Raw genomic sequence first — 56,602 nt, 5'->3', positions numbered from 1 at the left:
ACCGCCTGGCCACCACCGGCGAGCTGGCCTCCAACATCGCCCACGAGCTCAACCAGCCTCTGGGGGCCATCGCCAACTATGCCAGCGGTGCGTTGATGAAGCTGCGCTCCGCGCCGGCAGCGCCAGCAAACGAGCTGGCCGTCCCGCTCGAGCGCATCAATGACCAGGTGGCGGGACTCGCCGAGCGGCTGCGTCATATTCGCGCCTATGTGCGCAAGGGTCGCACGCACTGTCGCCCCATGGCCTTTGCCGAGGTGGTGACGGGCGCCCTGCAGCTTTGCGAATGGCAGTTCCGCCAGGCCGGCGTGCGCCTGGAACGCGCCCTGCCCGCCGATCTCCCGGCGGTCCAGGCGGATCCCATCGCCGTGGAGCAAGTGCTGGTCAATCTCCTGCTCAATGCCCTGGAAGCCAGCCGCGAACAGCCCGGCGCCGACCGGGTAAGGGTCAGCGCCGAGAGAGTTTCGCCGCGCGAACTGGTGTTCCGGGTCAGTGACCGGGGAGCGGGCATCCCCGCGACGATGCGGGCCGAGCTCTTCGCCCCCTTTAACACCACCAAGCCCGAGGGCCTGGGCATGGGACTGGCCATCGCCCACTCGCTGATGGAGGCCATGGGCGGCCGCCTGTGCCTCGAGGAGACCACCGCCGGCGCCAGCTTTGCCGGTACACTGCGCCTCGCCGACTGAACCCGGCTCAGGACATCTCCACATAGCGGCCGGGGGCATCCATCAGGGGCGGGTAACGCTTGCCCCCCATCGGCGGCGGCGCCACGTCCCCGGAGGAACGTTCGGTCAGCCAGTCGTGCCATGCTGGCCACCAGGAGCCTTCCTGGGTCATCGCCGTCTGTTGCCAGCGATCCGGATCGAGATAGTGATCGCTGGCCTTCAGCGTGTGCTGCTGGAAGTGCCGCCCCTCATGCCCCGGCTCGCTGATGATGCCGGCGTTGTGGCCACCATTGGTCAGCAGGAAGGTCACCTCGTCGGCATCGGCGAGCAGATGAAGCTTGTACACCGAGCGCCAGGGCGCCACGTGATCGCCGGTGGTGGCCACGGCGCAGATCGGTGCGCGAATGTCGCTGATCGCTATCGGATGGCCGCCCACTACATAGCGGCCGCTGGCCAGGTCGTTATCGAGGAAGAGCCGGCGCAGGTATTCGGAGTGCATGCGATAGGGCATGCGGGTGAGATCGGCGTTCCACGCCATCAGTGCGTTCATCGACTGGCGCCGGCCAAGCAGGTACTCGTGCACCAGCCGCGACCAGATCAGGTCGTTGGAGCGCAGGATCTGGAAGGCGCCAGCCATCTGGTAGCCGTCCAGATAGCCTTGATCCCACATCATGCTCTCCAGGTAGGCGACCTGACTCTCGCCGATGAACAGCATCAGCTCGCCGGCCTCGGTGAAGTCCACCTGAGTCGCCAGGGTGGTGAGAGTGGCGAGGCGGTCATCGCCGTCCCGCGCCATCGCCGCCGCGGCGATCGACAGCAGGGTGCCACCGAGGCAGTAGCCCACGCCATGCACCCGCTCACACCCGGTAACCTCGCCGATCACATCGAGAGCGGTCATCGGTCCCAACCGACGATAGTCCGCCATGCCCAGGTCGCGATCGTCGGAGTCCGGGTTGCGCCAGGAGATCATGAACACCGTGTGCCCCTGCCCGACCAGGTATTCCACCAGCGAAGCCCCGGGCTGCAGGTCGAGGATGTAGTACTTCATGATCCAGGCGGGGACGATCAGCACCGGCTCGGCCTGGACCCGATCGGTGACGGGGGCGTACTGGATCAGCTCCATCAGGTGATTGCGATACACCACCTTGCCGGGAGTAACAGCGAGTTCACGGCCCACGCGGTAGCCTTCCGCCCCCACCGGCGGCTTGCCGGATATCGCCCGCTCCCAATCCTCGGTCAGGTTTCGCCAGCCCTGGACGAGGTTCTGGCCGCCAGTGGCCAGCGTCACGGCGGTGACTTCCGGGTTCGTCCACGGCAGGTTGGACGGCGACCAGCGGTCCAGCCACTGGCGCACCACGAAGTTGATCGCCTGCTCGCGCGGCTCCGGCAAGCCGGGCACCTCGGTGGTGGCGTTGTGCCACCACTGCTGGGTCAGCAGGAAAGACTGGTACATCAGGCTATAGGGCCAGTGCTGCCAGGCTGCACTGCGGAAGCGACGGTCCTGCACCATGGGCTCGATGCAGGGCTCGCAGCCAGGATCGCTGGCCAGGCGCTGCAGGTAACGGGCCATCCGCCCGGTCTTGCGAATGGCCTTCTCGCCGAGCTGGAGTTGCTTGCCCGGTGCCAACGCCAGGTGCATCAGCCACTCGCCATAGAGGCTGGCGAGTCCCGCGGGGGAGATGCCCGCGGTCCAGCGTGCCAGGTTGGCGTTGAAGGCACGATCCAGCGTCTGGGCCGCTCGGCTGTCGGATCCGGAACGCTGCGTCTCGGCCGAACCACCCTGCCCGGCGTCGCCCGCCTGCTCGGGAAAATACCGCATCATCTATCACCTCCCAGTCGTCTCGTCGGTCGCCGGTGACGGCCGCCTTTCACAGGCTAGGAGCCTGTCGGACTTGGCGCTAATCTGCTGTGCCTTCCGGTTGCGTGGCCGAAGACGGCGCCAGGAGGTACACTGCTGCTGCGCCCCGTACCGCCTTGCCATCACCGGAGTCCCCGTGTGACCGAGTCCCCCCGCATCGCCGTCGTCGACGACAACGAGGCCCTGCGCGAATCCCTCAGCTGGCTGCTCGAATCGGTGGGCTTGAGCCCCCAGCCCTACGCGGATGGCGAGGCCTTTCTCGCCGCCGGGCCCGAGGCCCATGACCTGGTCCTGCTCGACGTGCGCATGCCCGGCCTCTCGGGGCTGCAGGTCCAGCAGCGCCTGGGCGAGCGCGGCGACGATGCCCCGGTAATCTTCATGACGGGCCACGGCGACGTACCCATGGCGGTCACCGCCCTGAAGGCCGGCGCCTTCGACTTCATCGAGAAGCCCTTCAACCATCAGCAGCTCATCGACCTGGTCCAGCAGGCCCTGACCGAGTACCAGCGACGTCGCCACGAGCGCGCCCGTCGCGAGGCCCTTCAAGCCCGGTTCGACGCCCTGCGCCCCAAGGAGCGCCAGATCCTGGTCCATGTGGCGGAAGGCATGACCAGTCGGGAGATCGCCGCACATCTGGCGATCAGCGCCAAGACCGTGGAAATCTACCGGTTGAGGGCCATGAAGGCGCTCGGTGCCGCCAACCTCGCGGAACTGGTGCGCATGGTCACGGCTCTGGGATTGGTACCGCCGCTGCCGGACGCCTGAGCTGCTTGGGCTCAGCCAACGGACAGCTCCCTGAACCCGATGGTGCCTCGGGGTGCGTCCGACTCGCCGAGGTCGATGGCGATCTCCACGCGCCGGTTCCGGGCACGCCCCTCGGCGGATCGGTTATCGGCCAGCGGGCGGGTATCGGCGAAGCCTCGCACCACCAGACGCTGTAGCTCCAGGCCGGAATCCGACAGCAGAACCTTGGCCACCGACGAGGCCCGGACCGCCGAAAGGTCCCAGTTGCTGGCGTAACGGCTGCCGCTGATGGGAACATCGTCGGTGTGACCATCGACCTCGATGATCCCCGGGACATCTTCCAGCACCCGCGATATGTCCTGCAGGAGCGCGGCGAAGGGCAATAGCACCCGGGCGGCCCCGGACGGGAAGGTGCTCTTCTCCTGGAATCGCATCACGAATTAGAAACAAAGGTATGATACCGATCAAGCCCGCGGATCACCGGGCAGGTAGTGGCCGGTGGCCAGCCGATAGGCCTCGGAGGTGCGAGGTCCCGGCACCCCATCCACCCCGACGAACAGGCTCGGGAAGGTGTTCAACCAGCGCTGCAGGGCCTCCACCCGGGACAGGCTCTCGGCCTGCGAGGGACGCCGCATCGAGTAACGCGGCACCAAGGGCGTCACCGGTCCCCGACGATGCTGCTCGGGGAAGGCCGCCTCTCCTAGCTCGGCCAGGCGCCGCAGGATCACCGCCGCCCCTGGTTGACGGGCGACGGCGGTATCCGACCAACGGCCATCGCTCACGTACTTGCCGCGGTCATAGTGGGTAGAGAAACTCCACAGGTAGGGCGAAAGCACTTCCGGGTGGAAGCGCCGATATCCCCAGCCGTTGTACTTCTCGAACTGGTAGAGCTGCCCGGCCAGGCTCCAGTCGCTGTGCCGATTGAGCCGTTTCATGGCCAGGGCATCCACGGCGCTGTCTTCCCAGCGGAAGGGCGGCGAGCCACGCCGTGGTCGACCGACGGGCACATGCACGGTGCGGTCGGTGAGCGGGTCGCCGTTGTGCAGGTGACGACCGAAGTCGCCACTGGTCTCCATCTGGTGGACGAGTCCCACGAACACCCAGGGCACGCCTTGGCGTTCACCGACCTCCCGGTAGCGGTCACGATGCTCGATCAATCGCTCGGCGGCCTGCTCGACGCCGCGGGCACGTTCCGGACGGATGTCACAAGTCTCGAAGAGCCGCTCATACTCTTCGCGCAGTACTGGGGTCAGGGGGATGCTCATCGGCGCTCCTTGAGAATGGTCAGCCGCCGGGCGAGGACGAACACCTCCTCGGGCAACCGCCGACCGCCATGGACGTAGAAGAAAACCTGGCGATGCGCCTCCTCGGCGCGGCGCCGGGGACAGCACTTGCTATCGAGTGCCTCGTGGACGTCGCGACCCCGCCGCTCGCAGGAGAACACCGCGCCCGGGATCGGCCCGGTCGCTGCCCTTGAAGCTAGCACAGGTCACCGCCGATCGATCCGCACGCGACCGGACACGGACAGCTGCGCTCGGCGACACTCCCCGGGCACCATGCCGAGGGGGTAGACTGCCCGGACACCGGTCATTCTGGAGGAGACGGCACGATGATTCGTGATGACGACATCCCCCATCTCGAACGCTGCGTGCAACTGGCCGAAGAGGCACTGGCGGCCGGCGATGAGCCCTTCGGCTCGCGGCTGGTGGACGCCGACGGCCGGGTACTGTTCGAGGACCGCAACCGCATCGCTGACGGGGACGCGACCCGTCACCCCGAATGCGCCATCGCCCGCTGGGCCGCCGCGCACCTGAGCCCGGAGGAGCGCGCAGCAGCCACGGTCTACACCTCCGGCGAGCACTGTCCGATGTGTGCCGCCGCCCATGGCTGGGTCGGGCTGGGGCGCATCGTCTACGCCAGTTCCGCCGCACAGCTCGTCGACTGGCTGAGCGCCATGGGCGTCGCCCCGCCCCCGGTGGCGCCCTTGCCGATCCAGCGGGTCGTGCCCGGCGTCAGGGTGGACGGCCCCGTTCCGGGACTCGACCGGCGCGTCCATGGCCTGCATGCGCGTCTTCACTGCGCCGACGCGACGCCTCCGCGTCGGGAATGAAGTGGCTCTCGCCGTTGATGCGCTGTCGCACCCGGGAGGTCGCATAATAGATCTCCCGACGGGCTCGGTTCTGGTTGCCCAGCGGCCGGTGTTCGGGCAAGGCGTGCCAGGGATTGATGGTCAGCTCGCGGGCCAGGCGCTCGCGCTCCGGGGTGGCGAAGGCCTGCGCCGGAATGCGCAGGGTGGCCACCGGAATCTCCGGCGAGCTCCAGATCACCGAGGCATCCTCGATGGGCATGGTCACGGGGTCTTCCTGGCACTGGATACGCATCTCGAAGACCACCTCCGCGGACGAGGCGAGCGTGCGCTGCATGGCCTCCCGCAGGTAGTCGTCCGGCGCCGGCAGTGGCACGGGGGAGCGCTCTGCCAGCATCGGCACGAACCGATACTTGATCGCCCGGCCCTCGCCGAAGAGGTAGGGCACGCAGCTCCAGTAGTCGGTCTCGAAGGGACTGCCGTGGGCCTTGGCATAGAGGGCCTGCAACAGCATGTCCCGGTAGTGGGAGTCGAAGGGGTTGAGGAAGTACCACACCGGCATCTCCGCGCCGATCAGGCGCTGCAGCTTGGCATTCTCGTAGACATCGGGCGTGGTGAAGGTGGGGGCACTGATCGCCGAGAAGTCCTGGGTGTGGGCCTCGTCGTCGAGCAGCGTCTCCCCCGGCACGCCGGTCACCTTGACCCCCAGGCTCAGCACGCCGTTGTTGCGGATGTCCGGCGTGACCCGCGGCCCGGGGCCACCGAAGCGCACCCAGGCATGGTAGCGGCCCGGCGCCGCGAACAGGCCGCAGCGCAAGGCCGGCGGCAGCGCCAGCACCTCGAACTCAGCCTCGAGCAGGCCATAGGTCTTGGTGTTGCCGGCCCGCTCGGCGGTGCCATGCCGGTAGGTGTGCAGCAGGAAGGCGCTCATCCGCTCGGTGATGCGCCGGGTGACCTCGGCCTCCTCGGGCAGGATCCGCTCCTCGGCGATGGCCAGGTCGGCGTCGATGCCCAGGCGTTGCCGGCGCCGACGGATCCTGCTCTGCAGCCAGTCGGTGGCCGGCTTCTGGACAAGGCGGTCGAGGCCGTTGCGCAGCGTCGTGCAGCGCCGCGTCAGCACGATGCCCTGCTGTACCGCCCGGTTGAAGCCCCGCCCGGCGCGTAGCCACCAGGTATCCGGGAGCAGGGTGGCAGGGGCCGCGGGGGCGCTGGTCCGGGTCGTCAGGCCCGGGGGCGGCGCGGCGAGGTAGCGCAGGGCCCGGCGGCCCGGCAGGAAGAAATAGGCGCCACCGCGCACCTGGACGAAACGCGGCAGGCCGTGATGGCGTCGACGCACCGGCGCGTCGGGCACGGTGAAGGTCTCGCGCGCCGCGCCGCGCGGGCCGATCAGCGGATCGGTGTCAGCGTGCAGGCCGGCGAAGTTGGCGTTGTTGACCCAGGTCTGCTGGACGAACTCGAACTGGCGACTGATATCGGCGTTGACGCAGAGGAACAGCAGCCCCCGCTCGACGCCGTCATCGCCGGCGGCCAGCAGGTCGTCCGGGGCCAGGCTCTCCGCCAGGGGCGGGCCATAGACCCGGCCACGGCGCAACAGCCGATGACGGCGGTTGATGGCCAGCGAGTCCTGGCTGCCGGGCTTGGGCGGCAGCATGTCGCGGGGGTTGGTGCGCCGCACATGGGCCCCCAGCGGACACTTCAGCCCCTCCGGGTCCTCGTGGTGATAGCCGAAGTCGTTGGCCTGCGTGGCCCCGCTCTCCCCCTCGGGGGCGCTGACCAGCGGCGTGCCGTCCGGCCAGCGCCCCACCATTTTCGCCGCCAGGGCACGGCGCGCCTCGCTGCCCGGAGCCTGGCCGTCGAGCCAGGACCAGAAGCCGTGAACGTCCTGGCTCAGCTGGCGGAACACCAGGTAGCTGCCGTTGCGCCCCAGGTCGCGGGCCTCGCCGTCGGCCACCTCGGGCAGCAGGTCGTTGGGGTCCTCGATGGGCGACACCAGGGGCCGGGCGGTGTACTGGCCGCGCTCGTTGGGGTAGCCGAGCACGAATTCCCCCGCCGCCACCCGGTGACGCGGATCCTGGCTGTTGCTGACCCCGGCCAGCTTGGGCTGGGAGATGCCGTCGCGAAAGCCGAAATGTTCCTTGGCACCCGGCAGGGGCCGGCTCTCCAGGGTCTCGCGCACGCGGATGTCGGCCGCCTCCAGGGCCTCGCGCTGCCGCGCGATCTGGGCCTCCAGGCTGCGCGGGGTCGCCGCGTAGACCATCAGCAGGGCGTGGATCGCCGGCGCCTCGGGCCCTCCCCAGCGCCAGCCGGCGGGAGCGCTTTCCTCGCAGTCGCCCAGCACCCGGCTGCGTCGGAGGGAGCCGGCGAGCCCCTCGCGGAACTCCCGGGAAAACCCCTTCAGGGCCTGCCAGGACAGCTCCAGGTGGGCCAGACCCGGCCAGCTGAAGGCCAGCTGCAGCCGCCCCTCATCCCTGACGGGCCGTCCCGCGTCGCCGGTGGCGACCCGTTGCGCCATCGTCCCCACCCACTCCCGGGCCGCCTCCGGCTCGCCGAAGTGCAGCATCAGGAAGGCGGCATGGGGCAGCTCCCCGTAACCACTGAGGACGATGCCCTGGATATCGTCGAATTCGAGACTGGACATGACATCAGAACCGTTGCAGCCAGGCTCGGCACCCGGCATCGCTCATGGCCCCCGAGAGCCCCGCCCGGATGGCCGCGTTGTTGGCCAGGTTGACCGCGGTCAGCCCGGCATAGGCCGGCGCCCGATACCACACCGCCGTGGGCACCTGATGGTCGCGGTAGTAGGCCTTGAAGGCCTGTTCGTCGGAGGCGCCACCGAACAGCAACCAGCGCGTGCGCGGCCAGCCCTGGCCGTTGCTGAACACCAGGTTCAGCCCGAAGGCGACGCGTTCGATGAAGTCGTCCTGGTAGCTCTCGGGACTACCGTCGAAGTTGCTGAAGAACACCACCCGCTCGCCCCGGTCGATGACCACCCAGCGGGCGAAGTGGATGGTATCGATCTCGGCGAGCTTGCCCCGGTAGAAGACATGGGAGACGGCGAACTGCAGCAGCCACAGCGCGACCCGCAGGATCCCCCGACGAAAGGGGCCCGCCTGGATGTGTCCCACCGCGGACAGCTGGTTGTGCACGCCGTGATCCTCGTCGGCCTCGAGGGCCCGCACCCGGGCATCCCGGGGGCGAAGGTTGTGGGGTGCATTGGCCATCTCGTGCAGGCGCAGCACCACCAGGGCCAGCAGGGTCAGGGGCAGCAGCAGCACGGCCAGGACCAGCCCCGCCAGGGCGACCGCTCCCAGCACCAGCCAGCCTCGCAGCCAGCGCCAGGGAGTCGGCCCCGCCGCCGGCGACAGCGCCTCGCGGAGGTCGTCGCGGCCGGCGACGAAGTCGATCAGCGCCTGGCGGACCTGGCGAGGCGAACGCCCCTGCCAGTCGCCGCCATCCAGGTGCTGCTGGAGGGCGGCGTGCAGACGGGCCTCGAGGCTCACCTGGGCCAGGCTGCGCCCCAGGGTATTGACGTAGAAGGCCCCCACCCGCTGGCGATGCACGGCCAGGTAGGCCCGCGTCGCCCCGTCATCGGCACCTGCGGGAAAGTCGGCGCAGTGGGCGAGCATCGCACGCAGGGGCGCTCCTCCCAGGGTGACGATGGCGTCCAGTGCCGCCATGGCGTCACCATCGAGGTTGGCGGTCAGCACCAGCTGGGCCGGATAGTGTCGCCCGCCGCGGCGGTGGGCCTCCGGCAGCAGCACCCAGCGGGCGAAATGCACTCCCTCCAGTTGGCCAAAGGGCAGGATGGGATTGTCGGCCGGATCGCGACGCAGGGTCGCCAGCGACTCCTCGAGGAGAGCCGCGTGGCCCGGGCGGACGGGCAGCACCAGGTTCAACGCCGACTGCGTGACCATCGCATCATCCTTGTCCCGGCATGCGGGTGAGGTGCCGAGCGAGACTGTGTCCTAGGCAGTCTAGCCATTCTTTGGCATGGCGGCGTAGGAAAAGCGTTGACTATACTTCTCATGCCTATCGCCGATCTGACAGGGAAGTGCCGGCCGGCACGCCGCGTTTCCCCATCCCATGGAGGTTTTCGGCATGCCGACCCTGCGACTGGGATCATCCCCTGCACGCCACCGGGCCTACCCTCTCCCCCTCGCCCTGCTGCTGGCCCTGTCTCCGACACCGCTGATGGCCGATGCCCCCCCGGCCCCCCACCCGGAGGCCGACCGTCCCTCCTGGCTCGATACCTGGGCCTCACTGCGGGCCTGCAAGCGCATGGTGGCCTCGGGCCTGCGCGACGTGCCCGACGACCGCGCCGACCGCTTCCTCGGCAAGGTCGAGGCGGACACCGCCCACTGCCGCGGCGGCCAGCGCGCCCTGGAAGCGCATCGCCTCGACCGGCCCTGGGTCGACTGGCAGAGCTACTGGGCCACCGGCGACGGCGCCTCGCGCAACGCCAACTATGACGACGGCTGGCTGCGCTCGCTGGTCGGCGGCCTCGGCGAGCGGGTCCACCTCAACCCCAACGACCGGGGAATCGACGGCGCCCTGATGGACCTGGAGTTCCAGCGGATCGAGCTGATCAAGTTCAACCTCTTCGACAACGCCACCTATCGCGAGTACGTGCAGGGTCGAGACGGCGCCCCCGGCACCACCCTGTCCCGCTGGGATGCCATGCGCCTGCCGCCGGACCACCCGGCCTACGCGGCGGTGGGCGGCGACGGCGAGCAGCTGTGCCAGGGCGAGCTGATCCGCCAGCGCACCCTGACCGGGATCTGCAACGACCTGCGCAACCCCCTGATGGGCGCCAGCGATACCCGCTTCGCCCGCAACGTGGAATTCGACGAGACCTTTCCCGCCGAGGGCCATACGGCCCTGACCCGGGTGCGGCACGGCGACCGGCTCGACCTGATGACCCCCGATCCCCAGCGCATCAGCCAACGGTTGTTCACCCGGGCGCAGTCGCGACCCGAGCTGTGCAACGAGGGCCGCGGCCTGGCCGGCCACGCCCCCGAGGCCCACTGCGACTATCGCAAGGCGCCCTTCTTCAACGTGCTGGCGGCCTTCTGGATCCAGTTCATGACCCATGACTGGTTCTCCCATCTGGAGGGGGGCGAGAACGATCGCTCGGGGCTTCGCTCGGCGGGCTGCAACCTGCCCGAGGCGCAGGCGGCGGCGCTGGGCTGCCGCCCGGGGGATGCCTTCCAGCGGAGCCTGGTGGCCCAGCGCGAGGCGCCGGAGACCTTCGAGCACCAGGGCCAGCGCTACCAGGCCCGCGCCCACCGCACCTTCGACAATACGGTGACCGCCTGGTGGGATGCCTCCCAGCTGTATGGCTACGACGCGACCAGCGTGCAGCGGGTCAAGCGCGACCCCGAGGACCCGGCCAGGCTGCTGCTGCCGCCCCTGCCCGGCCAGGCCGATGACGGCCAGGGCTACCTGCCCCGCTTCGCCCCCCCCCTGCGCCTCTGCCGATGCCCGAGACTGCGACCCTATCCACCCGGCCTGGTCGGGCCAGGCAGCCACCGCCTTCCCCGACAACTGGACGGTGGGCGTGGCCTTCTTCCACAACGTCTTCGCCCGGGAGCACAACGCCTTCGTCGAGGCCTTCCGCCGCCAGGCCGCCGCGACCCCCGACGCCGATTCCGGCCTGCGCGACCCCGCCGCGCCGGACGCGATGATCCGCTATGCCGAGGTCTCCGACGAGGAGCTGTTCCAGGCCGCACGCCTGGTGGTCTCGGCGATGATCGCCAAGATCCACACCATCGAGTGGACGACGCAGCTGCTCTACGACGAGCCGCTGTATCGCGGCATGAATGCCAACTGGAAGGGCCTCTTCCACGAGCACGGCCTGGTCGAGGAGGCCCTGGCCCGGGTCCTGGACCGCCTGCGCGCCTCCGACGACGACCGCCATGCCAACGCCTGGTACTCGGTGCTCGCGGCAGGCCCGGGCATCTTCGGCCTGGGCAGCGAGCGCTACGCGAACGCCTCGGTCTTCTCCTCCCTCGGCGGGAAGCGCCAGGACCTCTGGTCGCTGGCCAATCCCGACCATGTCAACGGCGGCACGAACCACTTCGGCTCGCCGTTCAACTTTCCCGAGGAGTTCGTCACCGTCTACCGGCTGCACCCGCTGGTGCCCGACCTGCTGGAACTCCGCGATCTTGCCGATCCCGACCGGATCCATGCCAAGGTCCCGGCCCTGGAGGGCTTTCGTGCCGGCGCCAGCGACCTGCTGCGCCAGGAAGGGCTGGCCGACTGGGCGCTGAGCATGGGGCGCCAGCGGCTGGGCCTGCTGACCCTGGGCAACCACGGCCGCTTCCTGCAGAACCTGGCCATGGGGCACCTGGGCTCCGAGACCGGCCGGCTCGACATCGCCGCCCTCGACATCATCCGCGACCGTGAGCGAGGCGTGCCCCGCTTCAACGAATTCCGCCGCCAGTACGGCCTGCGCCAGATGACCAGCTTCGACGACTTCATCGACACCACACTGCCGGCCGACCACCCCGAGCGCCAGCATCAGGAGACCATGGCCGCCAGGATGCGCGAGATCTACGGCCAACATGTCTGCGACGCCGACAAGGTCATCTCGCATGCCTATCGCGACGCCAACGGCGACTACCCGGATGATTGCCTGGGGCATCCCGACGGCACCCTGGTGGACAACGTGGAGGACCTGGACACGGTGGTCGGCTGGCTGGCCGAGCCGGTGCGCCCCCACGGCTATGCCATCTCCGAGACCCAGTTCGTGGTCTTCATCCTCAACGCCTCGCGGCGCCTGTTCAGCGACCGCTTCTTCACGTCCAGCTTCCGCCCCGAGTTCTACACCCGGCTGGGGCACGACTGGGTGATGAACAACGGCCCCGACGGCGTGATCATGGAAGACGGCGCCCCCAACGGCCATCACCAACCGGTGTCGCCGATGAAGCGCGTGCTGCAACGTACCGTACCGGCCCTCGCCACGGAGCTGGACCCGGTCGTCAACGTCTTCGACCCCTGGGCACGGGACCGGGGCACCTACTACTCCCTGGACTGGACCCCGCGCCCGGGGGCCGAGGCCGATGAAAGCTTCACGCCCTGACCGCGACCGCCGGGTCCTTCATGCGGGGCTGGCGCTGATGCTCGCCGGCCTCGCGGGCTGCGGTGACGCCGACCCGCCCCTGGTCATCGCCGAAGAGCGGGCCTCCCCCGCGGAGCCTCGCCTGGAGGCCGAGATGACCGAGTCGATCCTGGCCCACTACCGGCGGCAGCGCACCGCGCACCCCGAGCGGCCCATCCCCCGCTTCAACCAGCCCAAGACCCTGGCCTGCCCCGCGGCCATGCTGCGGGTGCCCGAGCTCCCCGAGCAGCTGGCCAGAGGGCTCTTCGCCCGGCCCGGCGAGTACCCCGCCACCCTGCGCTTCGCCAACGCCACCCGCCAGGATGACCGGGAGCCGGACCTGCGCGGGCTGTCGATCCGCGTGGAGGACGTGCCCGGCGCCAGCGGCGTCGACGGCACCCCGGGCCGCCAGGACTTCCTGCTCAACAGCCATCCGGTGCTGTTCGCCGGCACGCCCGAGGACTTCCATGCCTTTGTCGAGGCGGTCACCGGCGAGCGGATGTGGTGGTACTTCCTGACACATCCCCGCTCGCTGTGGATCGCCTGGCGGGCGCGCGGCCAGCCCAACAGCCTGCTCAACATGACGTTCTGGAGCACCACCCCCTACCGCTACGGCAAGGGCGAGGCGGTGAAGTACGCGGTGCGCCCCTGTGACGACGACACGTCACCGGCCGAGGCGCCGGCCGGGGACGGCGATCCCGACTTCCTGCGTCATGCCATGGCCGAGCGGCTGAGCGAGGGCAGCGCCTGCCTGGCGCTGCAGGTGCAGTTCCAGCAGGACCCCGAGCGGATGCCCATCGAGGATGCCTCAGTGGCCTGGGACGAGACCCGCTCCCCCTTCCATACCGTGGCGCGCCTGACCCTGCCGGCCCAGCGGGTGGAGGACCCGGCGGCGCTATCGCGCTGCGAGGGCATGGCCTTCAATCCCTGGAACGGCCACCCCGATCACCGCCCGCTAGGCGGCATCAATCGTGTGAGACGCGGCATCTACGAGGCGGTGGGTGCGCTGCGAACCGAACATCATGCTTCGCTGGTATCCCCCGGCGAGGCAGGCCGACACCCAACGGGAGGTTCCCCATGAGCGCAACGGTGCAGCACTGGCTGAGCATGAGCCGCGACGAGCTCGACTCCCTCTACCGCCGGGGGTCGCCGGGCGAGATACCCCAGGGCGATACCCGCGGCACGCCCATCGTCGCCGGCACGCCGCTGGCCAAGGCCTTCGCCAGCTTTGCCCGACTGTTCGCCTGGCAGGGCAAGGTCTTCGACATGTTCGCCGAGGACGGCTCCGCCGGCGTGCTGGTCAACAAGGTCTCGCCGTTCGGGCTGGGCTTCATCGTCGCCAAGGTCTACCGCGCCCCCAGCTGGATGGACGGCGAGCCGACCATCGTCATCGATTATTCAAGGACCTCGTTCTTCTTCCGCGCCGTGCGCGACGAGATCCGCGAGATCGAGCCAGGGGTCTACCTGGGCAAGGTGTGGCTGGGCAAGCGCCGCATCCTGGACTTCGCCCTGGAGCTGCCGACGGGCGACTAGGGCTCGCGCCTACTCACCGGTGCCCAGTCCGGTGCACTGCATGTAGGCGGCCAGGGCCCTGGCACCGCCGTCCGATGCCTCGCTGAGGGCCCGGTAGACACCGCGCTGATCCGCCGGGCGGCGGTGCTGGCCGAGCTTGTGCTTGCCGTCCAGTGAGGTGATCTCGAGCCGGAACCCCACCACGGCCTGGAGCAGTCGCGTTTCGAAATCCACTGGCATCAGCGCCTCGTCATCGAGCAGCGTGGGCTCGTGGACGGCGACCAGCTCACGCACCGCCTGCCGGGTGCCGGCGGCATCGAGCAGGCGAATACGGCCGCGGGCATGGACCACCGCATAGTTCCAGGTCGGCACCGCCGGCCCCTCGGCGTACCAGCGGGGGGAGATATAGGCGTGGGGACCGCTGAACACCACCAGCGCCTCGCCATGGTCGAGGGTACGCCAATGGGGGTTCGCCCGGGCGACATGGCCGTAGAGCGTGCCCAGCTCGCCCTCCTCGCGGCGCAGCACCAGGGGCAGATGGGTGGCCTCGAGGTCCGGGGTCAGAAGGAATCCGAAGGAGTGGGCGTCGATGAAGGCCTGGGCCTCGGCGGCACCGGCCATGCGCAACGTCTCGGGGACATGCATTTGAAACCTCCTTGTGGGTGTCGGGGCGTCCCGGCTTCGGCGGCCGAAACGCCAGCCGCTCACGGGAGCCGGCATTCCATGCCAATCAGCGGCGGCTCGTTCAGGAGCTCGACGAAGCCGTGACGGCGATACAGGCGCACGGCTGGACTGTCGGCGAAGACCTTGAGGCGCAAGGCCGCCTCTCCCCTCCCGCGGACCAGGGCCTTGGCTTGTTCGAGCGCCTGGGTGCCCAGGCCGAGGCCGCGCCGTTCGGCGACCACCTGCAGGTCCTGCAGGTAACTCCGGCCCGCATGACGCAAGAGCCGCAGATAGCCGACGGCCCCCCCGTCGCATCGCAGCAGGTAGTTCTCGCCGCCGGCCCAGTCGGCCGCGAAGCGGGCCGGGTCCCAGGCCAACCCATGTCGGCGGTAGGCCTCGGCCATGTTGTCCCGGACCAGGGCCCCGGCCCAGTCCCGATCCCGAGCGCTCGCCACCTCGAGCATCCAGTGCCTCCTGGCCGCCTGCGGGTCAGCGGCAATGAACCGTCAGAGGGTCGCCGACGCCGATCGCCCGGCCCGCGCCGTCGAGCAGGATGGCATTCTGGCCGAAGTAGGCACCCTGCCAGCCTGGCTGGGTATCCATCGCCACCAGGGTCCTGAGGGGTTCCCTGGGTACCGGTGCCTCGCCGGTGTGCTGGTCCTGGGTGATGATCTTGCAGCGCTTGCAGGGCTTGCGCAGGCCCAGCCGATAGCCTGCCTCACCGGCCTCGAGTTCGTCCCATTGCCCCTCGGCGAAGGGCATGGTGCCCTCCACCACCACGTTTGGCCGGAAGCGGCTCATGGGGACCGTCTCGAGTCCCTGGGCCGCGAGTCGCTCGTTCAGCGCCTTGAGGGAGGCCTCGCAGGCCACCAGGAAGGGGTAGCCGTCCGGGAAGGCGGTATCGGCCCGTTCGCCACGCTCGACTCTGAGATAGTCCGTCTCCACCTCACGGCGATGATCGCCGGGGAAGCGGACCAGCCGCAGGTCCCGGCCCAGCACCTCGGTGAGCCAGCGGGACGCCGCCTCGCCCTCGTCCAGGGCCTCGCAGGTGTCCTGCCAGATGCGCACGGCACACCGCGGCTGCGCCGTCGTCTCCAGGGGGACGATCAGGGGGGCGGTCCGGGGATGTTCCAGCACCAGCGCCTCGTCGGTCAGCCGCACGGCCACCCTCGCCATTGCCGGCAGCTCGCGCTGAGTGACGAAGCGTCCCCGGCCGTCGACGACCATCCAGTGGCGGTCGAAGGCCAGACCTCGCGGGGTAAGCAAGGTCCGCTCCAGGGCGATGCCGCGCAGCGACTTGACTGGATAGATATTGAGCTGGGTGATACGCATCCTTGCCTCCCTGGCATTCACGAAGTCTCCCACTCTAGCAGGCCGATGCCGAGGATTCCGCCCGGCAGCGAGCGCGCGCGCCCACCGCGATCTCGGCATACAGCATCGCGGTGTCGAAGAGCGGCACCGGCGTGGCGGGCTGGCTCACCGGAAGGGCGGATTACCGCATCGGCGTCCCGTCCGCGCAGTGGCTCGACGATGACGTCGGCGAGGTGCGGCAGCGAACCTCGAGGGCCACCTCACTAGCGGTGATCCCTCCTGGATACCTGGCTGAGCCGCCCAGGGCCTTAGCCGGCCCGGATGGCGACCTTCAACACCCCGTCGCGCTGATGGGCGAAGAGGTCATAGGCCGCGGCGATGTCCTCCAGAGCATAGTGATGCGTGACCATCGGGCCCAGGTCCAGGCGCCCGGTTTCGATCACGCCCATCAGCCGGCGCATGCGCTCCTTGCCGCCGGGGCACAGCGAGGTGACGATGCGATGGTCGCCGAGACCGGCGCGGAAGGCCTCCAGCGGGATGGTCAGGTCCTCGGCGTAGACGCCGAGGCTGGAGAGCGTGCCGCCGGGCTTGAGCACGCGCAGGGCGTTCGCGAAGGTGGTCTGCAGCCCCAGTGCCTCGATGGCGGCATCCACGCCGCGGCCGCCGGTGAGACGCAGGATTTCGCCGACCACATCCACCCGCCGGTGGTCGAGCACCACGTCGGCCCCCAACTGGCGTGCCATCGCCAGACGCTCGTCCACGCCATCCACGGCAATGATCAGCCCGGCACCCCGCAGCCGGGCCCCGGCGGTGGCACACAGCCCGATGGGCCCCTGGGCGAACACCGCCACCGAGTCGCCGATCCGGATATTGGCCGATTCCGCCCCGGCGAAGCCGGTGGACATGATGTCGGGACACATCAGTACCTGTTCGTCGCTGAGACCATCGGGCACCGGGCTGAGGTTGGCCTGGGCATCCGGCACGCGCAGGTACTCGGCCTGGGCGCCGTCGATGGTGTTCCCGAACCGCCAGCCACCCATGGGCTTGTAGCCATGGCCGTGGTGGCCACCGTCCTGGGCGCTGCAACCGTCCTGGCAGGCGTAGGAGGTGAAGCTCGGGCAGATGGCACCGGCAATCACCCGCTGGCCCTCCCGGTAGCCCTGGACGTTGGCGCCGAGCTTCTCGATCACGCCCACCGGCTCGTGACCGATGGTCAGCCCAGGCTCCACTGGGTACTCGCCCTTGAGGATATGCACGTCAGTGCCGCAGATGGTGGTGGTGGTCACGCGGACCAGGGCATCGTCGGGCCCGATATCGGGGACCGGCTTGTCGTCGATCTCGATGCGGCCGGGCTCGAGGAAAACGGCGGCTTTCATCATGGCAGGCATGGGCGACTCCTCCTTGAGGGTTGGGATCGCCATCACACCATAGGCTTCGGCCATGACCCTTGCGTTGCATCAAGTCCGGCACAGATGGCTGAGTCTGGCGGTATCAGTTGTCGTCGCTGTGACGGTACAGCGAGCGTTGCGGCCGCACCGTCAGCTCCACCCCCATGGCCGTCATCTCGGCGATATCACTTACGCGGATCAACCTTGCCGAGTCGAGACGCTCGGCGGCGGTGAGCTGGGAGTGCACGAAACCGGGATGGATCGGGATGACGCCGACACTGCTTTCACGGACCTCCTCGAACAACGCCTTGGCAAGCCACTCGAGGCCGTGGGCGGCCCCGGCATGAATAACATCCCCTCGGCTCTCAGCGAAGTGCGAGCCGAGCATCGTGACCCCCACGGCAGGCCCTTCCCGCGGTCGGGGGAAACACCTACCCTGCCCATTCATCGCCACCCCGCCATCGCCACGATCAAGGATCCTGTATGTCACCGGCCGATACCCTTCGCCTGATTCTGCTCTCCTCGCTGTGGGGGATGTCGTTCATCTTCATGCGCGTGGCCGTCCCCGAGTTCGGCCCGGTGTCCTTGATCCTGGTGCGCATGGGCGTGGGCGCGCTGCTGATGCTGCCGCTGCTGCTGGGGCGGCACTACCTGCGCCAGGTCTGGGAGAACAAGGGCAAGCTGCTGATCCTCGGCCTGGTCAACCATGTGCTGCCGTTCTCGCTGCTGGCACTCGCCACCACGCGGCTGGAGGCCGGCTTCACCTCGCTGATCAACGCCACCACGCCGCTGTTCACCGCCCTGCTGGGGGCACTGTTCTTCGCGACGCCCGTGCAGGGCCGCCAGTACCTGGGCCTGGCGCTGGCCTTCCTCGGCGTCTATGTACTCACCGCCGACCGGCTGGACTTCGCCCTGGGCGGCGATGGCTGGTTCATCCTCGCCGTGCTCGGCGCCACCTTCTGCTACGGCATCGCCACCAACTTCTCCAAGACCTACCTGACCCACCTGCCGGTGCGGGTGCTGGCCGCCGGCAGCTGTGCCATGTCGGCGCTGATCCTGCTGCTGCCCGGCCTGTGGCTGTGGCCGGAGGCCCCCATCAGCGCCCTGGGCTGGGCCAACGGCCTGGCGCTGGCGGTGTTCAGCACCACCGTGGCCTTCCTGCTCTACTTCACCCTGATCGCCAGCGCCGGGGCCACCGCCACCTCCACCGTCACCTTCCTGGTGCCGGTCAGCGCCCTGTTGTGGGGGTACCTTCTGCTCGAGGAGACCCTGAGCCTGCAGGTCCTCGCCGGCATGGCCATCACCCTGGCCGGCACGGCCATCGCCACCCGCATGATCCGGCTGCGCCGTCCGGCGCCGCGCTGCGTTGAGTCCCCCGGCGGCAAGCACCTAGACTGAGGCCGAGCTCCCCCTGGCCGTCGGGGCCGTGCCATGGCTATCGCCCGCTTCCGCTTCCATGCCGAGCTGAACGATTTCCTGCCGCCACAACGGCGGGAGCGCCGCTTCGCCTATCCGTTCGATCGCCAGGCCGCCATCAAGGATGCCATCGAGGCCCTGGGCGTGCCCCACCCCGAGGTGGACATCATCCTGGTAGACGGCGCATCAATGGCCTTCGACTACCGTCTCCGGGACGGCGATCGCGTGGACGTCTATCCCGCGGACGTGGCCATGCCGGTCATCGCCCCGCATCACCTGCGTCCGTCCCTGCCGCATCCCCTGCGCTTCCTGCTCGACGTCCACTTGGGCCGCCTGGCCCGCTACCTGCGCCTGCTGGGCTTCGACTGTCGCTATCGCAATCATGCCGGCGACGCCGAGCTGGCCGCCCAGGCCGAGCGGGAGGGGCGTATCCTGCTGACCCGAGATCGCAACCTGCTCAAGCGCAAGCGCGTCGCTCTCGGTCGCTGCGTGCGGGCCGACGATCCCTTCGTCCAGCTCGAGGAGGTCGCCCGCGCCTTCGCGCTGCTCGACGAACTGGCCCCCTTCACGCGCTGCACTCGCTGCAACGGGCGTCTCGAGGCCGTGGACAAGGCCGCGGTGGACCATCGCCTCGAGCCACTGACCCGCCGCTACGTGGACACCTTTCTGCAATGCGAGGCCTGTGGCCAGGTCTACTGGCACGGCAGCCATGTGCCCCGCATGGAGACCCTGGTCGAGCGGCTCAGGCAACGCCTTGAAATGCCCGCCCACCAGCCACCACAGTAGTCAGTAGCCCCGCACCTCAGGGACAGAGCCCGGATCCGCCAACCATGGGGGCTCGCCAGCAGGGTCGTCACCTTGCTTTGGCCCCTATCCCGCCAGCGCTTGCCCCGACAAGCCAGGAGGCAGAGAAGATGAGTGATCGCGAGGATCACTATCCGACCCGGCTCAGCACCCCCAGGGCCGCCCTTCCCCGCAACGAGCCGATCGTCCACGCCCGCAACCAATACCGCTGGGACGGCCCCCTGGACGAGGTGGCCCTGTCGCGCTATGAGCGGGACGGCTTCCTGTGGTTCAACGGCTTCTTCTCCCGGGACATCACCGAGCCCTTCTTCGAGGAACTTCGCGAGATGGCCCGGGATGACGCCCTGATGGACTCCGAGCGGGTCATCAAGGACCCCCACAGCGGCGCCATCCGCTCGGTGTTCGGCATGCACGAGCTCTCCGCGCGCTTCGATCGCCTGACCCGGGACCCGCGCATCCTCGGCATGGTGCGCCAGCTGCTCGGCAGCGAAGTCTATATCCATCAATCCCGTATCAACGACAAGTTCGGCTTCCAGGGCAGCGGGTTCGACTGGCACTCCGACTTCGAGACCTGGCATGCCGAGGACGGTATGCCGCGGATGCGGGCAGTGAGCGCTTCCTTGATGCTCACCGACAACAACGAGTTCAACGGGCCGCTGATGCTGATCCCCGGTTCCCACCGCTCCTTCGTACCCTGTGTGGGGGAGACGCCGGAGATGAACTGGAAGGAATCCCTGAAGGCCCAGACGATCGGCGTGCCGGACAAGTCGGCCCTGGCGCAGCTGGCCGAGCATGGCGGTATCCAGGCCCCCAAGGGGCCGGCGGGCTCGCTGCTGCTGTTCGAGTGCAACACCCTGCATGCCTCGAACGAGAACATGTCGCCCTGGCCGCGCTCCAACCTGTTCTTCGTCTACAACAGCGTGGGCAATACGCTGGAGGAACCGTACGCGGCGCCCATGCGGCGGCCCGAGTTTCTGGGGGCCCGGGAGAACACCGCCGCGATGACCATGCACGACGCCTTCCCCGAATTGGCAGGACAGGGCGTCGCCCCCCTGTCCTGATCCCGGACGGATACGCCAGCGGCCGTGGTGTCGCCACCACGGCCGCCTCTTCCACGCCGGCTCGAACGGATCAGAAGTTCGGTTTGCGCTTCTCGACGAAGGCGCTCATGCCCTCCGTCTGCTCCTCGCCGGCGAAGCACAGCGCGAACAGGCTGGTCTCCAGCGCCAGGGCGCTGTCGAGGTCCTGGTCCATGCCGTCGTGCACCGCCTGCTTGGCACCGCGCACCGACTGCGGACCATTGCCGCCCAGCTGCTTGGTCAGTTCGGCGACATAGTCCTCGAGCTCGGCCTGGGGCATCACCCGGTTGACCAGGCCGATGCGCAGCGCCTCATTGGCATCGATCTTGCGGCCGGTGGTGACCAGGTCCAGGGCCATGGCCGGACCGACCCGGCGCGGCAGGCGCTGGGTGCCACCGAAGCCCGGGATCACGCCGAGCAGCACCTCGGGCTGACCAAAGACGGCGTTATCGCTGGCCACCGCCCAGTCACAGGCCAGGGCCAGCTCGCAGCCGCCACCCAGGCAGAAGCCGTTGACCAGGGCCACCACCGGCACCGGCAGGGTCTCAAGCCGCTTGATGGTGCGCAGGGCCTGGCCGGCGAAAGCCCGCGCCTGCTCCGGGGTCTTGTCCTTCATCTCGGCGATGTCGGCGCCGGCGACGAACGACTTCTCCCCGGCCCCGGTGATCAGCACGGCGCGCAGGTCGTCGCGGGCCTCCAGCTCGACCAGGACCTTCTCTAGCCCGGCGATCACCTCGCTGTTCAGGGCATTGAGCGCCTTGGGACGGTTGATGGTCAGGCGCACGATACCGGCGGTGTCCTGTACCTCGATCAGCTGCTCGCTCATGGGGGGCCTCCTCGGCGTGTCTTGGGATGGACTACCGCCCCACCCTAGCGAACGCTAGGTTGGGCGGCAATCCCGCCTTTTGTCGGCTTCACGAATAGGTATGGAAGCCACGGCCGCTCTTGCGACCCAGATAGCCGGCATCGACCATGCGCTTGAGCAGCGGGCAGGGGCGGTACTTGGGGTCGCCGAAACCATCCTGCAGCACCTCCATGATCGCCAGGCAGACATCCAGCCCGATCAGGTCGGCCAGGGCCAGCGGGCCGAGGGGATGGGCGGCGCCGAGCTTCATGGCCTGATCCACGGCCTCGGGGGTGGCCGCCCCCTCCTGGACCAGGAAGGCCGCCTCGTTGATCATCGGCACCAGCAGGCGATTGACCGCGAACCCCGGGGAGTCGCCCACCGGCACGGCGGTCTTGCCCAGCGCCTCGGCCAGCGCCTCGATGCGCGCCACCGTGGCGTCGCTGGTCTGTTCGGCGCGAATCACCTCGACGAGGCCCAGCACCGGAACCGGGTTGAAGAAGTGCATGCCCACCACACGCTCGGGACACTCGCAGACGGCGGCGAGGCGGGTCAGCGACAACGAGGAGGTGTTGGAGGCGAGGATGGCATCGCCGGTCAGGTGGCTGAGGTCGCGGAACAGCTTCTCCTTGAGCGCCGGCTGCTCCGGGGCCGCCTCGATGATCACCTCGCAATCGGCCAGGGCATCCAGCGCCGTGCTGGTCGCCAGCCGGTCCAGGGCGGCGTCCTTGTCGGCCTCGGCCAGCTTGCCCTTGGCCACCAGCTTGCCCAGTCCCTTGTCGATGGCGCCTCGGGCACGCTCGAGCTGGGTGTCGGCCACGTCGTAGAGCTGCACCGGGAAGCCGCTGGTGACCAGCACCTGGGCGATGCCCTGTCCCATGGTCCCGGCGCCGACCACGCCGATCGGTTGTTGGCTCATTGCTGCACTCTCCTGTTCAGGTGATGGGACCCTCTGTCGAGTCCTGCAGGTTACCGGTTACGCGCCTTCTCGCGCAGCACGAACTTCTGGATCTTGCCGGTGGAGGTCTTGGGCAGCTCGGTGAAGATCACCGTCTTCGGCGCCTTGAAATGGGCCAGCCGCTCCCGGCAATGGGCGATGATCTCCGCCTCGCCGACGTCCTCGCAACCGGCCTTGAGCTTGACGAAGGCACAGGGCGTCTCGCCCCACTTCTCGTCCGGGCGTGCCACCACCGCGGCCTCCTCCACCGCCGGGTGAGCATAGATGGCGTCCTCCACCTCGATGGTGGAGATGTTCTCGCCGCCGGAGATGATGATGTCCTTGGCGCGATCCTTGATCTCGAGGTAGCCGTCGGCATGCCATACGGCCAGGTCGCCGGTGTGGTACCAGCCCCCCGCCAGGGCCTCGCGGGTCGCGTCCTCGTTCTTGAGATAGCCCTTCATCACGTTGTTGCCGCGCATCAGGATCTCGCCAACGGTAGTGCCGTCCTTGGGCACCGGTTCCAGGTTCTCCGGGTCGACCACGCAGAGGGCCTCGAGCATGTGGTAGCGCACCCCCTGACGGGCCTTGAGCCGGGCGCGCTCCTCCGGCGGCAGCGCGTTCCAGGCCTCGTGCCAGGCACAGACCGTGACCGGCCCGTAGACCTCGGTGAGGCCGTAGACATGAGTCACCTCGATGCCCAGGGCCTCGACCCCGGCGATCACCGAGGCGGGCGGCGGCGCTCCCGCGGTGGTCACCTTCACCGGGTGGTCGAAGTCGCGCTTCTGCTCGTCGGGCAGGTTGACCAGGCCGTTGAGGATGATCGGCGCACCGCTGAAGTGCGTCACGCCCTCGTCGGCGATCAGGTCCATGACCCTCCCGGCCTCGACCCGGCGCAGACAGACGTTGACGCCGGCATGGGCGGCGATGGTCCAGGGGAAGCACCAGCCATTGCAGTGGAACATCGGCAGGGTCCAGAGGTAGACAGGGTGATGGGGCATGGCCCACTCGAGGAGGTTGCTGACCGCGTTCAGGTAGGCACCGCGGTGATGGTAGACGACCCCCTTGGGCTTGCCGGTGGTGCCGGAGGTGTAGTTCAGCGAGATCGCCTGCCACTCGTCGTCGGGCAGCCGGTAAGGATGCTCGGGGTCGCCTTCGGCCAGCAGTGCCTCGTACTCCAGCTCGCCGATGCGGCGGGGCCCGCCGGCATACTCGGCGTCGTCGACGTCGATGATCAGTGGCTTGCGCGCGAGCTTCGCGACCGCCGCCTCGATCACCTCGCTGAACTCGGGATCGACGAGCACGGCCCGGGCCTCGCCGTGTTCCAGCATGTAGGCGATGGCCTCGGCATCGAGGCGAATGTTCAGGGTATTGAGCACGCAACCGGCCAGGGGCACGCCGAAATGGGCCTCGAACATGGCGGGCACGTTGGGCAGCATGGCGGCCACGGTGTCCCCCGTCTGGAGGCCGCGCGCCAAGAGCGCCGAGGCCAGCCGGCGACAACGAGCCCAGGTGGTGGCCCAGTCGCGTCGGATATCGCCGTGGACCACCGCCGGATAGTCGGGATAGATGGCGGCACTGCGCTCGATGAAGGTCAGCGGCGAGAGTGCCACGTAGTTCGCCGGGGTCTGGGGCAGGCCCTGCTCGAAGATACTGGGGTTCATGACGGCTCCGGGTCGGGTGGGCACCGCCATCGCTGATGGACGGCGCGGGAGGAGAGAGCCGCCGACCAGGGGGCGGCGGCCAGGGCTCAGAGGCTAGTTGGATCGAGGTCGGCGAGGCGCGCCATGCCGGCCTCGATCACCGCGAGCTGGGCGCGGCCCACGGGCAGCCAGTGGCGCAGCGCGAAGTCGGCACTGGCCAGCTTGGCGGGGTAGAAGGGGTCGGCGCTGCCGTCGGCCAGGGCGGCCTCGGCCTTGAGGGCGGCGCGGCCCATCTGCCAGGCACAGAGCACATGCCCGGTCAGCGTCAGGAAGGGGCTGGCATAGGCCTGGATGGCATCCGGGCCGAGCTCGGGGTCGCGGCTCTGCTCCAGCACCAGCGACGCCGCCAGGCGCAAGTCGGCGGCCCCGGCGGCCAGGCTCTCCCCGAGGTAGTGCAGGTCCTCGCTGATGGACAGCGCCCTGGCGGTAGCCTCCACCTCGTCGATCAGGCTGTCGAGGGTGGCACCGCCGTCCCGGGTCAGCTTGCGCCCGGCCAGGTCCAGGGCCTGGATGCCGTTGGTGCCCTCGTAGATGGGCGCGATGCGGGCATCGCGCAGCAGCTGGGCGGCCCCGGCCTCCTCTACATAGCCCATGCCGCCGTGGACCTGTACCCCCAGGGAGGCGATGTCCACGGCCTGGTCGGTGGAGAACGCCTTGACCACCGGGATCAGCAGGTCGACCCGGGCCTGGGCGGCATGGCGCGTCTCGGCGTCCCGGGCATGACGTGCCGCGTCCATCTGCGCGGCGCAGGTCAGCGCCAGGGCGCGCAGGGCGTCGGTGCGGGACCGCATGGAGAGCAGCATGCGCTTGACGTCCAGGTGCTCGGCAATGGCGCACTCCTGGCCGCCCCGGGCCCTGGAGCGGCGTCCCTGGACACGCTCGAGGGCATAGGCCAGAGCCTGCTGGCAGGCCCGCTCGGCCACGCCGATGCCCTGGATGCCGACCTTGTGGCGGGCCTCGTTCATCATGGTGAACATGTGATTCAGGCCGCGGCCGAGCTCGCCGACCAGGTAGCCGATGGCGCCGCCCTTCTCGCCGAAGCTCAGGGTGCAGGTCGGCGAGCCATGGATACCGAGCTTGTGCTCGAGGGCGGCGCAGGTCACGTCGTTGCGCTCGCCAAGGGAGCCGTCGTCGTTCACCAGGAACTTGGGCACCAGGAACAGCGAGATGCCCCGGTTGCCCTCCGGGGCATCCGGGGTTCGCGCCAGCACCAGGTGCAGGATGTTCTCCGCGCAGTCGTGCTCGCCCCAGGTGATATAGATCTTCTGGCCGCTGAGCCGGTAGTGGTCTCCCTCGGGGACCGCCCGGGTGCGTACCCGGGAGAGATCCGAGCCTGCCTGGGGCTCGGTGAGGTTCATGGTGCCGGTCCAGCGGCCCTCGACCAGCGGCGCCAGGTAGCGGGCCCGCTGTGCCGCACTGCCATGATGGGCCAAGGCCTCGATGGCGCCGGCGGTGAGCATGGGACACAGGCCCAGTGCCATGTTGGCGCCATGCAGCATCTCCTGCACAGCGCTGGCCACCACCTCGGGAAGCCCCTGGCCGCCCAGCGCCTCGGCGACCCCGATACCGTTCCAGCCGCCCTCGGCATAGGCGCGATAGGCCTCGGCGAAGCCATCCGGCACGGCGACCCCACCGTCGTCACGCCGCTGGCAGCCCTGGCGATCACCGCTGGCATTGAGCGGCGCCCAGACCTCGCCGGCGAGCCGGGCGGCCTCCTCCAGCACCGCTTCAACCAGTTCGGGACTGCTCTCCTCGAAACCGGGCAGCGAGAGCGAATCGTGCTCGAGGAGTTCCTCGAGCACGAAGCGGACGTCGCGAACGGGGGCAGTGAAGGGGGTCATGGCAGCACCTCAGGAAAAAAGATACCGGCGATAGTAGATTCACTACTTTTCGTTAACCATTAGCCCTAGGTCGCATGCGCACCTCACGCCCGCGAGGCGCCGGCCACGCCCTCCTGTCCCGGCGCGTCCGGGGCCGTCCCGTCATCCTCGTAGTAGACGATATGCGCCTCGTCGGGGGGCGGCGGCCCCACCAGAGGTTCGGCCACCTCCACGTCGGGCACGGCCCCGGACAGGTCCTCCACGTGCTCGTGCTCCAGGGCGCCCTGCACCCACTCCTCGGTCACCGACAGCTCGGCCCCCGCGGCGCTCAGTGGCGTGGTGGGCGAGAAGGGCGCCACCGGCACCGGCGCCGGCCGCACGCTGCGCCGCCAGCCGAAGAAGCCGACCAGGATCAGGCCCAGGGCGCCGAGCGACCAGAACAAGCCGGCATCGCCGACCACAGTCATCACCGGGGTGATGACCGGCGGGCTCAGCGTCGAGCCGATGGCGTTGATCAGCAGCAGGCCCTGACTCATGCGCACCAGGGCACCGGCCGGGGCGCGGTCGGCAGCATGGCCGACCGAGACCGGGTACAGGGAGAAGACCCCGCCCCCGAGCAGGAACAACAGGGCGGCCAGCCCCCAGGGCGGCAGCGGCAACCAGAGGATGCCGGCGGAGATCAGGGCGCAGAAGGCGCCGATCAGGATCAACACCATCTGGCGATCATGGCGATCCGACCAGCGCCCCACCGGGTACTGCAACAGCATGGCGCCGAGGACCATCACCGCCATCAGCTGGCCGACTCGATCCACCGTAAAGCCGGTCCGCTGCAGGTAGAGCGGCAGCAGGGTGTAGACCGCCGCCACGGCCAGTCCCGAGCCAAAGCTGCCCATCACCCCGGTGGGCGTCAGGGTGATCAGGCGCAACGGCGAGAGCGGCTCGGCCTTGTCGAGCAGCGGGGTGACCCGGGGGAGCATGGCCATGGGCAGCACCGACAACGAGGCCAGCAGGCCGATCACCATGAACGGCGCCGTGGGGCCCATGGCCTGGGTGACCCCGAGCAGCAGCTGGCCCAGCACCCCGGCGGCGTAGATGGCGATCATGTACAACGCCAGCAGCCGGCCCCGTACCTGGGCGTCGCCAGCGGCCAGCAGCCAGCTCTCGATGACCAGGAAGACGCCCACCGTGGCCCAGCCGCCGATCAGACGCAGCACGAACCAGGCCACGGGCTCGAAGACCAGGCCCTGCAGCAGCACCGTGACCGCCACCAGGGAGGCGAAGCTGCCGTAGGCTCGGATATGGCCGATGGCCAGCAGCAGGCGGTCGTTGAGCATCGCCCCCAGTGCCAGGCCAATGAAGTAGGCAGACGACACCCAGCCGATCACCACCGGCGATTCTCCGGCAGCATCGAGGCGCAGGGTGATCAGGGTCGCCAGAAAGCCATTGCCGATCCCCAGAATGAACAGCCCCAGCAGGGGTGCCAGGGCCATGAGCAGTAACTGCCGGGACATCAGCGGAACCTCGCGACGGACCATGTGACGCGCGCCGCCGCAGCCGCGCAGGGAGAAGATTCTGCGCCCGAATATACGCTCGGCGCCGGTCGCCGCCAATCCCCCCACACTCTGGCGCAAGGAGTTTTTTTCTTTCGATAACGGCATGTTATCGAAACTTGATCGATCATCGACGCTGCAGCAATACGACGTCGCTGGCGGGAAAGAGCACGTGCATGTCGAGACGCCTGGCGAGCCAGCTAAAGGTGGCCTCGCTGAAGAAGCACACATGGGTGGGATCGAGGATGTAGTGCCAGCCGGCGAAGGCCTCGGGAGTATCGACCCGCTTGGTCATCAGCCCCAGCCAGCCCCCCGGGGCCAGGCGACCGGCCAGCCGCTCGAGTTCGCGGCCGGGGGCGTAGAGGTGCTCGACCACCTCGGTGGCGGTAATAAAGTCGTAGCGATGCTCGAGCACCCCCGGGTCGGGCGCGTAGAAAGGATCGTAGATCGCCATGGGATGGCCGGCCTCCTCGAACATCACCGAGAGGGTGGGGCCGGGACCGGCACCGAAATCGAGCCCCCGGGCCCCGGGCCCCAGCCGGGCAACCAGGGGCGCGAAGAGCCTCGACAGGAAGCGCCGGTAGCCGGCATCGTCCGGGGAGTTCTGGTGCCGGTCGTAGACCGCCTTCTCGTCGGCCGGCGCGAGGCGCTGGTGGGAAGGCACGAAGACCAGCGCGCATTCCCGGCAGGCCAGGTAGTCGCGCCGCGCATCGCGGTGGTAGGGGGCGGTCTCGGGGGATGCGCATAGCGGACAGGACTGCATCATCGTATTCTCTGAACCAGATCACTCTTCCAAGGAGACATCCATGCTGTCAGGTCTGGACCATTTGGTCATTACCGTGACCGACATATCCCGCGCCGTGGACTTCTATACCCGGGTGCTGGGCCTCGACGTGCGCTACCGGGACCAGGAACGCGTCGACCTGATGCTCGGGGACATGGCCCTGCGCCTGCACTGGACCGCCACCGACATCCAGCCCCGGGCCGCCACGCCGACGCCGGGCAGCCTCGACCTGTGCCTGCGCAGCCGGCTGCCCCTCGACGAGGTCCGCCGGCACCTGGAGGCCCTGTCCGTCGAGGTGGAACTGGGACCGGTGACCCGCCAGGGCGCTCATGGCGAGCTCGAGTCCCTCTACCTGCGCGACCCGGACGGCAACCTGCTGGAGATCAGTCGTCCCGTGCGCTGACCTGCCGCCTCGGTGGCATCATGCCCCTCAGCGGGTATCATGTGGCAAGTCGCTGTCCCGCTCCATCACCCTCAAGGACGACCGATGAACGAGAACCAGACCGACCATCGCGATCCCGTGGTCGCCGAGTCCAACCCGTCGCCCGACACCACCATGGCCATGGTGATCTATGCCCTCTACCTGGCCAGCTTCGTGGTGGGCTTCACCTCCCTGGTGGGCGTGGTGATCGCCTATGTCTACCGCGGCAAGGGGCCGGAGTGGCTGGACGAGCACTATCGCTACCAGATCCGCACCTTCTGGATCGGCCTGCTCTACGGCGCCGTCGCCGCCCTGCTCACCCTGATCGTGATCGGCTTCCCGCTGCTGGTCGCCCTGGCCGTGTGGCTGATCATCCGCTGCGTCAAGGGCTTCAAGGGCCTGCAGGAGAAGCGCGCCCCGGACAACCCGGACACCTGGCTGGTCTGAGGCCATGGCAGCAACGCAGACCAAGGCCGGCCGCCATCAGGCTCGCGCCGTCGTCACCCTGTGGCACTGGCTGTCCGCCTGGCGGCCGGCCCCGTTGTGGCGGCTGGCCCGCCTCGCCGGCCCCCTCGTCCAGGCCATCAGCCCCCGGGAGCGACGGGTCACCCGGGTCAACCTGGCCCAGGCCTACCCCGCGCTGGACGAGACCCAGCGCCGGCGCCTGGCCCGGGACAGCCTGACCCATTCCAGCGCCACCATGCTCGAGCTGGGCTTTGCCTGGATGGGTGACCCGCAACGCGTCGCGGCCTCGATCCTCGAGGTCCACGGCCGCGAGCTGCTCGACGAGGCGCGCGCCGAGGGCCGCGGCGTGATCGTTCTGGCCCCGCATTTCGGCAACTGGGAAATCCTCAATTTCTGGCTGTCGAGCCACTTCCCCTTCACCGCCATGTACGAGCCGCCCAAGCTCGCGGCCCTGGACCCGGTGACCCGCCAGGGCCGCGAGCGCCAGGGAGCCCGCCTGGTGCCCACCAATCCCCGTGGCGTGGCGGCCCTGCTCAAGGCGCTGAAGGGCTGCGAGGCGGTGGGCATCCTTCCCGACCAGGAGCCGGACTGGGGCAGCGGGGTCTTCGCGCCCTTCTTTGGTCGCCCGGCCTACACCGCCACCCTGCTGCCCAAGCTGGTCGCGCGCACCGAGGCCCGGGTGGTCACCGGCGTCGCCCGGCGCCTGCCCGGGCGCGGCTTCGCCCTGCACTTCCTGGCCGCCGACCCGCGGGTCTACGACGCCGACGAGGCCACTTCCGCCGCCGGCGTCAACGCCAGCGTGCAGGCGGCCATCGCCCTGGACCCGGCCCAGTACCAGTGGGAATACAAGCGCTATCGCAAGGTCCCCGAGCGCGAGGCAGGACGCACCGACTGGAAGCGCTTCCGCCTCTACTGAGCCCTGCTGCGCCACTGACCGGCTGCACGCCAGCCCCGGCGGGACCGCTGTCCTGCCGGGGCTGGCATTGCCCACCCAAGCTGCTAGACTGGCCCCACTCGCTTGACGGGGTGCCGGTGGAACCGGCTGAGATGGCGCAGGCTCGTGCTCGAAACGAGAGGGCCCAGAGCCGATCCCGTGGAACCTGATCCGGGTGGGTGCGTGGCCGCGGGCCCGCACGTGAACCGGCGTAGGGAATCAGGCGGTGGAGCCGGCGCGCCTCCTTTCCGTCCGGCCCTCCCCCCGTCTCCCGCTTCGCCCGTCCTCCGGATCCCGACCGTATCGGAGGCAAGATGGGCTACCGCTTCAGCGACCTGACCGACGCCTGCCAGCAGGACTGGCGCGCCTACCTCGAACATGACTTCGTGCGCGCCCTGGGTGCCGGCCGACTCGACGAGGACGCCTTCCGCCACTACCTGGAGCAGGACTACCTGTTCCTGGTGCATTTCTCCCGGGCCTACGCCCTGGCCGCTTACAAGAGCCAGACCCTGGCCGAGCTGCGCCATGCCTTCGAGGGCCTGAAGACCATCCTCGACGTGGAACTCGACCTGCATGTCGGCTACTGCCACGAGTGGGGCATCGGCGAGGACGACCTGGCCCGGCTTCCCGAGGCCCGGGCCACCCTCGCCTATACCCGCTACGTGCTCGATACCGGCAGTCGCGGCGACCTGCTCGACCTGCACGTGGCGCTGGCCCCCTGCCTGATCGGCTACGGCGAGATCGCGGCCTGGCTGAACGCTCAGCCCTTCACGGTGCGCGGCGCGGCCAACCCCTATGAGGCCTGGATCGCCATGTACGAGGGCGACGCCTTCCAGGCCGCCATGCACGACGAGCGGGCCTGGCTCGATGCCCGGCTGGCCGAGGTCACGCCGGAGCGCTTCGCGCGCCTGGCGACCATCTTCCGCGATGCCACCCGGCTCGAGATCGACTTCTGGCAGATGGGCCTGGATCGCTCGCTGTAGCGGGCTGGTCCCATTGCTTCCGCGCGGTTGGCGCTGGTCGCGCCGGCCGATGACCGTTACCAAGGAAGGACCGGAGCCCAGGCTCCACCACGCGCTTGACGGGGTGCCGTTGACGACGGCTGAGATCATGCGGCGCGAGGCGCCCGAGCATGGATCCCGTTGAACCTGAACTGGCTAATTCCCTGACCTCGGGGAGGGTACCAGCGTAGGGATCAAGCGACGCCCCGGCCCGGCCGGACGCCGCCCCGCCTACGTCTCCTCCCGATGACAACCACAACCCTGATGGACCCCAAGGAGACTCGCATGGCCAAGACCGATCACTTCCTCGCCGAGAGCGCCCGCGTCGACGAGGCTGCCATCCAGCCGCTGCCCGGCTCGCGCAAGATCTACGTCGAGGGCTCGCGGCCCGACATCCGGGTGCCGTTCCGCGAGATCGCCCTGTCACCGACCCGCACCTCCGGGGCCGACGAGGCCAACCCGCCGCTGCTGGTCTATGACACCTCCGGCCCCTACACCGACCCCGAGGCCGAGATCGACCTGCGCCGCGGCCTGCCCGAACTGCGCCGCGGCTGGATCGCGGAGCGCGGCGATACCGAGTGGCTCGACGGTCCCACCTCCGAGTACGGCCGCCGCCGCGCCAACGACCCCATGCTCGCCCCGCTGCGCTTCGACCTGACCCGCACCCCGCGCCGCGCCAAGCCGGACCGCAACGTCACCCAGCTGCACTATGCCCGCCAGGGCATCGTCACCCCGGAGATGGAGTTCATCGCCATCCGCGAGAACCAGCGCCGCCAGGCACTCGGCACCGAGGAGGTGGAGCGCATCCTCGGCCACCAGCATTCGGGCCAGGGCTTCGGCGCCCGCCTGCCGGAGGAGATCACCCCGGAGTTCGTGCGCGACGAGGTGGCCGCCGGCCGGGCCATCATCCCCTGCAACATCAATCACCCGGAATCCGAGCCGATGATCATCGGCCGCAACTTCCTGGTGAAGATCAACGGCAACCTGGGCAACTCGGCGGTGACCTCCTCCATCGAGGACGAGGTCGACAAGATGACCTGGGGCATCCGCTGGGGCTCGGACACCGTCATGGACCTCTCCACCGGGGCCAACATCCACGAGACTCGGGAGTGGATCATCCGCAACGCCCCGGTGCCGATCGGCACCGTGCCCATCTACCAGGCCCTGGAGAAGGTAGGCGGCGTGGCCGAGGACCTGACCTGGGAGGTGTTCCGCGACACCCTGATCGAGCAGGCCGAGCAGGGCGTGGACTACTTCACCATCCACGCCGGGGTGCTGCTGCGCTATGTGCCGCTGACCGCCAAGCGGGTCACCGGCATCGTCTCCCGGGGCGGCTCGATCATGGCCAAGTGGTGCCTCTACCACCACCGGGAGAGCTTCCTCTACACCCACTTCGAGGAAATCTGCGAGATCTGCAAGCGCTATGACGTCGCCTTCTCGCTGGGTGACGGCCTGCGCCCGGGCTCGGTGGCGGACGCCAACGACGAGGCGCAGTTCGCCGAGCTGGAGACCCTCGGCGAGCTGACCCGCATCGCCTGGCAGCACGACGTCCAGGTGATGATCGAGGGCCCCGGTCACGTGCCCATGCACCTGATCAAGGAGAACATGGACAAGCAGCTCCGCGAGTGCGACGAGGCGCCCTTCTACACCCTGGGCCCGCTGACCACCGACATCGCCCCGGGCTACGACCACATCACCTCCGGCATCGGCGCGGCGATGATCGGCTGGTACGGCTGCGCCATGCTCTGCTACGTGACGCCCAAGGAGCACCTGGGCCTGCCCAACAAGGACGACGTCAAGACCGGCATCATCACCTACAAGATCGCCGCCCATGCCGCCGACCTGGCCAAGGGCCACCCCGCCGCCCAGCGCCGTGACAACGCGCTGTCCAAGGCGCGCTTCGAGTTCCGCTGGGAAGACCAGTTCAACCTGGGCCTGGACCCGGACACCGCCCGGGAGTACCACGACGAGACCCTGCCCAAGGACTCCGCCAAGGTGGCACACTTCTGCTCCATGTGCGGGCCCAAGTTCTGCTCGATGAAGATCAGCCAGGAGGTCCGCGACTACGCCAGCGAGAAGGGCCTCGACGGCGACCGGGACGCCGTGATGCAGGGCATGGAAGAGCAGGCGGAGAAGTTCCGCGAGCAGGGCGCCGAGCTCTACAAGGAGGTATGAGGCCCCGCGGCGGGAGGGCGTCTCCCGCCGCCGTATGCCCGCTGGGACGTCCCCTGCGTGGTCAGGGAAAGTGCCTCACGCGGCGGCCCCCCATGCCCCACGCAGCTCGACCCTGCTGGTCAAGGTGCCCTCCCGGCGGCGGCCCATGAGCCTTATCCGGCCCTCGCCGCTCTCCGAGCGGGAGGGGCCGGCACTGGCCAACAGCGTCGAGGAGCTCAGCGGGTCGCCCTACCTGTCGGCGGTGGTGATCGGCCTCGAGGGCTCGGCGGGGCAGGTTGTGGCAGTCGGTGATGCCCCTTCTGATGGAGGTCGCTTATGCCGGACGCCTCCCCGTGGCCGCCGGGTCAGTGCGGCTCAACGCCGGCCGCGACCGACGTTCGCCTCGCCCCCACCAGTGAGCCACCCCCTCGGCCCAGCCGGCGGGGCCCCGGGCGCGGCTGCGATAGAGCACCGGCTGACGCGGGGTGACCTCGAGGCCATGGCAGCCACGGATCACCACCGCCTGGTCCACCGCCTCGAGCATGGCGATATCGCTGGGGCCGTCGCCCAGCGCCAGGGTCAGGGAACGCACGCCGCGCAGCGCCTCGAGGCGGTCCACCAGCCAGGTCAGGGCACTGCCCTTGTCGACCTCGCCGGTGACATGCCAGAAGTGCCCGCCCCGCACCAGGCGCAGGCCGTCGCCGGCGAGCCCCTCCCGGAACGCAGCCAGGGACGCGTCCGTGTCCTCCCAGACCAGGGGCTCGCTGCCCTCGCGCTTCCTGGCCTGGCCCGCCTCGTGCTCGTCCAGGCCGGTGAAGGCGACCAGCGCGTCGAGCGCCATCTCGCTCATCGCCGTGAAGCGCACGCCCAGTCGTTCCCGCCATACCGACAGGCGCTGACGGATAAAGCCGATGTCGACCCCCAGGGTACGGATCACCAGGCCATCGGGGCCCGGCGTGCGTTCCAGCCGAGCATGGCACCAGGCAGGCGGCAGGCCCACCACCGCGCCGTTCTCGGCGACGAAGGGCGAGGCCGTCAGCCCCAGAGTCCGGCGCAGTGGCAGCAGCTCGCTGCGGGTCTTGCTGCTCACCGGGATGACCGGCACCCCGAATGCCGCCAGGTGTTCCAGCCAGGGGGCGGCCGGCGACCAGTCGTAACTCTGGTGGTCGAGCAGGGAACCGTCGAGGTCGGTGAAGAGCAGTCGCGAGGACGGTGCATCCTCGGGGAACATCCAGTCGGGGGGCATGGCATCACCTTGTGTGTCCCGGTTACAGGCTATGCCCTGCACGGCACGTGCCAGGTTGGGCGCCAGCCCCCGCAGTGCCTCCGCCCATGGCCGTTCGGGGCGGCGCCGTCCGCTGGGATGGCGCCCCGTGCCCGTACGCGTACCCAGACGTCGCGACGCCTGGCGCCCTGCCCCGCCACGACGCACGACGCCCCCGCCGTGACCGGCGGGGGCGTCGCATTGGTGCGCCCTGTGGTGCGGATCGCAATCAGAAGTGGTAGGTGGCCCCGACGCTGACCGCTTCGAAGTCGAACCTCGACTCCTCCAGATAGCGCATGTAGTCGGCATCCACCGAGAGGTTGGGCATCACGGCATAGCTGGCCCCGCCGCCATAGGAGAGGTCACTCTCGGAGTCGTCCGTACCGTCGAACTCGACCTCGGTGGCACCCAGCAGGCCGAAGATCCGGAATTGCGGCGTGACCGGCAGCATGCCCTTGGCGTAGCCGCCGGCCAGGTAGTCGAGGTCCACCGGGCCATCCGAGCCGCCGGTGCCCAGGTGGCCTTCGAGGGCGAAGTAATCGTTGAAGGCCACCCCCGCCCGCACGCGCAGGCCGGTACTGTCGAAATCCCCGCCCCGGCCTTCGGGATCCAGCTGCCAGAACAGGGCATCGGCGCCGAGGTAGGGGCTCGGCTGGTACATCATCGGTCCGCCCTGGGCATGGACGGCCGTCGCGGCGAACAGACAGACCGCGGACACCACAGGAATCGCCACTCTGTTCATGATTCTCCTCCCGTCGGGAAACGATGTTTCCCCATCGCCTATGACAGTCTGGTACAAGGCAGGGCAACCCGCCATGCTGCCTTGATCGATATCAGGGGGAAAGCGGGACGCCCGTCGCGGTCACTGCGGGAAGTCCCTCTCCATGGTAGATTCGAGACCTCGGCCGCCCGCCGCCAGGACGGCCCCGGACACGACAGGAAGCGGCATGCAAGACCCGGTACTGGTGATCAACTGTGGCTCGTCGTCGATCAAGTACGCGCTGGTTCCGAGCGCCCCCCAGGCGCCTCGCCTGGCTGGCCTGGTGGAACGGCTGGGCGCCGTGGATGCCCGCCTCACGGGCACCGACCGCCGGGGCCAGCGCGTTTCCCGCGCCCTGAACGGAGCCGGGTATCACGAGGCCATGTCGGCCATCCAGGAGCAGCTGGAGGGACTGTCGCCGGTCGCCGTGGGCCACCGCATCGTTCATGGCGGCGAGCGCTTCAGCGACGCGACCCTGCTGGACGACACGGTGCTGCGCGGCCTCGAGACGATCAGCGAGCTGGCGCCGCTGCACAACCCCGCCAACCTCGAGGGCGTTGCCGCCACCCGACGGCTGTTCCCGGTGCTGCCTCAGGTGGCGGTGTTCGACACCGCCTTCCACCAGACCCTGCCGCCCCGGGCCTATCGCTATGCCCTTCCCGAGGCCCTCTATCGCAACCAGGGGATCCGCCGCTACGGGTTCCACGGCAGCAGTCATGCCTATGTCAGCCGCCGCGTCGACCGGCTGAGCGACCGCCCCCACGGGGGCTGGCTGATCGCCCACCTGGGCAACGGCTGCTCCACCTGTGCGATCTGGCAAGGCCGCAGCGTCGACACCAGCATGGGGCTGACCCCCCTCGAAGGCCTGGTGATGGGGACTCGCAGCGGCGATGTCGACCCGGGGCTGCACGCCCACCTGTCGCGCCGGCTGGGCTGGTCGCTGGAGCGCATCGACACCCTGCTCAACAAGGAGAGCGGCCTGCTCGGCTTGTCCGGCCTGTCCAATGACATGCGCCGCCTCGAGCAGGCCGCCGCGGAGCACCACGCCGGCGCCACCCTGGCCATCGAGGTGTTCTGCTACCGCCTCGCCAAATCCCTGGCCGCCCTCACCTGCGCCCTGCCCCGCCTGGACGGCATCGTCTTCACCGGCGGCATCGGCGAGAATGCCGCCGCCATCCGCGCCCGAGTGATCGACCAGTTGCCTCACTTCGGGCTGCGCCTCTCGGCCACGGCCAACGCCCGGACCGTGGCGGGTCAGGAAGGCCGCGTCGATGCCGGCGGGTCCCATCCCCAGATCTGGGTCATCCCTACCGACGAGGAGGCGCACATCGCCGCGGAAACCCGCCGATTGCTGGAGACCCCCTGCCCATGAGCCCTGTCGACACCCCGGCCACTGAGCCCCGGACCCTGCTGGTCGTGCCCACTGATGCCGGCGTGGGCCTGACCTCGGCCTGTCTCGGCCTGCTGCGCGCCCTGGACACCCTGGGCCTGCGTATCGGCTTCATGAAGCCCTTCCGTCAGGACGACCTCAACGGGGAGGGACCGGACCGCTCCTCGTCCCTGGTGGCCAGTACCCTGGGCCTGACGCCGCCATTGCCCCTACCCCAGCCGGAGCTCGAGCGACTGCTGCGCGAGGACCGGCTCGACGACCTCATGGAACATGCCGTGGCGCGCCACGCCGAACTGGCCGCCCCGACGGAGGGCGAGCCCGCCGAGCTGATCCTGGTGGAGGGGTTGGCCCCCAGCCTGCATAGCAGCTATGCCACCCGGCTCAACGCCCAGCTGGCCCACGCCCTGGATGCACGCATCATCCTGGTCGCCAATGGCGACCCGGTCGATCCCCAGACCCTGGCCGAGCAGCTGGACATGCATGCCCAGACCTTCGACGGTGACGGGGCGCGACGCATCCTGGGCTGCATGCTGATGCGCCTGCCCTCCCAGGAACAGGCCGCCGCCGAACCGCCGGAGGCCTCGGCCCATCGGGCCCCGGCCATCCTCGCGACCTGGCGACAGCGCCTGGCCAGTCTCGACGCCGAGTCGCCACCGCTGATCGCGGCGGTCCCCTATCACGCCGCTCTGAGTGCCCCGCGGATCCTGGACGTCGCCCGCGCCCTGGATGCGCGCTTCCTCCACGAGGGCGAAGCCGCGACACGTCGGGTGCTGGGCACCAGCCTGTGTGCCCGCAGTGCGGCGCATTCGCTGCATGCCTTCCAGCCGGGGCGGTTGATCGTCACCCCCGCAGATCGCGATGACACCCTGCTGGCGACGGCGGTAGCCACCATGAACGGGGTCCGCCTGGCCGGGCTCTTGCTGACCCATGGCGAGCCCCCCGCGTCAGCGATGATCGACTTCTGCCGCCCGGCCCTGCAGACCGGCCTGCCGGTGCTCGCCGTGGACAGCGACAGCTATACCACGGCCCGTCGACTGGACCAGATGAGTCGTGACATCCCCCGGGACGATCCCGAGCGGGCCGAGCAGGTGACGCGCTTCGTCGCCGACCACCTGGACCTCGACTGGCTCCGCCAGACACTGAGCCAGGGGTTCCCCCATCGGCTGTCCCCGGCGGCCTTCCGTCACCGGCTGGTGCGCATGGCGCAGCGGGTCCCGCGGCGCATCGTGCTGCCCGAGGGGGACGAGCCGCGCACCGTGGAGGCCGCCATCGTCTGCCAGCGCCGCGGCATCGCCGACTGCGTGCTGCTCGGCCAGCGCGAGGCGATCGCCGAGGTAGCCCGCCAGCGCGGTCTGGAACTGCCCGAGGCGCTGGAGATCATCGACCCGGACGGCATCCGCCTGCGCTACGTCAAGCCGATGGTCGCCCGCCGCCAGGGACGGCTCAACGCCCTGACCGCGGAATCCCAGCTCCATGACAACGTGGTACTGGGCACCATGATGCTCGCCGAGGGCAAGGTGGACGGGCTGGTGTCGGGTGCGGTGCATACCACCGCCAATACCGTCCGGCCCGCCTTCCAGCTGATCAAGATGGCCCCCGGGTATTCGCTGGTCTCGTCAGTGTTCTTCATGCTGCTGCCGGACCAGGTGGTGGTCTACGGCGACTGTGCGGTGAACCCCGACCCCGACGCCGAGGCCCTGGCGGAGATCGCCGTGCAGAGCGCGCGCTCCGCTGCCGCCTTCGGCATCGAACCCCGGGTCGCCATGCTCAGCTATTCCACCGGCGAGTCCGGCAGGGGCGTCGACGTCGAGAAGGTGCGCCGGGCCACCCAGCTGGCCCGGCAGCGTGCCCCGGATCTGCTGATCGACGGTCCGCTGCAATATGACGCCGCCGCCATCGAAAGCGTCGGCCGCCAGAAGGCGCCGGGGTCCCCGGTGGCCGGTCGCGCCACGGTGTTCGTGTTCCCCGATCTCAATACCGGCAACACCACCTACAAGGCGGTACAGCGCAGCGCCCGGGTGGTCAGCGTCGGCCCCATGCTGCAGGGCCTGAACAAGCCGGTGAACGACCTCTCCCGCGGGGCCCTGGTCGACGATATCGTCTATACCATCGCCCTGACCGCCATCCAGGCCGGCCAGGGCGCTTGAGCGCCGGCCTCAGGGAAGCAGCACAGTTCCACCTTTCCCCTTCCCCGTTGCCGACCTAGAGTGGAAGCATACTTCGTCTTTCCACAGCAGGAGGGTCGCCCATGACCGCGCAAGACCGGCCCACGGCCTTGGCAGGAAACGGGCGACGCGCCCAGCTAGCGCTCTTCGCACGCAACTTCTTCAAGCATCCCCGCATGCTGGGCTCGATCATCCCCAGCTCCCCCTTTCTCGTTCGGCGATTGCTGGAGCGGATCGACTGGCAGCATGCCCGGGTCATCGTCGAGTACGGGCCCGGAGTCGGGACCATCACCCAGGAGCTCCTGCAACGCCTGCCTGCGGAGGCGACCCTGCTGGTGCTGGAGACCAACCGGGACTTCGTCGACTTCCTCCAGCGGTCACTGCCGGATCCCCGGCTCCAGGTGGTCCAGGGCTCCGCGGAGACGATCCAGGCCGAACTGACCCGCCTGGGGCTGCCCGCCGCCGACTACGTGCTGGCCGGCATTCCCTTCAGCACCATGTCGGCCCCGAGCCGCGCTGCTGTTCTCATGAGCAGCCTGGAGGCGCTCTCGCCACAAGGTTCCATGCTGATCTACCAGTTCTCCTCCCGGGTGCTGCCCGATCTACGCCGTGTCTTCTCCGACGTGGAGTGTGATTTCGAGCCGCTCAACATTCTCCCGGCCAGGCTCTACTACTGCCGCCCCTGAGGCGCCCGCGGTGCCTGGAAAGGCGCCGGCGTCACCCCCTGATACGCCCCGCCATGGGCGAGGAAGGGTCTGCCTGGCCGCGGCGCGGCATGCGTCCGGCCAGGTAGGCGCCGCGCCCTGCCTCGACCGCCGCCTTCATCGCCCAGGCCATGGCCACCGGGTCCCGGGCATGGGCAATGGCGGAGTTCATCAGCACGGCATCGCAGCCCAGCTCCATGGCCAGGGCGGCCTCCGAGGCGGTGCCGATACCGGCATCGATCAGCACCGGCACCGAGACTCGCTCGACGATCAGCCGGATGTTGTGGGGGTTCTGGATACCGCAGCCCGAGCCGATCAGCGAGCCCAGGGGCATGATGGCACAGCAGCCGAGCGCTTCGAGTTCCCGGGCGACGATGGGGTCGTCGCTGGTGTAGGCCATGACGTCGAAGCCATCGGCGATAAGCGCCTCGGCGGCCTTGAGGGTCTCGACCACGTTGGGGTAGAGGGTGGTCTCGTCCCCCAGCACCTCGAGCTTGACCAGATTGTGGCCGTCCAGCAGTTCCCGGGCGAGCCGGCAGGTGCGCACGGCGGCCCGGGCGTCGTAGCATCCCGCGGTATTGGGCAGCAACGTATAGCGGGATGGCGGGGCCACCTCGAGCAGGGACGGCTCATCGTTGCCCTGGCCCAGATCGGTGCGACGCACGGCAAAGGTCACCACCTCGGTACCGCTGGCCTCGAGCGCCGCCGCCGTCTCGGCGGCATCGCGGTACTTGCCGGTGCCGACCAGCAGCCGCGAAGTGAATTCGCGACCGGCAATGCGTAGCGGTTGATCGGAAAGGGTCATCGGGGATCTCCTTGTGTGGGCGGGGCTCAGCCGCCGCCGATGGCATGGACGATCTCGATGCAATCGCCCGCGGCAAGGACGGTATCGGCGCGACGGCTGGCGGGCACCACCTCCTCGTTCACCTCGACGGCGATGCGCGAGCCGGACAAGTCGAGATCGGCGAGCAACGCCTCGAGCCGCCAGCCATCCTCGACGAGATGGGGTTCGCCGTTGATATGCACGGGCATCATCATCACAGGCTCGCCAGGTCGAAGTAGATGAAGGCCAGCACCAGCAGGAGCAGGAAGACGGTCTCCGCCACCATCAGGATCACCGGCTTCCAGCCCACCACGGCCAGCTTCTGGAAGGACGTCTTGATGCCGAGGGCGGCGATGGCCGTGACCAGGCACCAGCGCGACAGGTCGGTGAAGCCTTCGGTGACCATCGGCGGAATCCAGCCCAGGCTGTTGACGATCACCAGAGCGACGAAGGCGACCAGGAAGCCCGGCAGCATCGGTACCTTGCCGCCGCCGTCCTCGTCGCGGCGATCGCGCCGGAACAGGAACATGAACACCATCACCGCCGGCACCAGCATGGCCACCCGAAGCAGCTTGACGAAGGTGGAGACGTCGCCGGTGCCCTCGGAGATCATGTAGCCGGCACCGACCACCTGGGCGACGTCATGGATGGTGCCGCCGAGGAAGATGCCCGCATCGGTGTCACTCAGCCCCAGCACCCCGACGATCAGCGGATAGGTCACCATGGCCATGGTGGACAGGGTGGTCACGCCCACCACCGTCATGATGGTATTGCGCTCATGAGTGGCATGGCGGGGCATCACCGCCGACAGGGCCAGCGCCGCCGAGGCGCCGCAGATCGCCACCGACCCGCCGGTCAGCAGCCCCATGTCGCGGTCGAGGCCCAGCAGGCGCGCCAGCACGGCCCCCAGGACAATGGTCAGCATCACGCCGCAGACCACCGTCAGCACCGGCCCGATGCCGAGCTCGGCAACCTGCTCGATGGTGATGCGCCCCCCCAGCAGCGCGACGCCGAGCCGGAGTACCTTCTTGGCGGCAAACTCGACACCGGCCAGGCAGCGCCCCTCCTCGGAGAGGAAATGCAGCGTCATGCCGAACAGCAGGGCATAGAGCAGCGTCGGCCCGCCGTAATGGTCGGCGATGAAGGTCGTCGCCAGGGCGATGGTGATGCAGATCATCAATCCGGGCATGATGCGCTGGAAGGGTTCCAGGCTACGGGGCAGGGCCCGCTTGTTGTTCTCTTCGGTCGACATGTCGGTGGAACCACCGGTGTCTCGATGTGTCATCTCGCCACCTTGCAAACCACGGGCCGATGGTCGCCTCCTGCGACCGGAATCGCCCCTTCGTTATTGGAATACGGAGCCCGACATGGGTGCGTCAGGCATGCCTTCCCTGGGCGTCAGACCAGGCATGCTAGATGCCCCTGACATCCTCGATGGACTTATGGTGCATGGATGCTCTGGAAGGGAGTTAGAACCAGTTCCCGGCCGGCCTTGAGTCCAACTCGTTATCCCCTCAGGAAGCTCGGGCACGATGGACATGTGCCTCCTTGATCATGTCGGAAGCCTTCTCGGCGATCATGATCGTGGGGGCATTGGTATTGCCGGAGACGATTACCGGCATGACCGAGGCATCCACCACGCGCAGGCCCTCCAGGCCATGCACGCGGAGCTGGTCATCTACGACGGCCAGTGGGTCATTCCCCATCTTGCAGGTCCCGGCCGGGTGATAGATCGTCTGGCTGTGCTGACGCGCGGCCTCGAGGAGTTCCTCGTCGCTCTGATACTTCGCCCCAGGCACATACTCCTCGGTGATCACCGAGGCTAGAGGCTCCTGTTCGGCGATGCGCCGAGCCACCTTGATGGCATCCACCGCGACCCGGCAATCCTCCTCGGTGCTCAGGTAGTTGGGCCGGATCGAGGGATAGACGGCGGGGTCGGGGCTGGTGATACGAATGGAACCGCGGCTAGTCGGGCGCAGCTGACAGACCGAGGAGGTGAAGGCGGAGAAGGGATGCACGCCCTCGGCCGGCTTGTCGGCAGAGAGCGGCTGCATGTGAAACTGGATATCCGGACGATCCAGCCCTTCACGAGAGCGGGTAAACACACATACCTGGCTGGCGGCAAGGGTCAGGGGGCCAGTACGCGTCATGAGATATTGAGCCCCCACCGCGAGCTTCCTCAGCGGGTGACGCACCTCGTCGTTGAGCGTTCTGCATCGGGTCTTGAACACCAGACGGATCTGCAGATGATCCTGAAGGTTCTCTCCCACTCCCGGCAGCTCGTGCAGGCACTCGACCCCCACCTCCTCAAGATGCTTGGGATTTCCGATGCCGGAACACTGCAGGATTTGCGGCGATCCAATGGCCCCACTGGAGAGCAAGACTTCAAGATTGGCGCGCACGCGCTCCAGACGCTGACCGCGGCGATACTCGACTCCCACCACACGCTGGCCCTCGAGCAACAGCCGTTGGCAGTGCGCCCGCTTGATGACGGTAAGGTTGGCTCGCTTCACCGCAGGGCGCAGAAACGCCTTGGCCGTCGAACACCGAAAGCCCTTGTAGGAGGTCTGCTGGAAGTAGCCCACCCCTTCCTGGTCCGCCCCGTTAACATCATGATTCTCGGGTATCCCGGCCGCCTTGGCGGCCTCGATGAACCGCTCGGCGATCTCGCGACGCAGCCGCAGGTCAGAGACCTTCAACGGACCGTCCGTGCCGTGATACGGGTCGGCTCCGCGCTCCTGACACTCGGACTTCTTGAAGTACGGCAATACGGAATCATAGTCCCAGCCTGCATTTCCGGCCGCAGCCCAGTCATCGTAGTCCTCGCGCTGGCCACGTATATACAGCAGACCGTTGAGGGAGCTGGACCCTCCCAGCACCTTGCCACGAGGCCACTGCAGGCGACGTCCGTTGATGCCTGCGTCGGGATCGGTGAGGTAGCACCAATCCGTCGCAGGGTTGTGCATGGTCTTGAAATACCCGACAGGAACATGGAGCCAGGGATTCCAGTCAGCGCCGCCCGCCTCAAGCAGCAAGACCTTCGCAGCGGGATCCTCACTGAGCCGATTAGCGAGCACACAGCCTGCCGAGCCAGCCCCCACGATGATGTAGTCAAAGGCTTCTTGCTTGTATGTTGTTGAATTCATTGCAATAACACCGTTAATGATACTCTTTGTCTCATTAAGGCTGAACCAGAGACCTCTAGATGTCAATAACGAGATTTTTCGTATCAAAAATACTTGAAAGATCTTTCTTCCTGACCTAGCTTGAGACCGTGCTCCTCATTTTGACCGCACTGAGAGGCGAGGAGTCTGGCAAACGCCACCCACCATCCCATCACAAGTCCAATCACAAAACGCGGGAGCCCTGCTCATGAAATCACCGATTGGTAACGTATCTCGCCGGGATTTTCTTAACATCTCGGGTCGCTTCGGCCTGACCTCCACCCTGATCGCAGCCTCCGGGTTAGGTGCCGGCCTCACCGCCAGCACCTTGGCCCGGGCCGCTGAACAGGAGCAGCAACGCCGCTATCAGACCGAACCCAAGTTTCAGCTTCGGTTCGGTGCTTCGGGGTTCAACGAGCGCAACCTGGATATCCAGAAGTCGGGGCAGCTGTTCTTTGCCCGCGACCTCGAGGAACGCACCAATGGCGCAATTCGAGTGGAGTTCATGGGGAGCAATGAGGTCTGCAACCAGCTCGACTGCGTCAGCAAGGCCCAGCAGGGGATCGTCGATATCTTCTCGGCCTCGACACAGAACTCTGCAGGAGGCGCGCCCTATCTCAACATCCTCGACTTCGCCTATATGTTCCCGAGCGTCGCCTCGATGTTTCACTTCTTCTATGACAAGCGGAGTGAGACGCTGCTGCGCGAACCACTGCGTCAGCGCCACAACCTGCAGTTCCTGTTCACGCACTGTGACCTGCGGGGCATCATGCTAGGCCTGAAATGGCAGGACGAGCCGCTGGTCACCAGCCTGGAGCAGCTTCAGGGCACCAAGAACCGTGTCACCGGCACACAGCTCGGGCGCATCGCCATGGAGCAGCTGGGGCTGAACCCCGTTCCCGTGGCCTGGGAGGAGACCCTGGACGGGCTCCGTCAAGGCCTGCTCGACGGAGCGGAGACCTGGATGAGCGCGGTGGCCTATGCGGGCATGGCACCCGTCGTTTCCCAGGCAGTCGACTTGCGGTTCTTTGCAGGCACCGAGCATACGGCCATGAACCTCTCCAAGTTCGAGAGCCTGGGAAGCGAGCTTCAGGAACAGGTCATGGAATCAGCCTACTGTGCCCAGGTCTTCACGCAGGGCATGAACGAGGCGGGTCGCTATCAGATTGTCGGGGCCACCGAGCACCCTGCCGAAAATACCGTCTTCGCCCAGAACAACGTCCGGGTCGCTCCCCTCTCGGATGCCGAGCGTGAGAAGGCCGAGAAGCTGTGTTCCCCAGAATTCAACCCGGAACCCTGGGAGCAATGGCGCGAACGCCTCAACTCCTGGGCAGGTGGCGTGGATATCTACAAGGAAATTCATGGTATTGCCCGCGAGATACCGAGCGACACGGCGGCAGTCAATGTCAAGCCTCAGCGCTGGTGGAAAGGCTGAACCGGAGGCTCATGATGGCAAACCACAATTACCAACAAGCTCAACCAGCCACGCGGTGGCTGGTTCCCCTGCGCTGGCTGGATGACAACCTGGAGAAGTGCATCATTCTCCTGTCTTACGCGGGAATGTCCGGTATCATTTTCGTGGAGGTGATTCGCCGTTTCTTCTTCAGCGTTCAGGCTCCCTGGAGCACCAGCATCCCCGTCCTGCTCTTCCTCTGGCTGACGTGGTTTGGTGCCTCGCTCAACGTCAAGAACCGCACGCACCTGTCGCTAAACGAGATCCGCATGCGACTGCCCTATACAGGACAGTTCCTGTGCCTCGTGCTGGATGCCGTGCTCTGGATTGGCTTTGGCGCCATGGTGATCAACTTCACCATCGATCAAGTGCAGTTGGCCTATAACAATTTCGCCATCGTGCCGGGCACGGACAACGTCATGCAATGGTGGTTCTACATGGCCACACCAGCCGCCTGGGTGCTGATCATCTACCGTGTTCTACAGAATCTCTTCGCTGACTGGCAACGCTTCCGCCTGCGTGAGCCTTTCAACCTCCAACCCTCGATAATGGATTAGGAGGACAGATCATGACAGACGGTCTTCTTATTGGCCTGATTACGGCAGGCGTAACCATATTCTTCTTGCTTGGCGTTCCCATTTTCCTGGTTATTGGATTATGGGTGGTCGGTACCAGCATAGTCATTGATTTCACCCTGGCCAATATCGGTGTAACGCTGTTCCAGGGCCTTAGCTTCTTCGGCCTTCTTGCCCTTCCCCTTTTCATCCTGACGGGCGACCTGATCAACGCCGCGGGGATCGCCAAACGGCTATCCGACTTCGCCTACTCGGTGCTCGGCTGGGTGCGCGGCGGCATGGGCATGGCGACGCTGGGCGCCTGCGGCCTGTTCGCGGCGATTTCAGGCTCCAACGCTGGCACCACGGCGACCATCGGCTCGATCATGCACCCCGAGATGAAGGACAACGGCTATGACGACCGGTTCTCGGCGGCCACTGCGGCATGCGGGGGCACCGTCGGTATCATCATTCCGCCGAGCATCATCTTTATCGTCTACGGCTTCATGATGAACCTGTCGATCAGCGACCTGTTCATCGCCGGCATGATTCCCGGGGCCATGATGGTGCTGGGGATGATGATCGCCTGTCATCTGGTAGCTCGCCGCCATGGCTGGGGAACCCTGATCTCTTTCAAGGTCAAGGAAAGTGCCGGCTTTGCACGCAGAGCCTACCTGGGCTTCGCCACCATCGGGGTCGTCCTGTATGGCATCTATTCCGGTAAGTTCTCGCCAACCGAGGCTGCCGCTATCACGGTCGGCTTCACGCTGATCGCAGGGCTACTCATCACCCGTGAGATCAGTCTTTTCCGGCTGCCGGCCATCATGCTGCGCTCGGGACAGATCGCCGGCATGCTGGCGCCACTGATCGCCATCTCGGTGGTGATGCAACAGCTGCTATCCGTACTGGGTGCCGGTCAGATTCTTGAAGGATTATTGAATGGCCTGGGCAGTTACTACGCCATTCTGGGAGCCTGTATGGTGATGATCCTGCTCGCGGGAATGATCCTGGAGAGCCTTCCTGTCACCATCATCCTGGCCCCGATCCTGGCACCGATCGCCCAGAATGCCGGTGTGGACCCCATTCATTTCTCCGTGATCTTCCTGGTGGGGGCCGCCATCGGCTTCGTCACGCCGCCGTTCGGCCTCAACCTGTACGTGGCCAGCAGTATCACCGGCATTCCCTATCTCAGGCTGGTACGCTTCGTGATACCGTACTTCATTGCGCTGATGACCGCCTGGATCGCGATCTCCCTGTGGCCACCACTTTCCATGTTCCTGGTCAACCTCTGACACGGCAGCGGCGCAGCAAGCCTCTGGGGGCCTGCTGCGCTATCATCGGGTCGAGCCATTGCCCAGGGAGCGAGTCGTAAGGAACACCCATGTCCAAAGACAACGCCACCAACACCACCCTCCTGCGAGCGATCAGCCTGCTGGAGGAGATCGCCACGGCCGAGCACAGCATCAGTGCCGCGGATCTCGACAAGCGACTGGATATCCCCAAGCCGACGATCCACCGCCTGCTCAAGCAGCTCGAGGAACAGCAGCTGATCTCGCGAGACCTGGACGGGCGTCACCTGCTGCCCGGTCCACGGATGCATCGCATGGCCATGGGGACACTGGCCAATGAAAGCCTGAAGGCACCGCGAAGGATGTTGCTGGAGCGTCTGGCCAAGGAAGTCGGCGAGACCTGCAACCTGACGTTGCTCGATGGCCATCAGCTGCTCTACTACGATCGCGTGGAAACCAACTGGCCGGTACGCATACAGCTGGCACCCGGATCTCGATTGCCATTGCACTGCACGGCCAGTGGCAAACTGTTTCTGGCCTTGATGCCCCCTCATCGACGGCGCGACCTGCTGTCGAGCCTGCCACTGGAGGCCCATACCCCCTATACCCTGACCTCGGCTTCCGCCCTCGAGGAGCAGCTCGGACAGATCGCCAGGAATCGTCTAAGCACCGATAATGAGGAGTTCATCCAGGGGATGGTCGCCATCGCCGTCCCCATCTTCGATCAGGTGGGTCATATGCAAGCCACCTTGGCGATCCATGCCCCCCGACTGCGGCATTCGATCGAATCGCTGATGGAGTGGGCACCGCTAATGCGCCAAATCGCCTCGGAGCTGGAGGAAACGCTCTAGCGTCGGGTCGGCACCACCACCACCGGCACCCTGGCCCGCTTGATCACGCCCTTGGTGATCTTGCCCGCGTAAGTGGCCGTGAAGCTGCGCTTGTTGGCCGCCATCACGATCATGTCGCTGCCGGAGCGCGTGGCGAAATGGGTGATTACCGAGGCCGGATAGCCCTCCAGCACGCTGCGCGTCACCTCCCGATCGCCGAAGGCCTCGCGAAGCTCGGCATGGCGGGTCCAGAAGGTGTCGAGGCGCTGATCGAGTTCCTCGCGAGCCTGATCGAGGCGTTGCGCCATCAGCGTCTCGAGCATCTTCCGGTCGCGGATATTGACCTTGAGGGTGTTGACCACGTCGTCGGACAGGGACTTGACCGCGTGCAGGACGTGGAGCTCGGCACCGGTGGCCAACGCCAGGCCCACTGCCTGGGTCAGCACCAGGTCGCAGTCGCCTCTCAGCCCCACGCAGCACAGGATACGACGGATACCGTGACTCATGACTCTTCCTCCCTCGGCGCGGTAGCGGGTGACACCGCGCCGTCGTCAGCAACGAATCGCGACTGCTAGTAGCCCATCACGCTGGGTAACCAGAGCGAGATCTGTGGAAAGTAGGCGATGATGAACAGCGCCACGATGGAGCCGGCCGCGAAGGGTAGCGCCTTCAACGAGATCTCCTCTATCGAGGAGCCGCCAATCCCCGAGGCCACGAACAGGTTCTCGCCGAGCGGTGGGGTCTGGAAGCCGATGGCCAGGGCACAGACCACCACGATGCCCACGTGGACCGGATCCATGCCCAGCATGTACATGATCGGCAGCAGTACCGGCGTGAGGATCATGATCGCCGCCAGGGTCTCCATGAACATCCCCACGAACAGCAGGAAGAAGATGATCATCGCCCAGATCGCATAGGTGTTGTCGGTGACACCCAGCATCACTTCAGCAATGTAGGCGGGAACCCGCTGCTCCACCAGCAGGCGCCCGAACACGGTGGCCGTGAACAGGATCAACAGCACCCGCCCGGTGATCCAGGTGGTGGTTTCCAGCGTCCTCAGGGTCGGCTTCCAGGCCAGTTCCCTGTGCAGGAAGATGCCCACGATCAGCGTGTAGAAGATCGCCACGATGGCCGACTCGGTCGGCGTGAACAGTCCGCTATAGATGCCGCCGAGGATGATCAGGGGCGCCAGCATCGACCAGATGCCCTTGCGCAGGGTCCCGCGGATCTGCGGGAAGGACCAGTGATCGGTCAGGCCCCGATAGCCGCGCTTGCGCGAGATGAGATAGTTGATGGTCAGCAGGCAGCCGGCGATGACCACGCCGGGCATGATGCCGGCGATGAACAGCTTGGGAATCGACAGCGTCTGGAAGGCCCCATGCTCGGCGACGGCTTCCGGCGGCGGCTGCAGGCCCATGCCGGAGATGCCGAAGATCACCATCGGGATGGAGGGGGGAATCACCACCCCGAGACCGCCGGAGGAGGCGGTGATGGCAGAGCCGTAGCCGCGATCATAGCCGCGGTTGGCCATGGCCGGGATCATCAGCATGCCCACCGCCGCGGTGGTCGCCGGGCCGGAGCCGGAGATCGCCCCGAAGAACATGCAGGCAAACACCGTGGCCGCAGCGAGGCCACCGGTGGCAGGGCCGGCGAAGGCCTCGGCGATATCGACCAGGCGCTTGGAAATGCCGGCGGCTTCCATCAGCGCCCCGGCGAGGATGAACGCCGGCAGGGCCATCAACGGGAAGGACCCCACCGAGGTAAAGGCGATCTGTACGAACGCCATGGGATTTTCGCCCAGGCTGAGGTAGGTGGCCAGTGCCGCTACCCCCAGCGAAACGGTGATCGGCGCTCCGATAATCAGCAGCAGGAAGAAGGCGCCAAACAGGATGTAGACAATCGTGGGATCCATACTCATTGCTCCCGCGGTTTCGGGCCATCACCCGTCGCGTCGTCGTGGTGCTTGAACTTCTCGACCTCCTGGGATTCGGGGTCGGCGAGATCCACCTTCTTGACGAACTTGAGATAGTTGTTCTGGAGGATCCGCAGCGTCATGGCGATAAAGGCGATGGGCAGGATCAGGTAGAAATACTTCATGGGAATGCCCAGGGTCTGGGACTTCCAGAAGAGGTTCATCTTGTTGAAGACGAAGTCATAGCTCAGGTAGATGAAGACGGCATTGAAGCCGATCCAGATCAGGTCGGTGAGCACCGCGCAGAACGTTTCGACCCAGCGAGGCAGAAACTTGAACTGGAAGGTTACCCGGTTATGGGCCGACATCTTGGTGGCATAGACCGCCCCCAGGTAGGCGAACCACACGAAGGCATAGGTCGCCAGTTCGTCGCCCCAGGGCAGCGAGTAGCTGAACAGGTTCCTGAGCACGATCTGGGCGAACAACAGGATAACGAAGGACACCAGGAGGAGCTGACAGATGATGCCCTCCAAGTTGTCGATGATCTTGAAGAGTAGCGTTTTCATGAGACTGCCCCTTGACGATCAGGCTCCCGATGGGCACCTCCCCGCATCGGCCCCAGGGCCGATGCGGGGGTCATTGTATGCCGTGATGGCTGGGGTCACTCTGCTGGCGCGGGATCGCGGCCCAGGGCGGTAAGCACCTCGTCGAGCTTCTCCTTGCCACCGATGCTGTCATAGAACTCGGGCCAGATACCGGTTGCCAGTTCGATCCACTCCTGCTCGTCATTGGCGGGTTGGGTGATCTCCATGCCGTGCTCCTCGACCAGCCGCTCCTTGATGGAGGCCTCGGTGGCGAGCAGGTAGTCATAGCTGTGTTCGGTGGCTATCTGACCGGCTTCCAGCACCGTTTCCTGCATCTCGGGGCTGAGGCTCTGGAACTTGCCCTCGCTGATGATCAGCGGCTGCAGGGAGAACACGTAGCAGCTGTCGGTGACGTAATCCTGGACCTCGTAGAATTTCATTGTGTCGATGGTGATATAGGGATTGTCCTGTCCATCGACCACGCCCTGCTGCAGAGCGGTGAAGGTCTCGGACCAGGCCAGGGGACTGGGATTGACGCCCCAGGCCTGGTAGGAGGCGATCATGATCTGGTTCTTGGGTACGCGGATGTTCAGCCCCTCCAGATCGGCGGGCTCGGCCACCGGTCTGACGGAGTTGGTGAGACGGCGGCAACCGGAGTAGGCCCACCCCAGGATGCGTACGCCGGCATCGCGGATGGTGTTCTGGGTCAGCTCCTCACCGACGTCCCCCTGAGTCAGCGTCTTGGCATCCTCAGGACTCTGGATGACATAGGGCAAAGTCAACACGCCCACCGTCGGCGAGAACGGAGTGATGTTGTTGATGGCCAGAACCGACAGGTCCAGCAAGCCCATGCTGGCATTGTTGACGGTGTCCTGCTCGCTGCCGAGCTGGCCGTTGGGAAACAGGTCGATGGTGACCTCCCCCTCGGTCTTCTCCTCGACGAGATCGGCAAAGGTCGTGCCCAGCTCGTACTGGGTGCCCCCGGCAGCATCGCCCAGGGCCATCTTCCAGGTCTCGGCCATGACGTTGCCGCTCAGGGCCAGGCTTGCGGCGGATACTGCCATGGGGATGATCAGTTTCTGGATACGCATTGTGATCTCCAAACCTTGTTATTGTCGGAAAGACAGGATGTAAGCGCGCTGCAACGCCTTCCTGGACGATCGGCGAGTCTGGAAAGACTCTCCGAGGTGAATCACCGTGACGAGTCCGGAGGTGCCATCTTGGAGTTATCGCCTGTGTCGCGACCTCCGGGCGTTCTCCCCGCCGATCATCGGATACGTGCTGTTCGCCATATCCTGATTATCATGTTCTACGCACTCGTCCGGAGTGCCAGTAGAACCAGTGGGACACCGTCGATTGGTCCAGCTCTGAAGGGAGGCACAGGCAGCCGGGAGCCTCCATCCGCTGCAGCGTACCCGGCCCCTGCCCGCCGGGGTATGGCATACTCGAGGATTGCCTATTCATCAGCCTTGGCGAGACACAACTTCAATGAGCCAGCTTCTCTTCCACCTCGACCCCGACCTGCCGGAAAGCCTCCAGCGACAGCTACGCGAGCAGATCGCCCGCGCCATCCTCGACGGTCACCTGCCCCTGGATCAGGCGCTGCCCTCGAGCCGCAAGCTGGCCAAGGAACTGCATGTGGCCCGGAATACGGTGATGCTGGCCTACGAGCAACTCCTCGATGACGGCTATCTGATCGCCAAGAAACGTAGCGGCTACTTCGTCAATCCCGAGATCCTCGAGGGCCGCGCCGAGAAGCCCGTGCGCCTGAACGATATCGATGCCGAACGCCTGCCCTGGGAAGAGCTGCTCACCATGCACCCCTCCCGGCAGAGCACCATCAACAAGCCCAGCGACTGGTATCGCTACGACTACCCGTTCCTCTACGGCCAGATCGATCCCGAGCTGTTTCCGACCCAGCACTGGCGGGAATGCAGCCGGGATTCGATGAGCGTGCCGGCGATCCGCAGCTGGGCGGTGGACCACCTCAACGACGACGACCCCCTGCTGATCGAGCAGATTCACCAGCGCTTGCTGCCGCGCCGCGGCGTCTGGGCCGCCCCCGAGGAGATTCTGGTCACGGTGGGCGCCCAGCAGGCGCTGTGGATCACCAGCATGCTGCTGCTCAGGGCCGGCCGCCGCTTCGGCATGGAAAACCCCGGCTACGTGGACATGTACAACATCGCCCGCACCTTCACCGACGATATCCGCCTGCTGCCGGTGGACGAGTCGGGCATGCGCATGGAAGCCGACATCGCCGACTGCCAACTGGTCTATGTCACGCCCAGCCACCAGGCACCGACCACCGTCACCATGCCCCTGGAGCGCCGTCGCCGGCTCCTGGACATGGCCGAGATGGACAACTTCCTGATCATCGAGGACGACTACGAGAGCGAGACCAACTATCTGGACAACCCCACGCCGGCCTTGAAGAGCCTGGATCGCCATAACCGAGTGATCTACGTGGGCAGCCTGTCCAAGACCCTGGCCCCGGGCCTGCGCCTGGGCTATATGGTCGGCCCCCCGGCGCTGATTCGCGAGGCCCGGGCGCTGCGCCGCCTGATGTTGCGCCACCCGCCGACCAACAACCAGCGCGCCGTCGCCCTGTTCCTCGATCGCGGCTACCACGATGCCCTGCTGCGCCAGATCCACCAGACCTTCCATAGCCGCTGGCAGCGCATGGGAGAGGCCCTGGCACGGCACATGCCCCATGCTTCAGTACCCTCCACCTACGGCGGTTCCTGCTTCTGGGTGAAAGGGCCCGACGAGCTCGACTGTCACGAGCTGCGCCGTCTCGCCGCCGAGCAGAGCATCCTCATCGAGTGCGGCGACATCCACTTCTTCGACACCCCCCTCCCTCAATACTTCCGGCTGGGATTCTCGGCCATCCCCGAGTCGCGCATCGAAACGGGGATCGAGCGTCTGGCGGCGCTGGTGCCCCAGTCGATCGGCGCCCGCTAAGCGGAAGACGCCCCTCTCCACCAACCACGAAGCCGCCTCGAGGGCGGCTTCAGGGGGCGAAATGGGGAACGCGACGACTTAGAACACCTCGTCCTTCAGGTGGTACCAGCGATACAGGAAGCGCTGGCCAAAGCGTCGGAAGGGCGCGAAGGCCTGGGACTCGACCATCTCGCGCAGGTTGGGGAACGGCAGTCGGGAGGTGAAGATCGGCAGTTCCAGCGCCTGGCCGTGGCCGGCGATCCACTGCGCCAGGCGACGGCCGGCCTGGGCCGAGTACATCACGCCGTTGCCGCCGTAACCCAAGGCGTAATAGACCGTCTCCTTGGCATCGGGCTGATGGATGCGCGGCATCATGTCGTGGCTGACGTCGACCCAACCCCACCAGGAGTAGTCGATATCGATGCCCTGGAGGGCCGGGAACTTGCGGTGCATGTCGCCGGTCAGCATCGATTCGTACTTCTTCTGAGGCGCATCGCGGCCGGTGATGGCGCTACGGCTGCCGATCTGCAGGCGCTTATCCGGCAGCAGTCGGTAGTAATGGCGCAGCACCCGGGTATCGGTGATGACCTGATGGGTGCGCATGTTGCAGGCCGCCAGCTCATCGTCGGACAGCGGCCGGGTGACGATCGAGTTGGAGAGGATCGGCAGCAGGCGATTCTTGAGCTCGCGATGCAGGCTCTGGGAAGTGTAGCCGCCGGTGGCGATCCCCACCGCGCGCGCCTTGACCACCCCGCCCGGGGTCGTCAGGTAGTGCACGCCGCCCCGGGTCTCGAAGCCCTGCACTGGGCTGGCCGGGTGGATCTTCACGCCCAGCGCCCGGGCCTTGCGGTGATAGCCGAAGGCCAGCTTGCCCGCATGGATGCCGATCCCTTCCGGCTCGTGCATGGCGCCGGCGGCCTCCTGGTCGCCGATCCACTCGCGCTTGACCGTCTCGGCATCCAGGATGCGGGCATCGTAGTCGAAGGTCTCGCGCAGCAGCTTCGCCTCCTTCTCGAGGGTCGGCATCATCTTGTCGCGATGCGCCACGTACAGATGGCCGCCGGGCTGGGGGTCGCAGTCGATATCGGCGATCAACTCCTTGAAGGTCGCCATGCCGTCCAGGCACTCGCGATGGAGCTTCAGGGCGGTTTCCAGGCCATAGCGCTGTATCCACTGGGAGCGCTTGAGGCGACCGGAGGCACACTGGGCCTGCCCGCCGTTGCGGGTCGAACAACCCCAGCTGGTGCGATTGGCCTCGAGCACCGTGGCCTTGATGCCATATTCCTGGGCCAGGAAGATGGCGGCGGTCAGGCCGGTGAAGCCGGAACCGATGATCACCACATCGGCATCCGTGTCCTGCGTGATCGGGCCGTCGTCCGCCGGCGGCTCGCCGGCCGTGCCGATCCAGTAGGTGGGCGCATAGTCGCGCCCCACTCCCGGCGTGGCACTCTTGAGCGGATCATAGGCCGGATCGTACGGCTGGGCCGGAGAGGTCGCCTGCTGCGTCGCCGCCTCGGCGTCTGGCATTGTTGTCTCCATGATCGGACTCCTCGCAGTCGGATGCCGTGGTTCGTCCTCGCCGGCTCAGGCGTTGACGGGCGGACGGTTCTTGCGGAAGGCGTTCTTCACCGCGATCTTGCCGTCGCGGAAGGTGAACGCATCGATCATGCGGGCCTCGCTGCGCACGCCATCGGTGGTGGTGCCCTGGTAGGTGGACTCGGTGAAGCCCTTGTCGCCGAGCACGTAGTGCTCGGCGTCGATCCAGCTGGCATCCGGCGCGGTCTTCCAGGCATTCTCGAGGCCCTGACGCACCTCCGCCTGCCCCACAAAGCTCTTGCCCTGCAGGTCCGGACCGGCGATGGCATGGAACACACAGTCCTCGGTCATCATGGCCATGACGGCATCGATGTCATGACGGTTCAGGGCGTCGCTGAAGGCCTCGAGAAAGGCGGTATCGGGTTGGCTCATCTCGGTCTCCTGAGCATTGTCGTTGTGCGGTGAATGCGAAGCGGACGGGGCCGGCGGGGCTCGATCCTCATCGCTAACGAGCCTACTGCTCCCGCCGGCCCGGCATTAGCGCCAGTTGCCGGCGGGATATTGGACCAGCGTGGCGACCCGGCTCAGCCGGTCGCGGCCAGCGCCGCCGCAGAGGCGAGCCGCGCGGCCGGGCGGAAGGGGGCCGGGTCGAGGATCGGCGCGCGTCCCAACAGCTCATCGACCAGCAGCCGTGTGGCGGCCGGGGCCAGCACCAGGCCGTTGCGGTAGTGGCCGGCATTGACGAACAGCCCACCCACGCCGGGGATCTCGCCGATAAAGGGCAGGCCGTCGGGCGCACCCGGCCGCAGTCCCGACCAGTGGTGCTCGATCTCGCACTCGGTCAGGGCCGGCAACATGGACACCGCGCTGGCATACAGCGACTCGCGGGCCTCCGCGGTCGGGGTCTTGTCGTAGCCGGCCTCCTCCAGGGTCGAGCCCACCAGCACCCGCCCGTCGGCGCGGGGGATCAGGTAGCGCCCGCCGCGCAACACCACCCGCTCGAGCCACTGCCGGCTGCCGGTGACGGTCGGGGTCCGGAAGACCATCATCTGCCCCTTGACCGGGCGCACCGGGAGAGCAATCCCCAGCGGCGCCAGGAATTGGGCCGTCCAGGCCCCGCCGCAGAGGATCACGCGACCCGCGGTGAACCGCCCGGCGGCGGTCTCGACGCCGCCGACCCGACCGCGTTCGACCACCAGGCGCTCGACCCGGCAGTGCTCACGCACGGTGACGCCGGGCAAGGCCCGAAGCCTGGCACGCAGCGCCTGGCCCAGCCGGGGATTGCGCAGGCTGCCCAGGGTCGGCATCCACAGTCCGCCCTCCAGGCCGTCGACGAGGCGCGGCTCCCGGGCATAGACGGCGTAGGCATCGATCCGGCTCAGCGGCTTGTCGACCCGGCCCGACCACGCCATGGCAGAGGCCTCATCCTCCAGGTCGAGATAGAGCAGTCCCTGCCGGCGAAACTCCGGATCGATGCCGGTGGCCTCGGCCAGATGCGCCGTCAGGTGGGGGTAGCGGCCTTCCGACCAGCTCGCGAGCTGCGAGATGGGGGCCGGATGACGCCAGGGATAGAGCGGCGAGACGATGCCGCCCCCGGCCCAGGAGGCCTCGCCGCCGCAGGGGCCCCGCTCCAGCAGGGTCACCTCGTGGCCGGCCTCGGCCAGTTGCCAGGCGGTCATCATGCCGATGACGCCGCCACCGATGATCAGGAAGTCCTTCATGGATCGTCTCCTCGATACCGTCGTGATGGGGAGCAATGCTGCGGCCATAAGAAAGCCCCGGCCTGGCGCGCTGCGTCGCCGGTGTGGCCGGGGCTGGGATGAGGGCGTCAGCTCAGCGAGTGAGCCAGGCCGCCCGCTTTAGACGTAATCCTGATACTTCTCCAGCAGCCGCACCGGCTTCTTCAGGGCGTCGCGGCGGAAGGGGTCGCCCAGTTCGCGGGTGCACATGATCTCGAGGATGCAGGTCTTGCCCTCGTTCATCTGCAGGTCCACCGCCT

At 67.5% G+C, this 56,602-nt stretch carries 52 protein-coding genes, 1 pseudogene and 1 riboswitch (1 of these 54 cut by a window edge); of the genes and pseudogenes, 23 read left to right on the top strand and 30 right to left on the bottom strand.

What is annotated here, in order from left to right; all coding sequences use genetic code 11:
• On the top strand, positions 1-683 hold the final stretch of the coding sequence (locus tag EKG36_RS15815; protein ID WP_126485830.1) for an ATP-binding protein. 862 nt of this gene lie to the left of the window's left edge; 683 of the gene's 1,545 nt are visible here — the last part of the coding sequence; its start codon lies off the left edge, out of view; its stop codon occupies positions 681-683.
• Between the two features lie 7 nt (positions 684-690).
• Here the strand turns inward: EKG36_RS15815 and EKG36_RS15810 are convergent, their stop codons facing one another.
• Positions 691-2,481: a PHA/PHB synthase family protein gene (locus EKG36_RS15810; RefSeq protein ID WP_126485828.1), complete on the bottom strand. Its 1,791-nt coding sequence runs from the start codon at positions 2,479-2,481 to the stop codon at positions 691-693.
• 177 nt (positions 2,482-2,658) lie between these two features.
• Between EKG36_RS15810 and EKG36_RS15805 the strand changes: the two genes are divergently transcribed.
• A complete protein-coding gene (locus EKG36_RS15805) occupies positions 2,659-3,285 on the top strand; it encodes a response regulator transcription factor (RefSeq protein WP_126485826.1) in 627 nt (208 codons plus the stop codon).
• A gap of 11 nt (positions 3,286-3,296) precedes the next feature.
• Here EKG36_RS15805 and EKG36_RS15800 read toward each other — a convergent pair whose 3' ends face one another.
• From EKG36_RS15800 to EKG36_RS15790, 3 genes are read right to left on the bottom strand one after another with little or no spacing between them, the layout of a single operon-like run.
• On the bottom strand, positions 3,297-3,698 hold the full coding sequence (locus EKG36_RS15800) for an OmpA family protein (protein ID WP_246007536.1): 402 nt from the start codon (positions 3,696-3,698) through the stop codon (positions 3,297-3,299).
• Between the two features lie 30 nt (positions 3,699-3,728).
• Entirely contained in the window at positions 3,729-4,529 is an 801-nt protein-coding gene (locus EKG36_RS15795) for a hypothetical protein (protein WP_126485823.1), read from the bottom strand.
• Complete coding sequence (locus EKG36_RS15790; RefSeq protein WP_126485821.1) at positions 4,526-4,750, bottom strand: hypothetical protein; 225 nt, start codon at positions 4,748-4,750, stop codon at positions 4,526-4,528. Before EKG36_RS15790 ends, EKG36_RS15795 begins: the two co-directional genes overlap by 4 nt.
• Before the next feature lie 123 nt (positions 4,751-4,873).
• Here EKG36_RS15790 and EKG36_RS15785 point away from each other — a divergent pair, with 123 nt between their 5' ends.
• Entirely contained in the window at positions 4,874-5,374 is a 501-nt protein-coding gene (locus tag EKG36_RS15785; protein ID WP_126485819.1) for a nucleoside deaminase, read from the top strand.
• On the opposite strand, the gene EKG36_RS20510 is transcribed toward EKG36_RS15785, so the two are convergent.
• Together EKG36_RS20510 and EKG36_RS15770 are read right to left on the bottom strand one after the other, a co-directional pair.
• The gene (locus EKG36_RS20510; protein WP_185827576.1) at positions 5,277-7,988 is read right to left on the bottom strand and encodes a hypothetical protein; all 2,712 of its coding nucleotides are present in this window, start codon (positions 7,986-7,988) and stop codon (positions 5,277-5,279) included. The two genes, EKG36_RS15785 and EKG36_RS20510, sit on opposite strands and share 98 nt — an antisense overlap.
• A gap of 4 nt (positions 7,989-7,992) precedes the next feature.
• Entirely contained in the window at positions 7,993-9,264 is a 1,272-nt protein-coding gene (locus EKG36_RS15770; RefSeq protein WP_126485817.1) for a hypothetical protein, read from the bottom strand.
• Positions 9,265-9,433: 169 nt separating this feature from the next.
• On the opposite strand from EKG36_RS15770, the pseudogene EKG36_RS21115 reads away from it, so the two are divergent.
• The 4 genes and pseudogenes from EKG36_RS21115 to EKG36_RS15750 form a co-directional block, all read left to right on the top strand.
• A pseudogene (locus EKG36_RS21115) lies at positions 9,434-10,741 on the top strand (peroxidase family protein); the annotation flags it as partial.
• A 34-nt stretch (positions 10,742-10,775) separates the two neighbouring features.
• Positions 10,776-12,431, top strand: a complete 1,656-nt coding sequence (locus EKG36_RS15760) for a peroxidase family protein (protein ID WP_221766098.1) — start codon at positions 10,776-10,778, stop codon at positions 12,429-12,431.
• Positions 12,412-13,530 carry a catalase family protein gene (locus EKG36_RS15755; protein WP_126485813.1) on the top strand — a complete coding sequence of 373 codons (1,119 nt, stop codon included), beginning with the start codon at positions 12,412-12,414 and terminating at the stop codon, positions 13,528-13,530. Before EKG36_RS15760 ends, EKG36_RS15755 begins: the two co-directional genes overlap by 20 nt.
• Positions 13,527-13,982, top strand: coding sequence for a hypothetical protein (locus EKG36_RS15750; protein WP_126485812.1), 456 nt, complete (start codon positions 13,527-13,529; stop codon positions 13,980-13,982). The genes EKG36_RS15755 and EKG36_RS15750 overlap by 4 nt, the downstream gene beginning before the upstream one ends.
• Positions 13,983-13,991: 9 nt before the next feature.
• Here EKG36_RS15750 and EKG36_RS15745 read toward each other — a convergent pair whose 3' ends face one another.
• From EKG36_RS15745 to EKG36_RS15725, 5 genes are all read right to left on the bottom strand, one after another.
• The gene (locus EKG36_RS15745; protein WP_126485810.1) at positions 13,992-14,606 is read right to left on the bottom strand and encodes an FMN-binding negative transcriptional regulator; all 615 of its coding nucleotides are present in this window, start codon (positions 14,604-14,606) and stop codon (positions 13,992-13,994) included.
• A gap of 59 nt (positions 14,607-14,665) precedes the next feature.
• On the bottom strand, positions 14,666-15,088 hold the full coding sequence (locus EKG36_RS15740; protein WP_126485808.1) for a GNAT family N-acetyltransferase: 423 nt from the start codon (positions 15,086-15,088) through the stop codon (positions 14,666-14,668).
• Positions 15,089-15,113: 25 nt separating this feature from the next.
• Positions 15,114-15,956, bottom strand: coding sequence for an MOSC domain-containing protein (locus tag EKG36_RS15735; protein ID WP_126485806.1), 843 nt, complete (start codon positions 15,954-15,956; stop codon positions 15,114-15,116).
• Positions 15,957-16,243: 287 nt separating this feature from the next.
• Positions 16,244-17,323: an NAD(P)-dependent alcohol dehydrogenase gene (locus tag EKG36_RS15730; protein WP_126485804.1), complete on the bottom strand. Its 1,080-nt coding sequence runs from the start codon at positions 17,321-17,323 to the stop codon at positions 16,244-16,246.
• 103 nt (positions 17,324-17,426) lie between these two features.
• Positions 17,427-17,723: an SDR family oxidoreductase gene (locus tag EKG36_RS15725; protein WP_126485802.1), complete on the bottom strand. Its 297-nt coding sequence runs from the start codon at positions 17,721-17,723 to the stop codon at positions 17,427-17,429.
• Between the two features lie 83 nt (positions 17,724-17,806).
• Between EKG36_RS15725 and EKG36_RS15720 the strand changes: the two genes are divergently transcribed.
• From EKG36_RS15720 to thpD, 3 genes are all read left to right on the top strand, one after another.
• On the top strand, positions 17,807-18,721 hold the full coding sequence (locus EKG36_RS15720; RefSeq protein WP_126485801.1) for a DMT family transporter: 915 nt from the start codon (positions 17,807-17,809) through the stop codon (positions 18,719-18,721).
• A 33-nt stretch (positions 18,722-18,754) separates the two neighbouring features.
• Positions 18,755-19,525 carry a Mut7-C RNAse domain-containing protein gene (locus EKG36_RS15715; RefSeq protein ID WP_126485800.1) on the top strand — a complete coding sequence of 257 codons (771 nt, stop codon included), beginning with the start codon at positions 18,755-18,757 and terminating at the stop codon, positions 19,523-19,525.
• Positions 19,526-19,653: 128 nt separating this feature from the next.
• Complete coding sequence (thpD, locus tag EKG36_RS15710) at positions 19,654-20,604, top strand: ectoine hydroxylase (protein WP_126485799.1); 951 nt, start codon at positions 19,654-19,656, stop codon at positions 20,602-20,604.
• Between the two features lie 70 nt (positions 20,605-20,674).
• On the opposite strand, the gene EKG36_RS15705 is transcribed toward thpD, so the two are convergent.
• From EKG36_RS15705 to EKG36_RS15680, 6 genes are all read right to left on the bottom strand, one after another.
• Complete coding sequence (locus EKG36_RS15705; protein ID WP_126485798.1) at positions 20,675-21,448, bottom strand: enoyl-CoA hydratase-related protein; 774 nt, start codon at positions 21,446-21,448, stop codon at positions 20,675-20,677.
• Between the two features lie 88 nt (positions 21,449-21,536).
• A complete protein-coding gene (locus EKG36_RS15700; protein WP_126485797.1) occupies positions 21,537-22,385 on the bottom strand; it encodes a 3-hydroxyacyl-CoA dehydrogenase NAD-binding domain-containing protein in 849 nt (282 codons plus the stop codon).
• Between the two features lie 50 nt (positions 22,386-22,435).
• Positions 22,436-24,067 carry an acyl-CoA synthetase gene (locus EKG36_RS15695; RefSeq protein WP_126485796.1) on the bottom strand — a complete coding sequence of 544 codons (1,632 nt, stop codon included), beginning with the start codon at positions 24,065-24,067 and terminating at the stop codon, positions 22,436-22,438.
• 86 nt (positions 24,068-24,153) lie between these two features.
• Positions 24,154-25,947, bottom strand: a complete 1,794-nt coding sequence (locus tag EKG36_RS15690) for an acyl-CoA dehydrogenase (RefSeq protein ID WP_126485795.1) — start codon at positions 25,945-25,947, stop codon at positions 24,154-24,156.
• A gap of 83 nt (positions 25,948-26,030) precedes the next feature.
• On the bottom strand, positions 26,031-27,437 hold the full coding sequence (locus tag EKG36_RS15685) for an MFS transporter (protein ID WP_126485793.1): 1,407 nt from the start codon (positions 27,435-27,437) through the stop codon (positions 26,031-26,033).
• A gap of 166 nt (positions 27,438-27,603) precedes the next feature.
• Positions 27,604-28,242, bottom strand: coding sequence for a class I SAM-dependent methyltransferase (locus tag EKG36_RS15680; RefSeq protein ID WP_126485791.1), 639 nt, complete (start codon positions 28,240-28,242; stop codon positions 27,604-27,606).
• A gap of 40 nt (positions 28,243-28,282) precedes the next feature.
• Between EKG36_RS15680 and EKG36_RS15675 the strand changes: the two genes are divergently transcribed.
• The 5 genes from EKG36_RS15675 (at position 28,283) to thiC (ending at position 33,256) form a co-directional block, all read left to right on the top strand.
• Entirely contained in the window at positions 28,283-28,663 is a 381-nt protein-coding gene (locus EKG36_RS15675; RefSeq protein ID WP_126485789.1) for a VOC family protein, read from the top strand.
• An 84-nt stretch (positions 28,664-28,747) separates the two neighbouring features.
• Positions 28,748-29,128: a DUF4870 family protein gene (locus tag EKG36_RS15670; protein WP_126485787.1), complete on the top strand. Its 381-nt coding sequence runs from the start codon at positions 28,748-28,750 to the stop codon at positions 29,126-29,128.
• A gap of 4 nt (positions 29,129-29,132) precedes the next feature.
• Entirely contained in the window at positions 29,133-30,062 is a 930-nt protein-coding gene (locus tag EKG36_RS15665; protein WP_126485785.1) for a lysophospholipid acyltransferase family protein, read from the top strand.
• 332 nt (positions 30,063-30,394) lie between these two features.
• Entirely contained in the window at positions 30,395-31,063 is a 669-nt protein-coding gene (tenA, locus tag EKG36_RS15660; protein ID WP_126485783.1) for a thiaminase II, read from the top strand.
• An 89-nt stretch (positions 31,064-31,152) separates the two neighbouring features.
• Positions 31,153-31,292: riboswitch (TPP riboswitch) on the top strand.
• Between the two features lie 74 nt (positions 31,293-31,366).
• Entirely contained in the window at positions 31,367-33,256 is a 1,890-nt protein-coding gene (gene thiC, locus EKG36_RS15655) for a phosphomethylpyrimidine synthase ThiC (RefSeq protein ID WP_126485781.1), read from the top strand.
• Positions 33,257-33,569: 313 nt separating this feature from the next.
• Here the strand turns inward: thiC and EKG36_RS15650 are convergent, their stop codons facing one another.
• Positions 33,570-34,481 (bottom strand): HAD-IIB family hydrolase, encoded by a 912-nt coding sequence (locus EKG36_RS15650; protein WP_185827575.1) that lies wholly within the window; start codon positions 34,479-34,481, stop codon positions 33,570-33,572.
• Between the two features lie 247 nt (positions 34,482-34,728).
• Positions 34,729-35,241, bottom strand: coding sequence for a porin family protein (locus tag EKG36_RS15645; RefSeq protein ID WP_126485779.1), 513 nt, complete (start codon positions 35,239-35,241; stop codon positions 34,729-34,731).
• 205 nt (positions 35,242-35,446) lie between these two features.
• Here EKG36_RS15645 and EKG36_RS15640 point away from each other — a divergent pair, with 205 nt between their 5' ends.
• From EKG36_RS15640 to EKG36_RS15630, 3 genes are all read left to right on the top strand, one after another.
• The gene (locus tag EKG36_RS15640; protein ID WP_126485777.1) at positions 35,447-36,631 is read left to right on the top strand and encodes an acetate/propionate family kinase; all 1,185 of its coding nucleotides are present in this window, start codon (positions 35,447-35,449) and stop codon (positions 36,629-36,631) included.
• Positions 36,628-38,796, top strand: coding sequence for a phosphate acetyltransferase (gene pta, locus EKG36_RS15635; RefSeq protein ID WP_126485775.1), 2,169 nt, complete (start codon positions 36,628-36,630; stop codon positions 38,794-38,796). Before EKG36_RS15640 ends, pta begins: the two co-directional genes overlap by 4 nt.
• Positions 38,797-38,897: 101 nt before the next feature.
• Complete coding sequence (locus EKG36_RS15630) at positions 38,898-39,500, top strand: class I SAM-dependent methyltransferase (protein ID WP_126485773.1); 603 nt, start codon at positions 38,898-38,900, stop codon at positions 39,498-39,500.
• 31 nt (positions 39,501-39,531) lie between these two features.
• Here the strand turns inward: EKG36_RS15630 and EKG36_RS15625 are convergent, their stop codons facing one another.
• The 4 genes from EKG36_RS15625 to EKG36_RS15610 form a co-directional block, all read right to left on the bottom strand.
• Positions 39,532-40,323, bottom strand: a complete 792-nt coding sequence (locus EKG36_RS15625) for a thiazole synthase (protein ID WP_126485771.1) — start codon at positions 40,321-40,323, stop codon at positions 39,532-39,534.
• A gap of 26 nt (positions 40,324-40,349) precedes the next feature.
• Complete coding sequence (thiS, locus tag EKG36_RS15620) at positions 40,350-40,556, bottom strand: sulfur carrier protein ThiS (RefSeq protein WP_126485769.1); 207 nt, start codon at positions 40,554-40,556, stop codon at positions 40,350-40,352.
• Positions 40,556-41,626: a YeiH family protein gene (locus tag EKG36_RS15615; RefSeq protein WP_246007535.1), complete on the bottom strand. Its 1,071-nt coding sequence runs from the start codon at positions 41,624-41,626 to the stop codon at positions 40,556-40,558. The genes thiS and EKG36_RS15615 overlap by 1 nt, the downstream gene beginning before the upstream one ends.
• Positions 41,627-41,855: 229 nt before the next feature.
• Positions 41,856-43,487: a GMC family oxidoreductase gene (locus EKG36_RS15610; RefSeq protein WP_126485767.1), complete on the bottom strand. Its 1,632-nt coding sequence runs from the start codon at positions 43,485-43,487 to the stop codon at positions 41,856-41,858.
• 226 nt (positions 43,488-43,713) lie between these two features.
• On the opposite strand from EKG36_RS15610, the gene EKG36_RS15605 reads away from it, so the two are divergent.
• The 4 genes from EKG36_RS15605 to EKG36_RS15590 all read left to right on the top strand — a co-directional run bounded on the left by EKG36_RS15605 (position 43,714) and on the right by EKG36_RS15590 (position 47,652).
• Positions 43,714-44,940: a TRAP transporter substrate-binding protein gene (locus tag EKG36_RS15605; RefSeq protein ID WP_185827574.1), complete on the top strand. Its 1,227-nt coding sequence runs from the start codon at positions 43,714-43,716 to the stop codon at positions 44,938-44,940.
• Between the two features lie 14 nt (positions 44,941-44,954).
• Complete coding sequence (locus EKG36_RS15600; RefSeq protein WP_126485765.1) at positions 44,955-45,515, top strand: TRAP transporter small permease; 561 nt, start codon at positions 44,955-44,957, stop codon at positions 45,513-45,515.
• 11 nt (positions 45,516-45,526) lie between these two features.
• Entirely contained in the window at positions 45,527-46,804 is a 1,278-nt protein-coding gene (locus EKG36_RS15595) for a TRAP transporter large permease (protein ID WP_126485763.1), read from the top strand.
• Between the two features lie 89 nt (positions 46,805-46,893).
• Positions 46,894-47,652 carry an IclR family transcriptional regulator gene (locus EKG36_RS15590; protein ID WP_126485761.1) on the top strand — a complete coding sequence of 253 codons (759 nt, stop codon included), beginning with the start codon at positions 46,894-46,896 and terminating at the stop codon, positions 47,650-47,652.
• On the opposite strand, the gene EKG36_RS15585 is transcribed toward EKG36_RS15590, so the two are convergent.
• The 4 genes from EKG36_RS15585 to EKG36_RS15570 form a co-directional block, all read right to left on the bottom strand.
• Positions 47,649-48,137, bottom strand: a complete 489-nt coding sequence (locus EKG36_RS15585) for a universal stress protein (RefSeq protein WP_126485759.1) — start codon at positions 48,135-48,137, stop codon at positions 47,649-47,651. The genes EKG36_RS15590 and EKG36_RS15585 overlap by 4 nt on opposite strands.
• Before the next feature lie 65 nt (positions 48,138-48,202).
• A complete protein-coding gene (locus EKG36_RS15580; protein ID WP_126485757.1) occupies positions 48,203-49,543 on the bottom strand; it encodes a TRAP transporter large permease in 1,341 nt (446 codons plus the stop codon).
• A gap of 2 nt (positions 49,544-49,545) precedes the next feature.
• A complete protein-coding gene (locus tag EKG36_RS15575; RefSeq protein ID WP_126485755.1) occupies positions 49,546-50,109 on the bottom strand; it encodes a TRAP transporter small permease in 564 nt (187 codons plus the stop codon).
• A gap of 95 nt (positions 50,110-50,204) precedes the next feature.
• Entirely contained in the window at positions 50,205-51,218 is a 1,014-nt protein-coding gene (locus EKG36_RS15570) for a TRAP transporter substrate-binding protein (RefSeq protein WP_126485753.1), read from the bottom strand.
• Positions 51,219-51,615: 397 nt separating this feature from the next.
• Here EKG36_RS15570 and pdxR point away from each other — a divergent pair, with 397 nt between their 5' ends.
• Entirely contained in the window at positions 51,616-53,088 is a 1,473-nt protein-coding gene (gene pdxR / locus EKG36_RS15565; protein WP_126485751.1) for a MocR-like pyridoxine biosynthesis transcription factor PdxR, read from the top strand.
• 78 nt (positions 53,089-53,166) lie between these two features.
• Here the strand turns inward: pdxR and EKG36_RS15560 are convergent, their stop codons facing one another.
• The 3 genes from EKG36_RS15560 to thiO all read right to left on the bottom strand — a co-directional run bounded on the left by EKG36_RS15560 (position 53,167) and on the right by thiO (position 56,324).
• Positions 53,167-54,606 (bottom strand): NAD(P)/FAD-dependent oxidoreductase, encoded by a 1,440-nt coding sequence (locus EKG36_RS15560; protein ID WP_126485749.1) that lies wholly within the window; start codon positions 54,604-54,606, stop codon positions 53,167-53,169.
• Positions 54,607-54,651: 45 nt separating this feature from the next.
• Positions 54,652-55,035 carry a nuclear transport factor 2 family protein gene (locus tag EKG36_RS15555; RefSeq protein ID WP_126485747.1) on the bottom strand — a complete coding sequence of 128 codons (384 nt, stop codon included), beginning with the start codon at positions 55,033-55,035 and terminating at the stop codon, positions 54,652-54,654.
• A gap of 152 nt (positions 55,036-55,187) precedes the next feature.
• Positions 55,188-56,324, bottom strand: coding sequence for a glycine oxidase ThiO (thiO, locus tag EKG36_RS15550; RefSeq protein ID WP_126485745.1), 1,137 nt, complete (start codon positions 56,322-56,324; stop codon positions 55,188-55,190).
• Between the last annotated feature and the right edge of the window lie 278 nt (positions 56,325-56,602).

Origin of the sequence: Halomonas nitroreducens, from assembly GCF_003966155.1 — a bacterium.
Lineage (GTDB): Bacteria > Pseudomonadota > Gammaproteobacteria > Pseudomonadales > Halomonadaceae > Halomonas > Halomonas nitroreducens.
This window is presented reverse-complemented; position numbering and strand designations above follow the sequence as displayed.

Coding starts and splice junctions, on each gene's coding strand:
- EKG36_RS15810 (WP_126485828.1), bottom strand. CDS start 2,481: ATGCGGTATTTTCCCGAGCAGGCGGGCGACGCCGGGCAGGGTGGTTCG.
- EKG36_RS15800 (WP_246007536.1), bottom strand. CDS start 3,698: ATGCGATTCCAGGAGAAGAGCACCTTCCCGTCCGGGGCCGCCCGGGTG.
- EKG36_RS15795 (WP_126485823.1), bottom strand. CDS start 4,529: ATGAGCATCCCCCTGACCCCAGTACTGCGCGAAGAGTATGAGCGGCTC.
- EKG36_RS15785 (WP_126485819.1), top strand. CDS start 4,874: ATGATTCGTGATGACGACATCCCCCATCTCGAACGCTGCGTGCAACTG.
- EKG36_RS20510 (WP_185827576.1), bottom strand. CDS start 7,988: ATGTCCAGTCTCGAATTCGACGATATCCAGGGCATCGTCCTCAGTGGT.
- EKG36_RS15770 (WP_126485817.1), bottom strand. CDS start 9,264: ATGGTCACGCAGTCGGCGTTGAACCTGGTGCTGCCCGTCCGCCCGGGC.
- EKG36_RS15760 (WP_221766098.1), top strand. CDS start 10,776: ATGACGGCCAGGGCTACCTGCCCCGCTTCGCCCCCCCCCTGCGCCTCT.
- EKG36_RS15755 (WP_126485813.1), top strand. CDS start 12,412: ATGAAAGCTTCACGCCCTGACCGCGACCGCCGGGTCCTTCATGCGGGG.
- EKG36_RS15750 (WP_126485812.1), top strand. CDS start 13,527: ATGAGCGCAACGGTGCAGCACTGGCTGAGCATGAGCCGCGACGAGCTC.
- EKG36_RS15745 (WP_126485810.1), bottom strand. CDS start 14,606: ATGCATGTCCCCGAGACGTTGCGCATGGCCGGTGCCGCCGAGGCCCAG.
- EKG36_RS15740 (WP_126485808.1), bottom strand. CDS start 15,088: ATGCTCGAGGTGGCGAGCGCTCGGGATCGGGACTGGGCCGGGGCCCTG.
- EKG36_RS15735 (WP_126485806.1), bottom strand. CDS start 15,956: ATGCGTATCACCCAGCTCAATATCTATCCAGTCAAGTCGCTGCGCGGC.
- EKG36_RS15730 (WP_126485804.1), bottom strand. CDS start 17,323: ATGCCTGCCATGATGAAAGCCGCCGTTTTCCTCGAGCCCGGCCGCATC.
- EKG36_RS15720 (WP_126485801.1), top strand. CDS start 17,807: ATGTCACCGGCCGATACCCTTCGCCTGATTCTGCTCTCCTCGCTGTGG.
- EKG36_RS15715 (WP_126485800.1), top strand. CDS start 18,755: ATGGCTATCGCCCGCTTCCGCTTCCATGCCGAGCTGAACGATTTCCTG.
- thpD (WP_126485799.1), top strand. CDS start 19,654: ATGAGTGATCGCGAGGATCACTATCCGACCCGGCTCAGCACCCCCAGG.
- EKG36_RS15705 (WP_126485798.1), bottom strand. CDS start 21,448: ATGAGCGAGCAGCTGATCGAGGTACAGGACACCGCCGGTATCGTGCGC.
- EKG36_RS15700 (WP_126485797.1), bottom strand. CDS start 22,385: ATGAGCCAACAACCGATCGGCGTGGTCGGCGCCGGGACCATGGGACAG.
- EKG36_RS15695 (WP_126485796.1), bottom strand. CDS start 24,067: ATGAACCCCAGTATCTTCGAGCAGGGCCTGCCCCAGACCCCGGCGAAC.
- EKG36_RS15690 (WP_126485795.1), bottom strand. CDS start 25,947: ATGACCCCCTTCACTGCCCCCGTTCGCGACGTCCGCTTCGTGCTCGAG.
- EKG36_RS15685 (WP_126485793.1), bottom strand. CDS start 27,437: ATGTCCCGGCAGTTACTGCTCATGGCCCTGGCACCCCTGCTGGGGCTG.
- EKG36_RS15680 (WP_126485791.1), bottom strand. CDS start 28,242: ATGATGCAGTCCTGTCCGCTATGCGCATCCCCCGAGACCGCCCCCTAC.
- EKG36_RS15675 (WP_126485789.1), top strand. CDS start 28,283: ATGCTGTCAGGTCTGGACCATTTGGTCATTACCGTGACCGACATATCC.
- EKG36_RS15670 (WP_126485787.1), top strand. CDS start 28,748: ATGAACGAGAACCAGACCGACCATCGCGATCCCGTGGTCGCCGAGTCC.
- EKG36_RS15665 (WP_126485785.1), top strand. CDS start 29,133: ATGGCAGCAACGCAGACCAAGGCCGGCCGCCATCAGGCTCGCGCCGTC.
- tenA (WP_126485783.1), top strand. CDS start 30,395: ATGGGCTACCGCTTCAGCGACCTGACCGACGCCTGCCAGCAGGACTGG.
- thiC (WP_126485781.1), top strand. CDS start 31,367: ATGGCCAAGACCGATCACTTCCTCGCCGAGAGCGCCCGCGTCGACGAG.
- EKG36_RS15650 (WP_185827575.1), bottom strand. CDS start 34,481: ATGCCCCCCGACTGGATGTTCCCCGAGGATGCACCGTCCTCGCGACTG.
- EKG36_RS15645 (WP_126485779.1), bottom strand. CDS start 35,241: ATGAACAGAGTGGCGATTCCTGTGGTGTCCGCGGTCTGTCTGTTCGCC.
- EKG36_RS15640 (WP_126485777.1), top strand. CDS start 35,447: ATGCAAGACCCGGTACTGGTGATCAACTGTGGCTCGTCGTCGATCAAG.
- pta (WP_126485775.1), top strand. CDS start 36,628: ATGAGCCCTGTCGACACCCCGGCCACTGAGCCCCGGACCCTGCTGGTC.
- EKG36_RS15630 (WP_126485773.1), top strand. CDS start 38,898: ATGACCGCGCAAGACCGGCCCACGGCCTTGGCAGGAAACGGGCGACGC.
- EKG36_RS15625 (WP_126485771.1), bottom strand. CDS start 40,323: ATGACCCTTTCCGATCAACCGCTACGCATTGCCGGTCGCGAATTCACT.
- thiS (WP_126485769.1), bottom strand. CDS start 40,556: ATGATGATGCCCGTGCATATCAACGGCGAACCCCATCTCGTCGAGGAT.
- EKG36_RS15615 (WP_246007535.1), bottom strand. CDS start 41,626: ATGACACATCGAGACACCGGTGGTTCCACCGACATGTCGACCGAAGAG.
- EKG36_RS15610 (WP_126485767.1), bottom strand. CDS start 43,487: ATGAATTCAACAACATACAAGCAAGAAGCCTTTGACTACATCATCGTG.
- EKG36_RS15605 (WP_185827574.1), top strand. CDS start 43,714: ATGAAATCACCGATTGGTAACGTATCTCGCCGGGATTTTCTTAACATC.
- EKG36_RS15600 (WP_126485765.1), top strand. CDS start 44,955: ATGGCAAACCACAATTACCAACAAGCTCAACCAGCCACGCGGTGGCTG.
- EKG36_RS15595 (WP_126485763.1), top strand. CDS start 45,527: ATGACAGACGGTCTTCTTATTGGCCTGATTACGGCAGGCGTAACCATA.
- EKG36_RS15590 (WP_126485761.1), top strand. CDS start 46,894: ATGTCCAAAGACAACGCCACCAACACCACCCTCCTGCGAGCGATCAGC.
- EKG36_RS15585 (WP_126485759.1), bottom strand. CDS start 48,137: ATGAGTCACGGTATCCGTCGTATCCTGTGCTGCGTGGGGCTGAGAGGC.
- EKG36_RS15580 (WP_126485757.1), bottom strand. CDS start 49,543: ATGGATCCCACGATTGTCTACATCCTGTTTGGCGCCTTCTTCCTGCTG.
- EKG36_RS15575 (WP_126485755.1), bottom strand. CDS start 50,109: ATGAAAACGCTACTCTTCAAGATCATCGACAACTTGGAGGGCATCATC.
- EKG36_RS15570 (WP_126485753.1), bottom strand. CDS start 51,218: ATGCGTATCCAGAAACTGATCATCCCCATGGCAGTATCCGCCGCAAGC.
- pdxR (WP_126485751.1), top strand. CDS start 51,616: ATGAGCCAGCTTCTCTTCCACCTCGACCCCGACCTGCCGGAAAGCCTC.
- EKG36_RS15560 (WP_126485749.1), bottom strand. CDS start 54,606: ATGGAGACAACAATGCCAGACGCCGAGGCGGCGACGCAGCAGGCGACC.
- EKG36_RS15555 (WP_126485747.1), bottom strand. CDS start 55,035: ATGAGCCAACCCGATACCGCCTTTCTCGAGGCCTTCAGCGACGCCCTG.
- thiO (WP_126485745.1), bottom strand. CDS start 56,324: ATGAAGGACTTCCTGATCATCGGTGGCGGCGTCATCGGCATGATGACC.